Origin of the sequence: Variovorax fucosicus (genome assembly GCF_030316825.1) — a bacterium.
Lineage (GTDB): Bacteria > Pseudomonadota > Gammaproteobacteria > Burkholderiales > Burkholderiaceae_C > Variovorax > Variovorax fucosicus.
The window spans coordinates 618423-674900 of record NZ_JASZYU010000001.1 but is presented as its reverse complement, the minus strand read 5'-3'; the positions used below and the strand labels follow the sequence as shown (position 1 = coordinate 674900).

The following is a 56478-nucleotide window of genomic DNA, read 5'->3' as shown; positions in this document are numbered from 1 at the left end:
CGGATGCGCCATGGGCGTGCCTTCGGCCGCCTTGATGAGCGAGCGGATCGCCGTCGGCGCGGTGTAGAACACCGTCACCAGATGGTCCTGGATCATCTTCCAGAAGCGTCCGGCGTCCGGGTAGGTGGGCACGCCCTCGAACACCACTTCGGTGGCGCCGAGCGCCAGCGGCCCGTAGGTGATGTAGGTGTGGCCGGTAACCCAGCCGATGTCGGCCGTGCACCAGAACACGTCCTCGGGCTTGAGGTCGAAGGTCCAGCTGCAGGTGAGTGCGGCATGCAGCAGGTAGCCACCCGTCGAGTGCTGCACACCCTTCGGCTTGCCGGTGGAGCCCGAGGTGTAGAGCAGGAACAGCGGATGCTCCGCACCCACCCATTCGGGTTCGCAGCTGGTCGGCTGGGCCGCTGCGAGTTCGGCCATCCAGAGGTCGCGCGGCGCATTGAACGGCACATCGCCGCCGGTGCGCCGGGTGACCAGCACGTTGCGCACGCTCTCGCAGCCGCCGAGCGCCAGCGCGTCGTCGACGATCGCCTTCAGCGGCAGGTGCTTGCCGCCGCGCACCTGCTGGTCGGCCGTGAGCACCAGCACCGCGCCTGTGTCGGCGATTCGGTCGCGCAGCGCCTGCGACGAGAAGCCGCCGAACACCACCGAGTGGATGGCGCCGATGCGCGCGCAGGCCTGCATGGCGACAACGCCGTCGATCGACATCGACATGTAGATGACGACGCGGTCGCCCTTCTTCACGCCGAGAGAGCGCAGCACGTTGGCCGCGCGGCAGACCCGCTCGAGCAGTTCCGCATAGGTGATGCGCGTGACGGCGCCGTCGTCGGCCTCGAACACGATCGCGGTCTTCTGGCCGAGGCCACGTTCCACGTTGCGGTCGAGGCAGTTGTACGACGCGTTCAGCGTGCCGTCTTCGAACCATTTGAAGAAGGGCGCATTGCTGTCGTCGAGCACCCTGGTGAAAGGCGTCTTCCAGGTGATGAACTCGCGCGCCAGGCGTGCCCAGTAGCCTTCGTGGTCGGCGTCAGCCTCGTCCACCAGCTTGTCGTAGGCCGCGCGGCCCGAGACGTGTGCATTGCGCACCGTGACGTCGCTCGGCGCGTACGCGGCGGCGGTGAGAACTTCGGGTTGGGTGGTCATGAGGGTGTCTCCTGGGGGTGATGTCAATCGATGGCGCTGGCGGAATTCACGCGGTCGCGCAGCAGAAACTTCTGGACTTTTCCGGTCGATGTCTTGGGCAGCTCGCCGAACACGATGCGCCTGGGCACCTTGAAGCGCGCGAGCAATGGCCGGCAGAACTCGACCAGCTCGGCTTCCGAAACCGCGCGGCCGGCCTTGAGTTCGACGAACGCGCAGGGCACTTCGCCCCATTTGGTGTCGGGCTGTGCCACCACGGCGGCGCTCAGCACGGCAGGATGGTGGTGCAGCGCGTCCTCCACCTCGATCGACGAGATGTTCTCGCCGCCCGAGATGATCACGTCCTTGCTGCGATCCTTGATCTTCACGTAGCCGTCCGGGTGCAGCACGCCCAGGTCGCCGGTGTGGAACCAGCCGCCCGCGAAGGCCTCTTCGGTGGCACTCGGGTTCTTGAGGTAGCCCTTCATCACCGCGTTGCCGCGGAAGAAGATCTCGCCAATGGTCTCGCCGTCGGCCGGCACCTGGATCAATGTTTGCGCGTCGAGCACGGTCACGGCCTGCTGCAGCGGGTAGGACACGCCCTGGCGGCCGTTGAGCCGGGCCCGTTCTTCCGCCGGCAGTCCTTGCCAGGACGGCTGCCGCGCGCAGATGGCGGATGGGCCGTACACCTCGGTCAGCCCGTAGACATGGGTGATCTCGATGCCGGCGCCCTCACAGCCCTCGATCACCGCCGCCGGCGGTGCCGCGCCCGCCACCAGGCCCTGCACCACGTGGTCGATGCCCGCGCGCAGTTCGGCCGGCGCGCTGATCATCATGCTGTAGACGATCGGCGCGCCGCACATGTGCGTGACGCGGTGCTCGCGGATCAGCGGGTAGATCAGCGCCGGGTCGACCCGGCGCAGGCACACGCTGGTGGCCCCTGCCAGTGCAAGAGCCCACGGGAAGCACCATCCGTTGCAGTGGAACATCGGCAGCGTCCACAGGTACACCACCTGGTCCGGCAGGTTCCACGCGATCACGTTGCTGGCCGCGTTGAGGTAGGCGCCGCGGTGGTGCGTCACCACGCCTTTTGGGTTGCCGGTGGTGCCGGAGGTGTAGTTCAGCGCAATGGCGTCCCACTCGTCGGCCGGCAACTGCCAGGCGAAGTCGGGGTCGCCCGCGGCAAGAAAACTTTCGTAGTCGATTTCGCCGAGCCGCGCGCCGGGGGGCGCCAGCGCGTCCTCGACCTCGATCACGAGGGGGCGGTGCGCACCCATCGTCGAGAGCGCCTGACCCACGACGCCGGCGAACTCGCGGTCGGTCAGCAGCACCTTGGCCTCGCCGTGCTGCAGCATGAAGGCAATGGCCGGCGCGTCGAGCCGGGTGTTCAGCGTGTTCAGCACGGCGCCGCTCATCGGCACGCCGAAATGGGCCTCGAACATGGCGGGGGTGTTGGGGAGCATGACGGCCACCGTGTCGCCGGGCCCGATGCCGCGCGCTGCCAGCGCGCTGGCCAGCCGGCGGCACCGGCTGTAGGTGTCGGCCCAATTGCGGCGCACCGCACCGTAAATCAGCGCCAAGCGATCCGGATAGACGTGGGCGGAGCGCTCGAGAAACGAAAGCGGCGAAAGCGCCACGAAATTCGCAGCGTTCTTGTCGAGCCCCATGGCGTAGGGGTTGGTGCGTGTCATGTTGTCTCCGAGGGCGTCGTTTTCCCGAAGCCCGAGGATCGGCCATGAACATTGCACAAGCCGCATCGAAAAATGACGAATGATTGCAGCGAGGGGGCTATAACCGTCAGAACTTCCCAGGGACACGACGTTTTGCCCTACACAGCTCCGCTCGCGCGCTACCAGACCCTGCAGGCCGGCCTCGACCTGCTCGACCAGGGGCTGTCGATCTTCGATGCCGAGCTGCGCCTGGTGGCCTGGAACAGCGCCTATGTGCGCCTGCTCGATTTCCCGGAAGGCATGGCCTGTATCGGCACGCCGTTCGACACCTTCATCCGCTACAACGCCCGGCGCGGCGAATACGGTCCGGGTGATCCCGAGGCGCTGGTCGCCGAGCGCGTGGCTGCGGCCCGCACCTTTGCACCGCACGACATCGAGCGCGTCCGCCCCGACGGGCGCGTGCTGCACATCCATGGCGAGCCGCTGCCGGGCCATGGCTTTGTCACCCTCTATTCGGACATGACGGCGCAGCGCGAGGCCGAGCGCACGATCCGCGAGCACAGCGTCGACCTCGAGAACCGCGTCGCCGCGCGCACCGCGGAGCTGGCCAGCAGCGAGCAGCGCGTGCGGCTGGTGATGGACTCGATCCCGGCGCTGGTGGCCTACTTCGACCGCCACCGCGTCTACCGCTACATCAACCGGGGCTACCGCGACTGGTTTCGCGTCGACACCACGCGGCCCGAACAGGCCAGCGCACGGTCGTTTCTGGGCGACGCGGTGTATGCGGTGGTCAAGCCGTACGCGCTGCGCGCCATGGCTGGGGAAGCGGTGAGCTTCGAATACGAACTCGTCACCTCCACCGGTGACCGGCGCGCCGTGCGCACCTCGCTGGTTCCCGAGCGTACGGCCGACGGCACGTTTGCCGGCTGCTTCGAGCTGACTTTCGACATCACCGAGCAGAAGCGTGCGCAGGAACTCCTCGTGCGCACGCAGAAGCTGGAGGCAATGGGCCATCTGACTGGTGGGCTGGCGCACGACTTCAACAACATCCTGACCGTTGTCATCGGCAACCTCGCGGCGCTGGCGGATGCGCGGCCCGGCGATGCGCTGGTGCCCGAATACGTGCAGCCGGCGCTCGACGCCTCCCGGCGCGGGGCCGAGCTGGTGAAGGGCATGATGCACTTTGCCCGGCGCCAGCCGTTGCAGGCCAGCGCGGTCGACGCCTTGGCGCTGCTCCAGACGGTGGAGCGGCTGGTGCGACGCTCGCTGCCCGAGCACCTCGAACTCGTGATCGACGCCGCTGGCGCCGCCACTCCGCTATGGGCGTGGATCGACCCGAGCCAGCTCGAGCAGGCCCTGGTCAACATGATCCTGAATGCACGCGACGCCTCCCGGCCCGATGGCCGCATCACACTGCGCCTGCGCCCGGTCGTGCTGGACGCCGGCGCCGCTGCGACGCTGCAGACGGCCACCGGCGAGCACGTGCGCATCGACGTCGAAGACAACGGCGCCGGCATGGATGCGCACACGCTGGCGCACATGTTCGAACCCTTCTTCACCACCAAGCAGCCGGGCCTTGGCACCGGCCTCGGCATGGCCATGGTGTATGGCTTCATCAAGCAATCGGGCGGCGCCATCGACGTGCACAGCCAGCCAGGCCGCGGCACCACCATCTCGCTCTGGCTGCCCGCCAGCGGCGGCGTCGAAGCCCAGCGGGCGATGCCCGCCGCGGTCCCGGCCGAGGCGGGCTGGCGCGGACTCGCGCTGCTGGTGGACGACGATGCCCAGGTGCGCCGCGTGATCCGTCGCAACCTGCTCGAGCTGGGCTACAGCGTGCTCGAGGCCGACAACGGGGCCGAGGCCCTGCAACTGCTCACGCACACCGACAACATCGCGCTGCTGTTGTCCGACGTGGTGATGCCGGGCAGCGTCGATGGCCGCGAGGTCGCACGGGCGGCGCGCGCGCAGCAGCGCGCGCAAGCCGTGGTGCTGATGAGCGGCAACGCACCCGGTGACCTGCAGGTGCCCGGCGTGCCGCTGCTGACCAAGCCGTTCACGACCGCGCAGCTGGCCGATGCGATCGAGGCGGGCCGGCCATGAACACGCTGGCCTACCGCGGCATGGCCGACGAGGGGGCGCCACCCTCGCTGGTGTTCCTCGTGGAAGACGATCCGGCGGTGTCGAAGCTGGTGCTCGCCGCGCTCACCGAGTTCGGCTTCAACTGCGAGGGCTTCCAGACAGGTGCCAGCGTGTTGCGCCGCATGCAGACTGAAAAGCCCGACCTGTGCATCGTCGATCTCGGCCTGCCCGACATGGACGGCATCGACCTCATGCGCCGCATCACCGCGCAGTCGAATGCCGGCGTGCTGATCCTCACCGGCCGCGGCCACACGGCCGACCGCGTGATGGGGCTCGAGCTGGGGGGCGACGACTACATGACCAAGCCCTTCGAGTCGCGCGAGCTGGTGGCGCGGGTGCGCAGCATCCTGCGCCGCCGCATGGCCGCGCCCGGTGCCACGGGCGGGCGACAGCGGCGCTACGCCTCCTTCCTGGGGTGGCGCATCGACTGCGCAGCCAACATCCTGCGGGCGCCGGACGGAACCGAGCACCTGCTGGGCACAGCCGAAACCCAGGTGCTGCGTTGCTTCGTCGAGCGGCCGCACCAGATCCTCACGCGCGAGCAGCTGATGGGCGCGCGCGACCTGCTGCCCACCGACCGCAGCATCGATGTGCGCATCTCGCGCCTGCGCCGCAAGATCGAGAACGATCCGCACGACCCGACCATCATCAAGACGGTGTACGGCGCGGGCTACATGTTCGCCGCCAACGTCACCTGGGAGTGATTGCAATCGCAATGTGACGAATGATTGCGTCGTCGCCCACGGGCGGATCGGGCGTTCCAGAATCGCGCCGACCCAAGCCTCGGAGACAACCATGCGCGATCCCATCGTCGACAAGATCCAGTCGAATCCCAAGTACCACGAGCTGCGCCGCAAGCGCAATACCTACGGCTGGCTGTTCGCGGCGCTGATGATGGTCGTGTACTACGGCTACATCGCGCTCATCGCGTTCAACAAGCCGTTTCTTGCCACGCCGATCGGCAGCGGCGTCACCACGATCGGCATCCCGATCGGGCTCGGCGTGATCGTCTTCACCATCGCCATCACCGCGATCTACATCCGCCGTGCCAATGGCGAGTTCGATCGGCTGACGGCCGAGATCCTGAAGGAAGCCACGCAATGAACCGCCGTTTTTCATCTTCTTTCTTCGCGCTCGCCATGCTGCTGGCCACCGGTGCGGCCATGGCCGCCGGCGGTGATGTCGGCCAGGTCGCGAAGCAGCCGACCAACTGGATCGCGATCGGCATGTTTTCCGGCTTCGTGCTGCTCACGCTGTGGATCACCAAGCGCGCCGCGGCGCGGACCAAGTCGGCTTCGGACTTCTACACCGCAGGCGGCGGCATCACAGGCTTCCAGAACGGCCTCGCGATCGCGGGCGACTACATGTCGGCCGCGTCGTTCCTCGGCATTTCTGCCGCGGTGATGGCGACCGGCTACGACGGCCTGATCTATTCGATCGGCTTCCTGGTCGGCTGGCCGGTCATCACCTTCCTGATGGCGGAGCGGTTGCGCAACCTGGGCAAGTTCACCTTTGCCGATGTGGCCGGTTATCGCTTTCAGCCCGGCCCGATCCGCGCGTTCGCGGCCTCCGGCACGCTGGTGGTTGTGGCCTTCTACCTGATCGCGCAGATGGTGGGCGCCGGCCAGCTGATCAAGCTGCTGTTCGGGCTCGAGTACTGGATGGCGGTGGTGATCGTCGGCGGGCTGATGATGGTGTATGTGCTCTTCGGCGGCATGACGGCCACCACCTGGGTGCAGATCATCAAGGCGGTGCTGCTGCTGGCCGGCGTGACCTTCATGGCGTTGATGGTGATGGCTGCCTTCAACTTCAGCCCGGAGGCGCTGTTCGCCAAATCAGTCGAGGTGCGCACGCTGATCGCGGCCAATGCCGGCAAGAGCCCGGCCGAGGCGGCCGACATCGGCCTGGCCATCATGGGCCCGGGCGGCTTCGTGAAGGATCCGATCTCGGCCATCTCGTTCGGCATGGCGCTGATGTTCGGCACTGCGGGACTTCCGCACATCCTGATGCGGTTCTTCACCGTGCCCGATGCCAAGCAGGCGCGCAAGTCGGTGTTCTGGGCCACCACCTGGATCGGCTACTTCTACCTGCTGATCTTCATCATCGGCTTCGGCGCCATCACGCTGGTGCTGACCAATCCGGAGTTTGCCGACACCACCACGGGCGTCATCAAGGGCGGTGCGGGTGCAGCCAACATGGCGGCGGTGCTGGTGGCCAAGTCGGTCGGCGGTAACGTGTTCTACGGCTTCATCTCGGCGGTGGCCTTTGCCACCATCCTGGCGGTGGTGGCGGGGCTGACGCTGTCGGGCGCATCGGCGGTGTCGCACGATCTGTATGCCACGCTCATCAAGAAGGGCAAGGCCGACAGCGCAGCCGAGCTCAAGGTGTCGCGCGTCACGACGATCGCGCTGGGCATCGTGGCGGTGGCGCTGGGCATCATCTTCGAGAAGCAGAACATCGCCTTCATGGTGTCGCTGGCCTTCGCGGTGGCGGCCTCGGCCAACTTCCCGGTGCTGTTCATGTCGGTGCTGTGGAAGAACTGCACCACCCGCGGCGCGGTGATTGGCGGCACGCTCGGCCTGATCTCGTCGGTGGGTCTGACCATCGTGTCGCCGTCGGTGTGGGAAGCCACGCTCGGCAACCCGAAGGGCTCGGCACTTTTTCCCTATGCCTCGCCGGCCCTGTTCTCGATGACCATCGCCTTCGTCAGCATCTGGCTCTTCTCGGTGCTGGACCGCAGCCGCCAGGCGCAAGCCGAACGCGCGGCGTTCCCGGCGCAGCAGGTGCGCTCGGAGACCGGCCTCGGTGCGTCGGGTGCCTCCGGGCACTGAGCCTCAGGCCAGCGCTTTCAGCTTCAGGAAAGCCAGCGCGGCCATCACCGCATCGTTCAGCGCATCGTGCGCCGGACGTTGCGGCAGGCCGAGGTCGCTCATCAGCGTGGCAAAGCGCAGATCGATGTCGCCGCCGCGCTCGTGTGCCGGACGCTGGCGGTTCTTGTGGTCGTAGTAGAGCGCCGAGACCTCGATCTTCGGCTGCGGCAGTCCCATGCCGAGCAGCGGAAACAGCACACGGTCGATCATGGCCACGTCGAATTCCAGGTAGTAGCCCACCAACGGACGACTGCCGATGAAGCGCAGCAGCCGGTGCATCGCCTCGTCGGGCGCGATGCCCTCGGCCACGTCACGCTCCCGCAGGCGGTGCACGCGCACGCTGTCGGCCGACACGGCACGCCGATCCGGCCGCACCAGCAGTTCCAGCCGCTCGCTGCACAGGATGCGGTTGCCGCGGATGCGCACCGCGGCGATGGCCACGATCTCATCGCGCCGCGTGTCCAGCCCGGTGGTCTCGCAGTCCAGCGCCACCCACTCGTCGGGCGGCGGCGCGTCCCACATGAAGCGAAAGCGCGGGTCGCCCAGGTGGTAGAGCAGCCACCAGCGCTTGAGCGCGACGGTCCAGGGGAAGGGCGCGATGGCGCTCACACTGCGTCCAGGTGGAAGCGCTGGTGCAGCATGCGGCGAAAGCGCTTGACCACGTCCAGCGTGTCCTTGAGCAGGTCGCGCTCCAGGCTGCTCAGGCGGCTCGGGTCGACCTTGCCGCTTGCCGCATGGCCGGCATCGAGTTCCGCGAGACCCGCCTTCAGCCGCAGGCCCATGAAGAAGTAGAGACTCTCCAGCACGTCGGTGGCGAGCGCGCGGTCGATCTGGCCCGCCGCCACCAGCGCATCGAGGCGGCCCGCGGTGGAGGTTTCGCCGAGCTGTGCGCGCAGCGCCAGGCTGCGCACGCCGTGCACCAGCGGGAACAGGCCCTGCTTCTTGATGTCGAAGCCGCCGCGCGGGGCCTCGCCGCGCGTCAGCAGGCGATGCAGCCAGCCGCCGTCGTCGGCAAAGGCGTCGACCGCGGAGGCAAAGCGCGCGAGCATGGCATCGTTGTCGGTGGTCAGTGCGAACAGGCTCGCGCGCACGCCGGCCAGCAGGCCCGCGTCGCCGCAGACCGCGTGCGCATCGAGAAAGATCGCCAGCGCCATCAGCCGGTCGCCGTCGGGCTGCAGCAGCCAGCCGCGCGCGCGTTCGGCAAATTCGCGCTGGCCGGCGCGCCAATGCGGGTTCGACACCATGATGCCGCCGGGGCATTCGGGATAGCCGAATTCGATGAGCGAGCGGGTGAAGCGCGCGCAGATCGCGTCGAGGTCGGCGGGTGGCGCATAGCCGTCGCGCAGCAGCAGGCCGTTGTCCTGGTCGGTCTTGAGCAGTTGCTCGCCACGGCCTTCGCTGCCCATCACGAACAGGCAGCTGTTGGCGACCAGCTCCGGCGGCGCGATCAACTGCCAGGTGCGTTCGAACAACTTGGCGTTGAGGGCCTGTACCAGCGTTGCGATCTGGCCGACCCGCGTGCCGCCGCGGTGCAGCAGCGCGATCAGCCGCGTGACGTGCCCGCAGGCCTGGCCCAGTGCCGCCAGATCCTGCGCCTCGGCGATCTCGCGGTTGATCAGGTAGGAATGGTTCGACAGAAAGCTGAACAGGTCGAGCGCCTCCAGCACGCCCACCACGCGGCCGCTGTGGTCGTCGGCCAGAACGGCCACCCGGTGCACCTTGTGCCGCACCATCACCGTCAGGGCGTCGCCGACCGGGTCGCCGGCGTTCACCGTGATCAGGCCGAAACTGGTCACCTCGCGCACCGCAAGGCGCTCCAGCGGCGTGCCGTGCAGCACGGCGCGCTGCAGTGCCGTCACCGTGAAGATGCCGAGCCGCGGCACGCCCTCGGCATCGGTGTCGCGCACCAGCACGTTGGAGGTGCGCTCGGCCTGGAACAGGCGCACCACCGAGAGCACGTCGCAGTCGGCATCGACGAAATGCGGCACGCGCACCGGGATCGCGTCGACGCGCGCCAGCGCCAGCGACTGCAGTTCGTGCTGGCTGCTGCGCCCGGCGATGGCACCGAGCTTCTTCGAGAGGTCGGAGAACAGCAGCGCGCCGAACGCCGCGTTGCACGCGATCAGGTCATTCACCACCTCGCGCGAGAGCTGGTAGGCCACCAGCTCCTCGGCCGCGACGAAACGGCCGCTGACCTTGCCCGCCACCAGGCTGCGGCCATCGAAGGTGTCGTCGGGCCCGAAGCCGGCCACCGGCTCCCCGCCATCGGGCTCGAACTGCTGCACGAAACCCTTGATCACCACGAACAGGTGGGTCGGCGCGACGGCGGCATCGAGCACGATCTCGCCCTCGCGAAAGTAGGCGATGTCGACGCCCGCACGCACCCGCTGCTGCTCGTCGGGCGTCAGGCAGTCGAAGGGCGAAACCTGGAAGTTGAAGGCGTTGGGCATGGCACGTCGCCTGGGAAGTGTCCGCTGTCGCCGCCTGCTGTGCTTGATATCGGACAAGCTGTTGCGCATTGGCCCGGTCGCCGCCCCCTGTCCTGCAAGGATATGGGGTTTACCCTAGACTCGGGCGTTGCCCGACGCCGCCGGGCTTCTCCAAGGAACCCGGTTTGAACGTCACATCCACCGCGCCGGCCGGCGTGGAAGCCGCCGCGCTGCCCCAAGTCAACTTCGGCCGCGCCATGCTGGCGCTCGGCGTGGGCGGCTTCGCCATCGGCACCGGCGAGTTCGTCATCATGGGCCTGCTGCCCGAGGTCGCCAGCGACATCGGCGTGAGCATTCCGACCGCCGGCCATGTGATCAGCGCCTATGCGCTGGGCGTGGTGATCGGCGCACCGGTGCTGGCCGTGCTGGCCGCGGGCTGGCATCGCCGCGCCCTGCTGATCGCATTGATGGCGGTGTTCGCGGCCGGCAATTTCGCCAGCGCGCTGGCGCCCGGATATCTCTCGCTCAACCTGCTGCGCTTCGCCACCGGCCTGCCGCACGGCACCTACTTCGGCGTGGCGGCACTGGTTGCGGCCGCACTCGCGCCACCGAACCGGCGCGCGCGTGCCGTCGGGCTGGTGATGCTGGGGCTCACCGGTGCCACGCTGGTCGGGGTGCCGATCGCGGCATGGCTCGGCCAACTGTTCGGATGGCGCGCCGCATTCGTGTTCGTCGGCGTCATCGCGCTGGCCGCGGTGGTGCTGCTGCGTCGCGACATTCCCGACATTGCACCGGCCGCCGGCGCCAGTCCGTGGCGCGAACTCGGCGCGCTCAAGCGCAAGCAGGTCTGGTTCACGCTCGGCATCGGCGCGATCGGCTTCGGCGGCATGTTCTCGGTGTTCAGCTACATCAAGCCTACGCTGACCGAAGTGGCCGGCCTGCCGCTGGGCGGCGTGCCGTTCGTGCTCGCGCTGTTCGGGCTCGGCATGGTGATGGGCAACGTGGTCGGCGCGCGCCTGGCCGACAAGTCGCTGATGCGCACCATCTTCGGCCTGCTTGTCTATTCGGCGCTGGTGCTGACCCTGTTCACCTTCGCGGCGCAGCATGTGGTGACGGCGGCGATCAACGTGTTCCTGATCGGCACCATCGTCGCCATCGGCCCGGCGTTGCAGATCCGCCTGATGGACGTGGCCGGCGACGCCCAGACGCTGGCGGCCGCGCTCAACCATTCGGCCTTCAACACGGCCAATGCGCTCGGCGCATGGCTGGGCGGCGTGGCCATCACGGCGGGCCTGGGCTGGGCCTCGACCGGCTGGGTCGGCGCGCTGCTGGCAGTGGCGGGGCTCGGCGTGTTCGGCTGGTCGATCGCAAGCGCGCGGGCCGAGGCGCGGCGGATGCCGGCCACGGCGTGCGCGGGCTAGTGCTGCAGGATCTTCGAGAGAAACTGCTGCGCCCGCTCCGAGCGCGCTGAAGGATTGCCGAAGAACTCTTCCTTCGCGCAGTCCTCCACGATCGCGCCGCGGTCCATGAAGATCACCCGGTGCGCGACCTTGCGGGCAAAGCCCATCTCGTGCGTCACGCACATCATCGTCATGCCGTCGCGCGCGAGCTCCACCATCACGTCGAGCACCTCGTTGACCATCTCGGGGTCGAGCGCCGAGGTCGGCTCGTCGAACAGCATCGCCACCGGATCCATTGCCAGCGCCCGGGCGATCGCCACGCGCTGCTGCTGACCGCCCGAGAGCTGGATCGGATACTTGTGCGCATGGGCCTTCAGGCCGACGCGCTCCAGCAGCGCGAGCGACTTGTCGTGCGCCTCGTCGGCCGAACGCTTGAGCACCTTGCGCTGCGCGATCGAGAGGTTCTGTTCGATCGACAGGTGCGGAAAAAGCTCGAAGTGCTGGAACACCATGCCGACCCGCGCGCGCAGCGTGTTGATGTTGACCTTGGGGTCTGTGACCGACACGCCGTCGATCGTGATGCGGCCTTTCTGGAACGGCTCCAGTGCGTTCACGCACTTGATGAGCGTCGACTTGCCCGAACCCGACGGGCCGCAGACGACCACGACTTCGCCCTTCTTGATTTGCGTCGTGCAGTCGCTCAGCACCTGGAAGGCGCCGTACCACTTGCTCAGTTGTTCGATCTCGATCATTGCGGTTTTTCCTTCAAAGGAAGCGGTCGATGCGGAATGGCGCCAGGTCGACGTCGGTGCGGCCGTGCACGATCAGGTCGGTCACCAGCCGCGCCGCGATCGGCGCCAGCGTGTAGCCGTTGGAGGTAACGGCGTTGTAGAAGCCGGGCACGCCGGGCACATCGCCCAGGATCGGCGCCCCGTCGATGTTGACGTTCATGCCGGCCCAGCAGCGCACCATGTGCAGCCCGCTCACGGCCGGCAGTACCTTGCGCGCGACCCACAGGCTGCCTTCGATGCTGGCGCGTTCGGCGCGGTTCAGGCGCATGCCATCGTGGAAGGCGGCGGTCCAGCCGCCGCCGATGATCAGGCCGCCGCTGGCAGCCTGCTTCAGGCTCAGGTGCCGGTCGGCATGCGCGATCAGATGGTCGACCAGCGGCGGTGCCGGCTCGGTCACGATCATCTGCAGCGGCGCGCCTTTCACGGGGATGCGCACGCCGAGCATGTCGCCGACCGTGCTCGACCAGGCACCACTGGCGTTGACGACGCGGCCGGCGCGGATCGGCCCGCGCGAGGTCTGCACGAGAAAGCCCGCGCCGTCGCCGGGCAGCCGCTCGATCGCGCGCACGTCGCAGCCGCGCAGCAGGCGCGCGCCCTGCTGCACCGCGCGCGAGGCTACGGCATAGGTTGCGCGCAGTGGGTTGATCTTGCCCTCCATCGGGCACAGCTCGGCGCCGAGCAGCGCAGGCGACAGGGCCGGCGAGAGGCGGCGCAGTTCCGCGCCGTCGATCACCTGGGCATCGATGCCATGGCTGCGTTCGAGCGCCGCCTTGGCCTCGATGAAACGCATGCCTGCATCGCTGTCGGCCACCATCAGGCCGCCGGTGATCTTGATCTCGAGGTCTTCGCCGCAGTCGCGCTCGATTGCCTGCCACAGCCGCACCGACATCGGCCCCAGCGGCAGCGCGGCCGCGGCCGGGCCGCCGCCTTGCTGGGCCTTTTCGCCGAAGTCGAAGGACAGCAGCTGCACATGCAGGCTGCCCGCGTTGGCGCCGGAGGCCTGCAGGTTGATGTCGTCTCGGTCGACCACCATCACGTCCTGCCCGGCCTGCGAGAGGTAGTAGGCTAGGCAGGCGCCGAGCACGCCGGCACCGATTACCAGCACATCGGCCTGCATCGGCGCCAACGTGCCGTGTTCCACCGGCCGCGCCAGGTTCGGCGTGATGGCCGGCTTGTGGCCACCCCACTCGGGCTTCTCGAAGCCGAGCGCGCCGGCCGGCACCGGCTTGGCCGGCGGGCGCGGCGCGAAGTACTGCTCGGCATCGGGCACGCGGCCGGTCATCTCGCCGACGAGCCGCGCGGCCGTCACCGCGCAATAGCGTCCCTGGCAGCGGCCCATGCCCAGGCGCGTGTTGCGCTTGAGCGCGGCCAGCGTGTCGCGGCCGACCCGGATCTGTTCGCGCACCGAGCCGAACGTTATTTCTTCGCAGCGGCACAGCACGGTGTCGTCGGGCACCTGGCTCAACGCGACGGGCGGCGGCGCGTAGATCGCCCAAAGGGCCTGCTGGAAGGACAGCGCCCGGTCGAGCTCTGACTTCACCGCGTCCGATGCCGGCGCCTGCAGGCCGAGCTGGCGCGCTGCCGCCGCGCCGGCCAGCGTGCCGCGCGCCAGTGCCACGCGCGAGCCGCCCAGGTCGGCGCCGTCGCCGACGACGTAGACGCCGGGCAGGCTGGTGGCACCGTCGCCCTGGGTGACGGTGGCGAGGTAGCCCAGATGCCGATCGCTCACGCGGTGTTCGCAGCCGAGCATGCGCGCGAGTTCGGTCGACGGAATGAAGCCGTAGCCGACGCAGAGCGTGTCGGCATCGAAGTGGCGCGGCGCGCCGGCGGCGTGGCCCTTTGCGTCGAGCGGCGCGACGTGCACGCGCTCGACCCGTTCCTTGCCCTCGACCGCTGTCACGCCGTGCTGCCACAGCACCGGCACGCCGCGCGCGCGCAGTTCACGCAGATAGCGCCAGCCTTGCAACAGCAGATCGGGGGCGGTGCGCGCCGCCTGCAGCAGGTGGCGCGCCTGGCGCAGCGACGGGCGCGGTGCCGATTCGAGCACGGCCAGCACCTGCGCACCGCCGGCCACCAGCTCGGCCGCGAGCTGCAGGTTCAGCGGGCCGTTGCCTGCGACCACGATGCGCTGGCCCGGCGCCACGCGGTAGGCGCGTGCCAGGGTCTGCGCGGCGCCGGTGGTCATCACGCCCGGCAGCGTCCAGCCGGGGAAGGGCGCCGGCCGCTCGTAGGCGCCGGGCGCGATCACGAGCTGGCGGCAGCGCAGCACCGTGGCGCGGCCGTCGACCAGCGCGCCGACTTCGGTGGCCGAGAACGCGGCCCAGACCTGCGCGCCCTGGTGCACGACCACACCCGCCGCGCGGACGGCGCGCTCCAGTGCCAGCCCCTGCGCGAACTGGCGGTCGGCCGGTGCGGCCGCCTGCTGCGAGGGCGCGAGCGGCTTGAAGTACTGGCCGCCGCTTTGCAGCCGCTCGTCGAGCAGCGTGACCTGCGCACCCGCCCGGCGGGCCGCCAGCGCGGCAGAGAGGCCAGCCGGGCCGGCGCCGACGACCAGCACGTCTACCGCCAGTTCCACCGGCTGTTCGCCGGGCTCGGGCGTGAGAGGGCGCAGCGGGTCGTCCGGCGTGCCGGCCGGCAGCGTCGAGCGCACCTGCTGACCATCCGCCGCCTTGGTCATGCAGGCGCGCTGACTGGCCTGGCCGTCGACGGTGACCAGGCAGTCGAAGCAGGCCCCCATGCCGCAGTACAGGCCGCGCCGCGCTCCGCCGCGCGTGTGGCGCAGCTCGGCAATGCCGGCGGCAGACAGCGCCGCAGCAATGGTTTCACCGGCGACTGCGTCGATTGGGCGGCTGTCGTACCAGAAGCGGATCGGCTGGCCGGCGGCGTGGATGGAAGGGTGGGTAAGTCGTTGACTTCGCATTCGGTATACGTATACTACACGTATACATTCATATCGTCATTCGATTTTTGAACCAAGGACGGACATGACAGCGTTTCGCGGCACCTACACGGTGCTCATCACCCCCATGACGGCAGACGGCAAAAACGTCGATGTGCCGGCGCTCAGGAAGCTGGTCAACTGGCAGATCGAAGAGGGGATCCACGGCCTGATTCCGCTGGGCAGCACCGGGGAGTTCCTGTCGCTGACGCCGGAAGAACGGCAACTGGTCATCGAAACCTGCATCAGCACTGCAGCAAAACGCGTGCCCGTGCTGATCGGCACCGGCGCCGAGTGGACCGACGAATGCGTGCGCCTGAGCCGCGAGGCCGAGACCATGGGCGCCGACGGCGTGATGATCATTCCGCCGTTCTACAGCTCGCCGACCGATGACGAACTGTTCGCGCACTACCGCAAGGTGGGCGAGGCCATCGGCATTCCGATCATGGTCTACAACAACCCGGCCACCGCCAACGTCGACCTGAAGCCGGAGCTGGTGGCGCGCCTTTCGCGCATCGACAACTGCCGCTACATCAAGGAGTCGACGCTGGAGGTCACGCGCGTGCGCGACATCATCGAGCTGTGCGGCGACCGCATGACGGTGTTCGCCGGCATCCTGGGCTACGAGTCGTTCTGGCTCGGCGCGCAGGGCTGGGTCGCGGTGTGCTCCAACCTGATTCCGAAGATGTCGGCGCGCCTGTTCGAGCTGGTGGCCGACGAGCAGGACATGCCCGCCGCGCTCGCGCTCTACAAGCAGATGTTGCCGATCGTGCGCTGGGTCGGCGGCCACCGCTACGTGGCGGCCTCGAAAGACGGCCTCGGGATGATGGGCCTGCCCGTCGGCCAGCCCCGTGCCCCGCGGCTGCCGCTGCCAGAAGCCGATGCACGCGACCTGCGCGTTGCGCTCGACAGGCTCGGCCTGCTCGACTCGATCGCGGCCTGAAGCGCCAGCACCCTTTTTGTTTTCTCCCTTGCCTCGTCCGTTCAACCTTCCGAAGGATTCCCCATGAAATTGCTTCCCGCCATCGCCTCGGCCGCAGCGTTCTTCGTTCTCTGCATCGGCGGCGCCCACGCCCAGGCCTGCAAGTCCCCGGTGCCCGATTCGGCACTGGTCAAGAAGGGCACGCTCACCATGTCGGTCAACCCGACCCTGCCGCCGATGCAGTTCGTCGACCAGACCGGCGCGCTCAAGGGCATGCGTGTCGAACTCGGCGAGATGATCGCCAAACGCCTGTGCCTCACGCCCGAGTACGTGCGCATCGAGTTCTCGGCCATGATCCCGGGCCTGCAGGCCGGCCGCTGGGACGTCATCAACACCGGCATCTTCTACACCGAAGAGCGCGCCAAGCTCATGCAGATGCTGCAGTACGAAGACCAGGCCATCAGCATCAGCACAGCCAAGGGCAACCCGCTCAAGATCGCCAAGCCCGAAGACCTCTCGGGCAAGACCATCGGCGTGGAAATCGGCGGCTTCGAGGAGCGCAAGACGCGCGAGCTCGACAAGCAGCTCACCGACAAGGGCATGAAGGGCATGAACATCCGCACCTTCGAGAACTTCGCGATGTCGTTCCAGTCGCTGCGCGCCGGCCAGGTCGAGGTGGCGCTGTCGATCGACTCCACCGCGGCCGAATACCAGAAGCGCGGCGACTTCGACCGCGTGCTCAACGGCCTGTTCCCGACCCCGGTGGCGCTCGCCACCAAGAACAAGGAACTCGCGACCGCGATGGCCAAGGTGCTGAACGACATGAAGGCCGACGGCAGCTTCCAGAAGCTGTTCGACCAGTACGGCGTGAAGCCGATCGACGGCGCCGTGACGGTCAAGGGCCCGGCGAGCTGATCGCCTGCCATGGGACAAGGCTGGAGCTGGTCGGGCTTTACCGACTATCTGTTCAACCCGTACATCCTGGCGGGGGCGGTCACCACGCTCTGGCTCACGCTGGCGTCGATCGCCGGTGGGCTGGTGCTGGGCAGCGCACTGGCGCTGGCGCGGCTGTCGAAGCACTCCTGGCTCTCGACGCCCGCGCACTTCTACATCTGGGTGTTCCGCGGCACGCCGCTGCTGGTGCAACTCATCATCATCTACACCGGGCTGCCGCAGCTCGGGCTGAAGCTGTCGGTGGTGGAGTCGGCGCTGCTCGGGCTGATCCTCAACGAAGCGGCGTACCTCGCCGAAATCGTGCGCGGCGGCATCCAGGGCATTTCGGTCGGCCAGACCAACGCGGCGCGCGCCGTGGGCTTCAGCGGCGCGCAGGCCATGCGCTACATCGTGATGCCGCAGGCCATGCGGCTCATCATTCCCACGCTCGGCAACAGCATCAACGGGCTGCTCAAGACGACCTCGATCACGTCGGTGATCTCGATGGAGGAACTGCTGCGCCGCACCCAGGTGCTGATTCAGGAGAAGTTCATGGTGCTCGAGCTGTTCATCGTCGCGGCGATCTACTACCTGCTGATGACCACTGCCTGGGACTTCGTGCAGCGGCGCATCGAACGCCACTACGGCCGTGCCTACAGCAGCACGGTGACACCGGTCAAAGACCTCGCGCTCGAGCAACGCTAGAAGGACGATTCCAATGCCCCGCTACGACCTGATCCTGCGCAACGCCGACATCGCGACCGTCGGCGACCGCTACAGCGCCGACATCGGCGTGCGCGACGGCCGCATCGTTGCCATCGCGCAGGGCCTCGAAGGCGAGGCCGCGCAGACGCTCGACGCTGCCGGCCGCCTCGTGACGCCCGGCGGCGTCGACGGCCACTGCCACTTCGACCAGCCCACCAACGACGGCTCGAAGTACGCAGACGACTTCTTCACCGGCACCCGCTCGGCGGCCTGCGGCGGCACAACCACGGTGCTGCCGTTCGCGGTGCAGCAGCGCGGCGCGTCGATCCAGGCGGCGGTCGACGACTACCACCGCCGCGCCGACGGCAAGGCGGTGATCGACTACGCCTTCCACCTGATCGTGGCAGACGCCACCAAGGACGTCACCCAGCGCGAACTGCCGATGCTGATCGACAAGGGCTACACGTCCTTCAAGATCTACATGACCTACGACGACCTGAAGCTCGGTGACCGGCAGATCATCGAGGTGCTGGCGGTCGCGCGCCGCCACGGCGCGATGACCATGATCCACGCCGAAAACAGCGACTGCATCGCCTGGCTGACCGAACAGCTGCTCGAGGCGGGGCTCACCGCGCCGCGCTACCACAGCAGCTCGCGGCCCATGGCGGTCGAGCGCGAGGCCACGCACCGCGCGATCGCGCTGGCCGAACTGATCGACACGCCGATTCTCATCGTCCACGTCTCGGGCCGCGAGGCGGTGGAGCAGATCCACTGGGCGCGCGGGCGCGGCCTGCCGGTCTACGCGGAAACCTGTCCGCAGTATCTGTTCCTCAGCGCCGAAGACCTCGGCATCGACCCGGACGATCCGATGCACGGCGCCCGCTGCGTCTGCAGCCCGCCGCCGCGTGACAAGGCCAACCAGCAGTTCATCTGGAACGGCCTGTCGAGCGGGCTGTTCACCATCGTGTCGTCCGACCACGCGCCCTTCAACATGGAAGGCCCGCACGGCAAGCGCGTGGCTGGCGAAGAGGCTTCGTTCGACCGCATTCCCAATGGCATCCCGGGTGTCGAGACGCGGCTGCCACTGCTCATGAGCGAAGGCGTGCTGGGCGGGCGCATCGACATCCACCGTTTCGTTGAACTCACGTCCACCAATCCGGCACGCCTCTACGGGCTGTACCCGAAGAAGGGGACGATTGCGGTGGGCGGCGACGCCGACTTCGTGGTCTGGGACCAGTTCGCCGAAGGCGAGGAACGCACGTTGACCAACCAGATGCTGCACCACGCGGTCGACTACACGCCCTACGAGGGCATGAAGCTGCGCGCCTGGCCCGCCACCACGGTCTCGCGCGGGCGCCTGGTGTGGCACGAAGGGCGCTTCCAGGCCGAGGCCGGCTCCGGCCAGTTCCAGCCTTGCCTGCGGCCCCGTGCGCCGCGCGATTCGAATCCGCTCGACCAATGGTTGTGACGCGGCGTCGCTGCCGACTCCCGGGCTGCTAAGCTTTTCCGCTTCCGTGCACTTGCTCCATCGCATGCCAAGCCTTCCCAGCCCGGCGCAACCCGCCACCATCACCATCACGCCGCTCGAGGTGCGCTCGGCCAGCCTGGCCGAGCAGGCCTACGAGCGGCTGCGCACGCTCATCCTCGACCGGAAGATCTTTCCCGGCAGTCCGTTGCAGGAAGGGCGGCTGGCCGACGACCTGGGCATCTCGCGCACGCCGATGCGCGAGGCGCTGGTGCGGCTGGCCGGCGAAGGCCTGCTGGTGCGGCGCGACGCGCGCTCCTACGCCGTGCGCGCGCTGGGCACCAAGGAATACTTCGACTGCATGCGCGCGCGCGAGGTGATCGAAGGCGAGGCCATCGCGCTGGCCGCAACGCGCATCGATGCCGCGGACCTCGACCGGCTGCAGGCCGAGATCGAGGCACTCAATGCCGGCGAGCACGACGAAACCGAGCACTGGCATTTCGACGACAAGTTCCATGTGTTCATTGCCACGGCCAGCGGCAACGTGGTGTTTCCGCGCCTGGTGGAAGAACTGCGCGTGAACGCGCGCCTCTTTCGTCTGCACAGCCCGCTGCATCGGCAGCGCGAGAACCACAATGAGCACGGCGACATCATTGGTGCCCTGCGCGCGCGGGATCCGGAACGCGCGCGACAGGCCATGCGCGAGCATTTGCGCAGCCTGCAGGAAGACGTCAAGCGTGCGTTGATCGACTGACGGGCTCTGCCAGGTGCGCGCCCATCGGCGGCGCGATGTCTTCCAGTGAGCGCCGTTCGGCGTCGATGGCGTAGCGCCATGCGATGAGCCCCGCGACGATCACCAGCACGGCGCCGATCGCGTAGCCGATCGTCACCGCGCCGCGGCTGCCGGTTTCGATCAACATGCCGAACAGCAGCGGCGCGGCGAAGCCCCCGGCACCGGTGCCGACCGCATAGAACACCGAAATCGCGAGGGCCCGCATCTCGAGCGGAAACACTTCGCTCACCGTGAGATAGGCCGAACTCGCCGCGGCCGAGGCCAGGAAGAACACCGTCGACCAGCACAGCGCCTGGCTCAGCGCATCGAGCCAGCCGGCCATGAAGGCGGCGCCGGTCAGTGCGAGTCCGACCCCCGAGAGCACGTAGGTGATGCCGATCATGCGGCGCCGGCCGACCCGGTCGAACAGGGGGCCGAGCAGCAACGGCCCGAGCACATTGCCCAGCGCGAACGGAAAGATGTAGAGCGCCACGCGGCCTTCGGGCACGCCGTGGAAACGCGTCAGCACCAGCGCGTAGGTAAAGAAGATCGCGTTGTAGAAGAAGGCCTGCGAGATCATCAGCGCCATGGCCACGACGCTGCGGCGGCGGTACTGGTGCAGCAGCACGTGCGCCACCTGGCGCATGGTCGGCGCGGCCTGGCGCACGAAGCTCAACCGTGACGTGGCCGGTGCCAGCGGCCCGTGCTGCGCAGCCACCTCGGCTTCGATCCGTTCGATGATCGCGTTGGCCTCGTCGACGCGGCCGTGCGCCATGAGCCAGCGCGGGCTCTCTGGCACGTCGCGCCGCACCAGCAGGATCGCGATGGCCAGCACCGCGCCCAGCGCGAAACCCGCGCGCCAGCCCCACACCGGGCCGAGCACGCGTGCATCGAGCAGCACCAGGCTCAGGCCTGCGCCGAGCGCGGCACCGATCCAGAAACTGCCATTGATCGCCAGGTTCACGCGGCCGCGCACCCGTGCCGGAATCAGTTCGTCGATGGCGGAATTGATGGCCGCGTATTCGCCGCCGATGCCCAGCCCCGTGACGAAGCGGCAGACCGCGAAGAACGCGAAGTTGGGCGAAAGCGCCGTGGCCAGCGTGGCGGCGGTGTACACCGCGAGCGTGATGAGAAACAGCTTCTTGCGCCCGAGCCGGTCTGCCAGGCGGCCGAACAGCAACGCACCGATCACCGCGCCGCCGATGTAGAGCGAGCCCGCGCCGCCGATCTGCGTGGCCGAAAGGCCCAGCGTGTCGGGCCGCTCGAGCACGCTCCCGATGGAGCCGACCAGCGTGACCTCCAGGCCGTCGAGCACCCAGGCCACGCCCAGCGCGATCACCACGCGCCAGTGCCAGCGTGACCAGGGCAGGCGGTCGAGGCGGGCAGGGATGTCGGTGTGGAGCAGGGTCATGGGCCGGGCCTTGCACTGTAGGGACGAAGCGCCCGGCTGCGCTGTCGGCCAAAGTCCCGAATGCCGGCCGAGGCGCCGGCCAGCACGATCCCGCTGCGCTGACTATGATGGCCCGCTCACCATCGCGCACGGAGCGAGACATCCCATGAGCATCCCCATCACCCGCCTCGGGCGCACCGGCCTCAAAGTGTCGCGGCTCGCGCTCGGCACCATGACCTTCGGGCTGCAGACCGACGAGGCCACGTCGTTCCGCATCCTCGACCGCGCGACCGATGGCGGCATCAATTTCCTCGACACGGCCGACGTGTATCCGCTCGGCGGCACGGTCGAAACCACCGGGCGCACTGAAGAGATCATCGGCAACTGGCTGCATGCCCAGGGCCCGAGCCGGCGCAGCCAGTTCATCCTCGCCACCAAGGCGGCCAACAAGGTCGGCCCGAACCCGTGGGACCAGGGCAACTCGCGCAAGCATCTGCTCGATGCGATCGACGCCTCGCTCAAGCGCCTGCAGACCGACCATGTCGACCTGTACCAGCTGCACCACGACGATCCGCACACGCCGCTCGATGAAAGCCTCGAGGCGCTCGACGTGATCGTGCGCTCGGGCCGGGCGCGCTACATCGGCGTGTCCAACTTCCTGTCGTACCGGCTCGCGCGGGCGATCGGCATCGCAGCGCTGCACAAGCTCACGCAGTTCGTGTCGGTGCAGCCGCGCTACAGCCTGCTGTTCCGCGAGATCGAGCGCGAGCTGTTGCCGCTGGCCGGCGAAGAGGGCCTGGGCGTGATCCCCTACAACCCGCTGGCCGGCGGCCTGCTCACCGGCAAGTACGCGCCCGGCGCCAAGCCCGAAGACAACACGCGCTTCACGCTCGGCACGGCCGGCGGCATGTACCAGGATCGCTACTGGAACGAGCGCAGCTTTGCCACCGTGGCGCAGCTGCACAAGCTGGCCGACGAAGCCGGTGTGCCGCTCGCGACACTGGCGGTCGCATGGGTGATGGCCAATCCGCTCATCACCGCGCCGCTGCTCGGCGCGAGCCGGCCGGAACAGCTCGACGCCACGCTGGCTGCCGCCGATTACCAACTGCCGGCCGACCTCAAGCAACGCCTCGACGAACTGACCACCGACTACCGCAAGGGAGATGCACCGCGATGACCACACCGAACCCCCGCACCGGCCTGCAGCTGCGCTCGCTGATCAAGAAGAGCGGCGAACTGGAGCTGTCGCTGGCGAGCGTCCCGCTGCCCGAACTCGGCGCCGACGAGGTGCTCGTTCGCGTCGAGGCTTCGCCGCTCAACCCCTCCGATCTCGGCCTGCTGTTCGGTACGGCCGACATGGGCACGGCCACCGCATCGGGCACGTCCGACCGGCCGGTAGTCACCGCGCGCGTGCCTGAAGGCGCAATGAAAGCCATGGCCGGCCGGCTCGACGACTCCATGCCGGTCGGCAACGAAGGCGCGGGTGTCGTGGTCGAGGCGGGGTCATCGGCCGCGGCGCAGGCGCTGCTCGGAAAAACGGTGGCGGCGATCGCAGGCGCGATGTATTCGCGGTACCGCGTCGTCCCGGTCGCGCAATGCCTGCTGCTGCCCGAGGGTGCAACGCCGGCCGATGGCGCGTCGTCCTTCGTCAACCCGCTCACCGCGCTCGGCATGGTCGAGACCATGCGGCGCGAGGGCCACACCGCGCTGGTCCACACGGCCGCGGCCTCGAACCTCGGCCAGATGCTCAACCGCATCTGCATGCAGGACGGCATTGCGCTCGTGAACATCGTGCGCAAGCAGGAACAGACCGACCTGCTCAAGGCCATGGGCGCGAAGTACGTGTGCGACGCGAGCGCGCCCACCTTCCTGCAGGATCTGACCGACGCACTGGTCGCGACCGGCGCGACCCTCGCCTTCGACGCCACTGGCGGCGGCCGGCTCGGCGGCCAGATCCTCGGCTGCATGGAGGCGGCGCTCAACAAGACCGCGAAGGAATACAGCCGCTACGGCTCGACCACGCACAAGCAGGTGTACCTGTACGGTGGCCTGGACACGCGGCCGACCGAGTTTGTGCGCAACTTCGGCATGGCCTGGGGCATGGGCGGCTGGCTGCTGTTTCCGTTCCTGCAGAAAATCGACCCGGCAGTCGCACAGGCACTCAAGCAGCGCGTGGCCGCCGAACTCAAGACCACCTTCGCGAGCCACTACTCGAAGGAGATCTCGCTGGCCGAGGTGCTCGACCTCGGCACGATTGCGGTCTACAACCAGCGCGCGACGGGCACCAAGTACCTGGTCAATCCGAACAAGAGCCTGGCATAGCAGGCCGCGCATCGGCATCGGCTGACAACGCATCGGGCGCTCGGCCGGGCGGAGCGCGGCGCGGCCGGGTTCAGGCTGGAGCCTCGATCAAGGAGCATCGATGAACACCCAAAGCAAGCCCAAGCCGTCGCCGGACGACGAACCCGAAATCACGCAGGAAGAATCCATTCCCTCCGATGGCAAGGACGAGGTCGGCGAGAAGATGATGGAAGACCTGGGGCGGGAGCGCAGCCGCCAGGGCAAGGCCATCCCGTCGGAGGACTGACATGGCCACCCAACCCGGCCCGCCACCCGAACCCGCCGAATCGCAGAGTCCGCCGCTGAGCCCGCCACCGGAGCCGCCGCCCGAGCCGATGCCGGAGCAACTGCCGGTGAGCTGAGCTTCAGGCGGCGGTGCCGCGAACCGATGCGCCCGCGCCACCGGCGCGCAGCCGTCGCACCTGCAGCGCTGCGCCCATCAGGAACACGACGAAGAGCACGCCGACGACCTTCTGCAGCGCGGGATCCTCGGGGCTCGCGAACACCGGCGCACCCGCCGGCAGGCGCGTGAAGGTTTCGGTCACGCCCGGAATCATGTGGAAGAAGAAGGTCAGCGAGTAGCTCACGGTCTCAACATACTTCGAGGCGCGGCCCAGCAGCGCGGTGCGGCCAGCGACGGCCGCCAGTGCCAGCACGGCAAGCGTCACGATGCCCAGCACGTGCGGCTTGCCGAAGCCGCCATGCTGGAAGATGCCGAAGCCGGTGAGGCAGGTCAGCACCGTCGCCCAGATGTAGACCTTGCCGAGCGTCTGGCCCGGCGGGATTTCCTTGAAGCGAATGAACGCGATGAGACCGGCGGCCACCGCGACCAGGCTGATGGCGGTGTGGATGGCGCCGAGGGTGGTGAGGCCGAACATGGCGGTCACTTCCTGATGAACGCCAGCAGGTCGGCGTTGATGATGTCGGGGTGCGTCGCGCACATGCCGTGCGGCAGGCCGGGGTACACCTTGAGTTCGGCGCCCTTGACCAGCTTGGCCGACAGCAGGCCCGACGCGCCGATCGGCACGATCTGGTCGTCGTCACCGTGCATCACGAAAGTTGGCACGTCGATCTTCTTCAGGTCTTCGGTGAAGTCGGTTTCGGAGAACGCCTTCACGCAGTCGTAGTGCGCCTTGATGCCGCCCATCATTCCCTGCAGCCACCAGTGCTGCCGGATACCCTCGGAGATCTTCGCGCCGGGCCGGTTGTAGCCGTAGAAGGGGAGCGTGATGTCGCGGTAGAACTCGGCACGATTGCCGGCCACGCCGGCGCGGATGCCGTCGAACACGTCGATCGGCAGGCCGCCCGGATTGCCGGCGGTCTTCAGCATGATGGGCGGCACCGCGCCGATCAGCACCGCCTTGGCCACGCGCTGGCTGCCGTGCCGGCCCAGGTAGCGCGTGACCTCGCCGCCGCCGGTGGAGTGGCCGACGTGCACCGCGTCCTTGAGATCCAGCGCGGCCGTGAGCGCGGCGAGGTCGTCGGCATAGGTGTCCATCTCGTTGCCCGTCCACGTCTGGGTCGAGCGCCCGTGGCCGCGGCGGTCGTGCGCGATGACGCGAAAGCCCTGGGCGAGGAAGAAAAGCATCTGGTTGTCCCAGTCGTCGGCCGTGAGCGGCCAGCCGTGGGAGAAGACGATGGGCTGGCCGGTGCCCCAGTCCTTGTAGTAAATCTCGGTGCCGTCGGCGGTGGTGATGCTGGGCATGCGGATGCACTCCTCGTCAGTGGTTGGCCCCGCAGCTTGGCACAAGCGTGCGATCCGCGCCTCCCATATTTCTTGCGGTAACTACATCGCCCAGATGCGTGGCGTGGACGCCGGCAACTGCCACATTTCGGTGCGCCAGGCCTGCCAGACGCGGCGCAGCAAATGCATCGCGGGCTCCACCACCGGCGCCAGCACGCGCAGCACGATGATCCCGGCGTGCGGGCTGGTGGCACCGGCGCTTTCCGTCAGCGCGCTCGCGTCGATCAGCGTGCGCGCGACGTCGAGCAGCGCATCGCGTCGCGCCTTGGCGAGTGGCGTGCCCGCCACGAAGAACAGCGACGCCATGCAGCGGTGGCCCGCAAGCCCGATCGGGCTTGCCAGCAGCCGGTGGTCGCTCGCGTCGATGCGGCCGCGCTCCAGCCAGACGCCCGGCACCTCGATGTGCTGCAGCAGCGTGCCGCGGTCGAACGGCAGCTTGGCGCCCGGCAGTCCCAGGGCCGTGACGTCCCAGCCGATCAGCTCGGCGCCCGGCGCGGCCTCGATGCGCAAGCGGTTCTCGGCGCGGCAGCCGCTGTAGCAAATGGCCTCGAGCGGCAACCATTCGAGCCGCGCCCCGGCGTCGAGCCGGATGCGGGTCTGCTGCAACGCGAGTTCGCCGTCGGAGCGGTAGAAGCGCGTGGCGCCCGGCGTCGTGATCAGGCCGTGGCTGCCGGGTGCGCCCGTGACGTCGATCTCCAGCGTGTCGCCGCCGACCAGTCCGCCCGGCGGATGCACCAGCACGTTGTGGCAGACCGCGTTGCCCTCGGGGTAGAGGCTTTGCAGGATGCGCAGCGGCCCGTCATGGCGAAAGCGTGCGACGCTGCGGCTGGATTCGTGCTGGTAGTCGAGTTGGAGACGGGCGTGCCAAGGCATCCGTGGAGTCTAGCGGCCGGCCTGCTGCGGCCTCAGGCTTTCCAGGCGCCCACGTGCGCCGCGCTGGCCTCGTCGATCAAGGCTGGCCCGATGCATTCGATGTCGTGTGGAGAGGCGCGGAACACATCGCGGCACGACAGTTCGGCGTCGCGCTGATCCTGCCGCTCGCCGCGGAACACGCGCAGCCGCTCGGCATCGATGCCGAACACCACGCGGCGGATGTTCGACCAGAAGATCGCGCCGGCGCACATCACGCAGGGCTCGCCCGATGCGTAGATCGTGGCGCCGGCCAGCTCCTCGCGCGAGAGGCCCTTGCCGGCCAGCGCGCGCACTGCGTTGGTTTCGGCATGGGCGGTGCAGTCGCCGGTTTCGGCGGTGCTGTTGTAGGCCTCGCAGATGATCTCGTTGGCGGCCGAGACGATCACGGCGCCGAACGGGCGATTGCCGCGGCGTGCGGCCGCGTGCGACCAGCCGATGGCCTTGCGCAGGTAGCGGCCGTCGCGTTCGTCGAGTGCGGTTTCTTCGGGGAGGGCGGTGGTGTTCCGTGGATTCATGCCTTGATGATCATGCGTTCGCTGCGCGGCGGCAGCATCGAGGTGTTGAAGATGGCGTCGGCCGAGGGCTTGACCTTGAGCCCGAACACGTCGACCACCTCGTCGACCTGCTGTTCGAGCGTGAGCTTGCGGATGTCGCCCAGCCCATGGGCGCGCGTGTCGGCCGCGCCGACGTACTGGGCCGTGACGCTCCAGCGATCCAGCTCGATCTTCTCGTCGAGGATCGGCTCGCGCTGGCGCATGGCCGCGATCGACGGCCCGGGGTTGGCAAAGGTCTCGACGATCGCGCGATTGGTGGCGCGCAGGAAGGCTGCCACGGCCTTCGGGTTCTGCGCGATCAGGTTGCTGCTGGCGAGGATCGCGTTGCCGTAGAGGTTGACGCCCGCATCGGCGTACTTGAGCAACGACAGATCGTCGATCTTCATGCGTGCGAACAGCGAGATGGCCGAATCGTGGAAGTAGGTGGCGGCATCGACGTCGCCGCGCACCATGACGTTGTCGCGCGCGCTGAAGTCCGTGGTCTGCCAGGTGAAGGCGTCGGCCTTCATACCTTGCTTGCGCGCCACCATGGGCCAGGCGCGGCGCGTCGACTCCACTGCGGCGGCCGCGACCTTCTTGCCCTGCAGGCTCCTGAAGTCCCCGGTCACGCCGCGATCCTTGCGACCGATGATCACGAAGGGCGCGCGGTTGTAGTACTGGTACACCGCCTGCACCACCGGCGTGCCTGGGTTCTGTGCGTTGAATTCCACCAGCGAGCTGATGTCGCCCAGGCCCAACTGGTAGACGCCGCTGGCGATGCGTGTGATGGAGGCGACGGAGCCGGCGCCGGTGTCGATCGTGACGTCGAGTCCCTCGTCCTTGTAGTAGCCCTTGCTGTGGGCCAGGAAGAACGGCGCGGTCTGGCCGTTGATGCGGAAGTCGAGCGTGAACTTCAGCGGCACGAGCTTGCCGCTCTGGGCGAACACGGAGGGGGCAGCGGCAACGGCGGCAGCGCTGCTGGCGACAACAAGAAAGGAACGGCGTTGCATGGGAGGCACCTTGGAAATCTCAGGTCTTGAATCCCCTCGGGCACGGAGCAGAAAGAGGGGCGCTTCAAGAGCAATTTCCGGGCGGCGCACATCGATGGTGCGTGCGCTGCTGAACGCTTCTACTCTTGCCGACCGTGATGCACGAGGCATGCCAGCGCCGGCTTCAGGGCCGGCGAACCGAGACGGTCTGGCGCGACCAGTAGACGCCGGCCAGGCGATCCAGCCGCACCTCGCCGCCGGTGGAGGGTGCATGGACGAAGCGCCCGTCGCCCACGTAGATGCCGGCGTGCGTGGGCCGGCCACTGCCGAAGAGCACGAGATCGCCGGTGCGCAGCTCCCCCATGCCGACCGGCTGGCCGAAGCCGTCCAGCTCGGCCACGGTGCGCGGCGGGGCCACCCCGGCGCGGCTGCGATAGACATAGCCGATCAGCCCGCTGCAGTCGAAGCCGCTGTCAGGCGTGTTGCCACCGTAGCGGTAGGGTGTGCCGACCAGGCCGAGGGCGTGAATCGCGATATCGCCCGCCTGTTCGGGCGACAGCGTCGGATAGGACACGGACGACGGCGCCCGACCCGGGCCGCGGGGTGCCGTGCAGGCGGTGGCAAGCAGGCAGGCGGCGGCCAGTGCCAGTGCATGGGCCAGGCGCATGCGGCGGCTGCGGAGTGGAGCATCGAGCGCTATCATTTTCATAGCTTACAACGAACTTCGGCGCGGATTGCGCCACAATCGGGCGCGCAATTTGCATGGCATGTTGCGCAGAGTAGAAGCGTTCAGCCCTCGCGGTCGGAAATTGCTCTTTGAAGTTCGTACCCCACACGCGCCCAAAGGAGTTCCCGCATGCTCGTCACCCGACAACCCGTCTTTCGCAAATTCTGGCACGCCGTCATGCCGCTCACCGCGTTGGCAAACGGCCCGAAGCCGTTCCGGCTGCTCGGCGAAGACATCGTCCTGTTCCTCGATGCCGACGGCCAACCCGCCGCCTTGCGCGACCGCTGCTGCCATCGCACCGCGAAGCTCTCCAAGGGCTGGTGCCTCGACAGCGAAGGCAAGGTCTGCGGGCAGGGCGTCATCCAGTGCGGCTACCACGGCTGGACGTACGACCGCAGCGGCCAGGTGGTCCGCATCCCGCAATACGAGGCCGACCGCAAGATCCCGCCCGACTACAAGACCACGGCCTACCACTGCACCGCGCGCTACGGTTATGCGTGGGTGGCGCTGGAAGACCCGGTTGCCGATATTCCGGCGGTGCCCGAGTTCGACGCCCCCGGCTGGCGCACCATCCACCAGTTCTACGAGGAGTGGCAGACCAGTCCGATGCGCGCGCTCGAGAACTCGTTCGACAACTCGCACTTCAGCTTCGTGCACCGCGCGACCTTCGGCGTGGCCGCGAGCCCGAAGCCGAGCAAGTACAACCTGGTCGAAAACGAATCGGGCTTTTATGCCGAGACCGTGATCGAAGCGGTCAACCCCGTCAAATTCCACGCCATCAGCGGCGTGGCAGACCCGATCACCACGCGCCACATGCGCAACGCCTACTTCCTGCCGTTCTCGCGCCGGCTCGACATCGAGTACCCGAGCGGCATTCGCCACATCATCATCAACTGCTTCACGCCGATCGACGACACGCGCATGCAGCTGTGCCAATGGCTGTTCCGCAACGACACCGAAGAACAATGTGCAGCGCAGATGCTGATCGACTTCGACGAAGAGATCACGCGCGAGGACAAGGACATCCTCGAATCGACCGATCCCGATGCATTGGTCGACACGCGCCGCCGTGGCGTCGAATACTCGATGGAGTCCGACAAGCCCGGCATGCTGATCCGCAAGCACCTGATGCAGTTGCTGGCGAAGCATGGCGAGGCCGAGGTCTACCGTGGCATGCCGGTGATTCCGCTGGCGCGGGCAGCCTAGCAACTAATTCACGACTCGGGGCAGCGATTGGTGTCGGGCCCATTCAATCGACAAAGTGGGCACCAGTTCACAGGTCGCTCCGGCATGCGGCACCAGAATGGGCGCATGACCGAACCAGCAGAACTGTCCGACCGCGAATTGGTGAGGCGTGCCCAGCAATGGCGCAGGCACTCCCTGTACGGCACGCGCGACGCCAGCGACCACGCGCGAGAGCACGAGGCCGAGATGCGGCGCCGTTTCGGCGGCGGCACCACGCTGGCCGCGCCGTTGGTGACGCTTCAAGTGCCGCTGGCACGGCGCCCGCGCCCCTGGTGGCGCGTCTGGTAGCCGACAGGATTCGCGCCAGGCACTAGCCGGACGGCATCCGCTCGAATGCGTGCAACGAAGGATCGATGGCGTCCCACGCCAGCCCGCGGACGCTGTAGGTGAGAACCTGCGGCACGAAGCGGGTCGGGTCGTCCAGGCTGCCCGCAGGGACCGCGATCAGCTCCGGCATCGCGGCAAAGCGCAGGTAGACCGGCGTTCCGCAGACCGGGCAGAAGGCGTGGACCTTCACGTTGCCGCTGTCGCCCGCGACCTGCCAGTGCGTCGCCTCGCCGGTGATCGTCATCTCGGCGCGCGCGGGAAAGGTCAGCCAGGAGCCGTGCCCGGTGCCGCTGCGCCGCTGGCAATCGCGGCACTGGCAGTGATTCTGGAATACGGGCGCGTGCTCGGTTGCGTAGCGGATCGCGCCGCACGCGCATCCGCCGGTGTAGGGCTGGGTCATGAATGGCTCCCGCTCGACGCCGCCTTCGGCTTGGCGAAGACGTCGATGCCGTGCCCCGTTTCCAGCAGCGACTTCAGGCTGGAAAGAACGATCGGCCAGCCCTGCTGGATGCCCTTGGCCATGCCGCTGCCGGCCTCGAGCTCGTCGTGGGTGACGGTCAGCCGCACCATCTCGTCGTACGCCTCGACGTCGAAGCTCACGCGGCTGTAGCTGGCCGGATCGGCGGCCTGCGAGGGGCTCGCCCACGTGATGACCAGGCGCGTTGGCGGCACGGCCTCGACCACCTTGCCAACCACATTGACCGTGCGCTGCTCGTTGGCGCGCACATGCTCCCAGGTCGATCCGGGCTTCCAGTCGGAGACGTTCTCATGGCCCCAGTAGCGCCGCGCGATCTCCGGTTTCGTGATGGCCTCGAACACCTTTTCCGGCGTCGAGCGGATGTAGGTCACATAGACGAAGCTCGTCTTCTCTTTGCTCATGGTCAATCTCCTTCGAGTTCCTTCTTCAGGTCGTGCAGCAGGCCGAGCCGCTGGCGTTCGAACTTCCGCACCCACCGCTCATAAACCTCGTGCAGCGGCACCGGGTTGATGAAATGCAGCTTCTCCCGGCCGCGCCAGACCGTGCTCACCAGATTGGCCGCCTCGAGGATCCCGATGTGCTGCGTGGCCGATTGCCGCGCCATGTCCAGGTGCTCGCAGAGCTCGCCCAGCGTCTGCCCGTTCCGCTCGTACAGCACGTCGAGCAGCTTTCTGCGTGTCGGGTCGCCCAGCGCCTTGAAAACCTTGTCAGCGTCCATCTGTTGTGTTTGTGCGTGAGGGAATGATATGCAGGTAAATGCCTGCATGTCAAGCGGCGCATCGGCCTATCCGGCCCATGTACCGCGCGATGAAAGGGCCCTAGCGCGGCACGACCAGTGCTGCGCGCGCCGCCAGCGCCGGCCCGCGCGCATGACAACCCTCGAGGTGATCGTTGACCAGGCCCATCGCCTGCATGAACGCATACATCGTGGTCGGCCCCACGAATCCCCAGCCACGCTTCTTCAGATCCTTTGACAGCGCCACCGACTCCGGCGAACTGGTCATGGCCTTGAGCTGCGGCAGGGTCAGGTGCTTGGGGCGCGAGGCTGGGTCGGGCTCGAAGCGCCAGGCATAGGCGGCCAATGAGCCGTGCGCCTCGCGCAGTTCAAGCACGCGCCGCGCGTTGTTGAGCGCCGATTCGATCTTGCCGCGATGCCGCACGATGCCGGCGTCGGCCAGCAGGCGCGCCACATCGGCCTCACCGAAGCCGGCCATCTTCTCTGCATCGAACTGTGCAAAGGCGTTGCGGAATGCCTCGCGCTTGTTGAGGATGGTGAGCCAGCTCAGTCCGGCCTGGAAGCCCTCGAGGCACAACTTCTCGAACAGGCGCCGGTCGTCCGTCACCGGAAAGCCCCATTCATGGTCGTGGTAGTGCTGGTAGGCCGGCGTGGCGGCGCACCAGCTGCAGCGCGGGCGGCCGTCGCCGCCCTCGAACAGTCCGGCCGGGAGTGCCATGGCTACTGCAGCTCGAAGCTCTTTTGCTTCACCTTCTCGGAGTCCAGCCCGATCTGCACTTCGAACTGGCCGGCCTCGGCCACATGGCGCAGCTGGGCGTTGAAGAACTTCAGCTTCTCTTCGTCGATGGTGAAGCGCACGACCTTTTCCTCGCCGGCCTTGAGCATCACCTTGTGGAAGTCCTTGAGCTCCTTGACCGGGCGCACCACCGATGCAGCGACGTCGCGGATGTAGAGCTGCACCACGGTCTCGCCGGCGCGTGCGCCCGTGTTGCGCACGGTCACGCTGGCGTCGAGCTTGCCGTTGCGTGGCAGCGTCGCGCTCGACAGCGTCACGTCGGACAGGCTGAAGTCGGTGTAGCTCAGGCCATAGCCGAAGGGGTAGAGCGCCCCATTGGGCTCCTCGAAATACTGCGAGGTGTAGTTGCCCGGCTTGCCCGGCGTGAAGGGGCGGCCGAGCCTGGCGTGGTTGTAATACGTCGGGATCTGCCCGACCGAGCGCGGGAAGCTGATGGGCAGCTTGCCCGACGGGTTGTAGTCGCCGAACAGCACGTCGGCGATCGCGTTGCCGCCTTCGACGCCGGTGTACCAGGTTTCGAGGATCGCGTCGGCTTCCTTCTGCTCGCGCTGCAGCGCGAGCGGTCGGCCGTTCATCAGCACCAGCACCAGCGGCTTGCCGGTGGCCTTGAGCGCCGTGATCAGTGCGCGCTGGCTGGCTGGCAGGTCGAGGCTGGTGCGGCTAGACGACTCGTGCGACATGCCGCGCGTCTCGCCCACCGCGGCCACCACCACATCGGCCCGGCGCGCCGCCTTGACGGCCTCCGCGATCATCACGGATGGCTTGCGCTTGTCCTGCGTGACCTCCGGCGTGTCCCAGTTCAGGAAGTTGAGGTACTTGACGATCTCTTCGTCGCCCGTGACATTGGCGCCGCGTGCATAGAGCAGGCGTCCCTGTTTGCCCACGACCGCGTTCAGCCCGGCGCGCAACGTGACCTGTGCCTTCGAATCACCGGCGGCCGACCAGCTGCCCAGCATGTCGATCGGTGCGTCGGCCAGCGGCCCTACCAGCGCGACGGTGGCGGACTTGGATATCGGCAGTGTGTTCTTGCGGTTCTCCAGCAGCACCATCGACTTGCGCGCCACGTCGCGCGCGGCAGGGCGGCTCAGGCGGCTGTCGGCCTTGAGGTCGGGCGGATCGTCCGCGGCCACGCCGATGCGCACATAGGGGTTCTGGAACAGCCCCATGTCGTACTTGGCGCCGAGCACTTCGCGCACCGCATTGTCGATTTCCTTTTCGCTGACCTCGCCCGACTTCACCAGGCCCGGCAGTTCCTTCTGGTAGACCGAATCGGCCATGCTCATATCGATGCCGGTCTTGATGGCGAGCTTGGCCGCCTCGCGCTCGTCCTTCGCCACGCCATGGCGGATCAGCTCGACGATGGCGCCGTGGTCGCTGACCGTCACGCCCTTGAAGCCCCAGTCCTTGCGAAGCAAGTCCTGCATCAGCCAGGTGTTGGAGGTGGCCGGCACGCCGTTGATCGAGTTCAGCGCGACCATCACGCCGCCTGCGCCCGCGTCGATGGCTGCGCGGTAGGGCGGCAGGTAGTCCTGGTACATGCGCATCGGGCTCATGTCGACCGTGTTGTAGTCGCGCCCGCCCTCGACGGCGCCATACAGCGCGAAGTGCTTCACGGCGGCCATGATGTTGTTGGGCCCGATCGGCAGGCTGCCCTGGAAGCCCTTGACGGCCGCCCGGGCGATCTCCGACACAAGGTACGGGTCTTCGCCGAAACCCTCGGAGGTGCGGCCCCAGCGCGGGTCGCGCGAGATGTCGACCATCGGTGCGAAGGTCATGTCGGCCCCATCGGCGCTCGTCTCCTTGGCCGCCGTGCGCGCCATCGTCGTCACGGTTTCCATGTCCCAGCTCGATGCCAGCCCGAGGCCGATCGGGAAGGTGGTGCGATGGCCATGGATCACGTCGAACGCGAAGAACATCGGGATCTTCATGCGGCTGCGCTTGGTCGCGGCGTCCTGCAGCTGGCGGTTGTGCGGCCGGTTCACCGAATTGAAGGTGCCGCCCACGCGCCCGGCCGCGATTTCATCGGCCAGTTGCGCAATCGGCATCTCCGGCCCGATGCTGATCAGCCGCAGCTGTCCGATCTTCTCTTCGAGCGTCATGCGCGAGATCAGGTCGGAGATGAAGGCCGGCTTGTCGCTCAGCGGCGGAGGGGTGGTTTGGGCCGCCGCGGGCTGGCAAACCAGCGCGGCGACCAGACCCAGCAGGTACAGTGATTTCATTCGATGATTGGTTCAGGCCTCGCGAGTGTCCGACGGTCTTTCGCGGCGCAAGGAGGCTGATGGTGTCGCAGAAAGGCGCAGTCTACTGTCAGCCATCGCCGCGCTCTGCTGCCATGGTCCCCGAATCGCGCTCCGGGTTGATACATTGGGGTTTGTTCTATAGGAGAAGTTTCGTGGTTCCTACTGCCGCCCAGCGCGTCGCGCGCGCCGGATTGCTCCCTGCATTCCGGTGCCTCGCGGCCGCCTCCCTGCTGCTGTGTGCCGCTCAGGCCCAGGCGTTCTCGCTCGACGATGTGGTGGGCCGCGCCAGGGTGCTGATGTCCGCCCCTTATGCGGCGCCGGTCAGCAATCTGCCTCCCGTGTTCAGCCAGATGCAGTTTGCCGACTACCAGAAGATCCAGCCGCTGGCGCAGCGTTTCGAGTGGCGCGACCAGCCCACGCCCTTCAAGCTGAATTTCTACCATCAGGGCATGCAGTTCAATGCGCCGGTGGCGATCCACGAGATCGTCGACGGCAATGTGCGCGAGATCGGCTACGACCCGCAGCGCTTCGATTTCGGCAACCTCGCGTTCGACAAGAACCAGACCAGCAAGCTCGGCTATGCGGGCTTTCGCGTGCTCTACCCGATCAACCGCGAGGGCAAGGAAGACGAGATCATGAGCTTCCTCGGCGCCAGCTATTTCAGGGTGATCGGCAAGGGCCAGACCTATGGCCTCTCGGGCCGCGGCCTGGCGATCGACACGGCACTGCCGAGCGTCGACAAGAGCCAGCCCACCGCAGAGGAGTTTCCGAACTTCCGCGAGTTCTGGATCCAGCGGCCGTCGGCGCCGGACCAGCAACTGGTGATCTATGCGCTGATGGATTCCCCCCGCGTCACCGGCGCCTACCAGTTCACCCTGCGCCCCGGCGCCGATGCAGTGCTTGACGTCAAGGCGCGGCTCTTCATGCGCGGCACGGTGAGCACGCTGGGCGTGGCCCCGTTGACCAGCATGTTCCTGTTCGGCCCCAACCAGCAGTCCGACAAGCGCAACTACCGGCCGGCCATCCACGACTCGAACGGCCTGGCCATCCATACCGGTGCGGGTGAGCGGCTGTGGCGCCCGCTCAACGATCCGCGCAATCTCACGGTGAGCAGCTTCATGGTGGACAACCCCAAGGGCTTCGGCCTGCTGCAGCGCGGCCGCGAGTTCTCGCGCTTCGAGGACATCAAGGACCGCTACGACCTGCGCCCCAGTGCCTGGATCGAACCGCAGGGCGACTGGGGCCGCGGCAAGGTTCAGCTGGTCGAGATTCCGACCGCGGACGAGACCAACGACAACATCGTGGCGTTCTGGACGCCCGAGGTGCAGCCGCAGGCCGGCGAAGCGCTGCAGTACGACTACCGCATGCACTGGACGATGGACGAGCCCGCGCTGATGGACAAGAACCTGGCCTGGGTGCGGCAGACCTTTCACACCACCGGCGAGCTGTTGCAGTCCAACCTGATCCGCCAGCCCGACGGCACCACCGCGTTCCACATCGACTTCGAAGGCCCGGTGCTGGCGGGCCTGCCGCCCGACGCGGTGGTGAACGCGCAGGTCAGCGTCAATGCCAACGCCGATCTGGTCAGCAGCGCGGTCGAGCGCAACCCGGCCATCAACGGGTGGCGCGTCACGCTGCGGATGCGGGTGAAAGACCCAGCCCAGGCGGTCGAGCTTCGCGCTGCGCTGGCGAGCGGCAACAAGACGCTGAGCGAAACCTGGAGCTACCAGTTGCCGCCGGGCGGGAGCGCGGCGCAGTGAGCGGTGCGTCGATTCACCGGTCGATTCGCAGCGCCAGGGTTTCCTTCACTTCCTCCATCACGACATAGCTGTGCGACTCGGCTGCCACGGGCAGCTTCTTGAGGATGTCGCCGAGCAACCGGCGGTACTCGCTCATGCCGCCGAGCCGCGCCTTGACGAGGTAGTCGAAGCTGCCGGAAACAAGATGGCATTCCTGCACGTCCGGCACGTGCAGCAGTTCCTTCTTCACCTTGTCGAAGACGTCGCCCGACTTCGAGGCGAGCTTGATCTCGACGAACACCAGCAGCGTCTTGCCCAGCGCCTCGGGTGACAGCCGGGCGTAGTAGCCGGAGATCACGCCGTCGCGCTCCATCCGCTTCACCCGCTCGGTGCAGGGTGAGGTCGACAGCCCGATCTCGTCGGCCAGATCGGTCATGGTGATGCGTCCCTGGCGCTGCAGGATGTCGAGGATCTTGCGGTCGGTACGGTCTAGCTCTGCCATGTCACTTTCTCCGATGCGGATGCACCAAAAAGACAAGAAAAATCACTGGGAATCACCAAAAGTTCAGGTGAATATGCTGGATAGTCGGTAATAGAGTTGACCAAATCTACTCTATCTGACGGCTGACCAATGAAAGTCATGGTTCTGGGCGGCGGTGTCATCGGCACCAGCACGGCGTACTACCTCGCGCGTTCGGGCGCCGAGGTCACGTTGTTCGATCGGCGCGAGGGCCTGGCCCTCGAAACCAGCTTCGCGAACGCCGGGCAGGTGTCGCCCGGCTACTCCACGCCGTGGGCCGCGCCGGGCATTCCGCTCAAGGCGTTGAAGTGGATGTTCCAGAAGCACGCGCCGCTGGCCATCCGGCTCGACGGCAGCCTGTTCCAGTTGCGGTGGATGTCGCAGATGCTGCGCAACTGCTCGCCGGAGCGCTACGCGATCAACAAGGAACGCATGATGCGCGTGGCCGAGTACAGCCGCGCATGCCTGCAGCAGTTGCGCGTCGACACCGGCATCCAGTACGAGCAGCGCACCGGCGGCACCCTGCAGCTGTTCCGCACGCAGGCCCAGCTCGACGCGGTGCAGCGCGACATTGCCGTGCTGGAGGAATGCAATGTGCCCTACCAACTGCTCACGCGCGACCAGCTCGCACAGGTCGAGCCCGGCCTGGCGCAGGCGCGCGATCGCCTGGCCGGCGGCCTGCGTCTGCCGAACGACGAGACCGGCGACTGCCATCGCTTCACCAACGCGCTGGCCGATGTCGCGCGCGGCCTCGGCGTGAACTTTGAGCTGGACCGGCCGGTCGACGGCCTGGTCATGGAAGGCGGCCGCATCGCAGGCGTGCGCGCGGGTGGCCAAGTGCTGAAGGCGGATCGCTATGTGCTCGCCTTCGGCAGCTACTCGCGCCAGGCGCTGGAGCCGCTCGGCATCGACCTGCCGGTGTACCCGGTCAAGGGCTATTCGCTGACCGTGCCGCTGGTCGATCCGGCGCTCGCGCCGCAGTCCACGGTGCTCGACGAGACCTACAAGATCGCCGTCACGCGCTTCGACGACCGCATCCGCGTCGGCGGCATGGCCGAGCTCGGCGGCTACGACCTGCGGCTCGATCCGCGCCGCCGCGCCACGCTGGAGCTGGTCGCGAACGACCTGTTCCCGGGGGGCGACGTGTCGCGTGCCACCTTCTGGACGGGCCTGCGCCCGATGACGCCGGACAGCACGCCGATCGTCGGCGCCACCCGATATCCCAACCTGTTCCTCAACACCGGCCACGGCACGCTCGGCTGGACCATGGCCTGCGGCTCCGGCAAGCTGATCGCGGACATGGTGACAGGGCAGCGCCCGGACATCAGCACCGAAGGCCTGGCGATCGACCGCTATGCGCGCGGGGCGGCGCGCGGCCTGCGGGCGTCTCCCGAGGCCGCACCGGCCTGAGCGCGCAAGCCGCGCGCTCCTTTTCTTCTACAGCTGGCCCTGGCAAACGTATTTGATGTGCATGTAGTCTTCGAGGCCGTGCACTGAGCCCTCGCGTCCGTAGCCGGATTCCTTCACGCCGCCGAAGGGCGCGGCCTCGGCCGCCAGTGCGCCTTCGTTGATGCCGACGAGGCCGGATTCCAGCGCATCCGCCACGCGCGCGATGCGGCGCACGTCGGTCGAATAGAAGTAGGCGGCCAGGCCGAAGGGCGTGTCGTTGGCGGCGGCGACCACCTCGGCCTCGGTCTCGAAGCGGGTGACCGGCACCACCGGCCCGAAGGTTTCCTCGCAGCTGCACTCCATGGTCGCGTCGGCATTTGCCAGCACGGTGGGCGCGTAGTAGTTCGGGCCGTCGCAGCGCGCCGAGCGCAGCCGCTCGCCGCCAACGACCACGCGCGCGCCGCGAGCGACGGCGTCGCGCACATGGCGATCGATCTTGTCGACCGCGCGGGCGTTGATCATCGGTCCGATCTGCGAATCGGCCTCGGTCGCCGGCCCGACCTGGAGTGCGCCGACCCGTGCGCCGAGCTTTTCGACGAACGCATCGTGCACGCCGGCCTGCACGAAGACGCGGTTCGGGCACACGCAGGTCTGGCCACCGTTGCGGAACTTGGCAACCATCAGCCCTTCGACCGCGGCATCGACATCGGCATCGTCGAACACGATGAAGGGCGCATTGCCGCCGAGTTCGAGCGACAGTTTCTTGAGAGTGTCGGCCGAGCGCCGCGCCAGATGCTTGCCCACGGGCGTGGAGCCCGTGAACGTGATCTTGCGCACGCGCGCATCGTCGAGCCATGCGTCCACCACGCCGGGCGTGCGCTCGCGCGATGCGGTCACGATGTTCAACACGCCGGCCGGCACGCCCGCCTGCTGCGCCAGCTTGACGAGCGCGAGCGAGGTCAGCGGGGTGTCTTCGGCTGGCTTGCACACCACGGTACAGCCTGCTGCCAGTGCCGGCGCGATCTTGCGCGCGATCATGGCCGCCGGAAAATTCCACGGCGTGATCGCTGCCACCACGCCGACCGGCTCCTTCAAGGCCATCATGCGCCGGCCCGTCACCGGCGCGGGGATCACCTCGCCGTTCGCGCGCGTGGCCTCTTCGGCAAACCATTCGACATAGCTGGCGGCATACAGCACCTCGCCCTTGCCTTCGGCCAGCGGCTTGCCCTGCTCGCGCGAGATCAGGTGGCCCAGGTCGTCCTGGTGGGCGACCATCAGGTCGTTCCAGCGCTTGAGGATCTGCGCGCGTTGCTTGGCCGGCACGGCGCGCCAGGCCGGGAAGGCGGCATGCGCCGCATCCACCGCGGCGCGCGCATCGGCGGCCGTGCCGTCGGGCACGCTCGCAAAGACGGTGTCAGTGGCGGGATCGGTCACGTCGAGGCGGTGGCCATCGCTCGCCTCGCGCCATTCGGCGCCGATGAGGTGGGTGCCGGGCATCAAGTCCTGGCGGTCAAGGGTGAGAGTCATGGTCGTGGTTAGGAAGCGGAAATGCGCTGGGCAATGGCCATGCCCAGCTCTGTTGTCGAGGCCGTGCCGCCGAGGTCGCGCGTGAGCGGCCCTTCGCGCAGCACCGCCTCGATCGCGGCGACGATCGCATCGTGTGCGGCACGCCCGATGCCCTGGCCTTGCGTGAGGAAGTCCAGCATCAGCGCGCCCGACCAGATCATGGCGATCGGGTTGGCGATGTTCTGGCCGTAGATGTCGGGGGCCGATCCGTGGACCGGCTCGAACAGCGACGGGAACTTGCGATCAGGGTTGAGGTTGGCCGACGGCGCCAGGCCGATCGTGCCGGTGGTCGCGGGCCCGAGGTCGGAGAGGATGTCGCCGAACAGGTTGCTCGCCACCACCACGTCGAAGCGCGTGGGCTGCAGCACGAAGCGCGCCGACAGGATGTCGATGTGCTGCTTGTCGACCTTCACCTCGGGGTAGTCGCGGCCGATCGTGTCGGCGCGGCCGTCCCACCAGGGCATGCTGATCGCGATGCCGTTGCTCTTGGTGGCCACCGTCAGGTGCTTTTTCTTGCGCGCCTGGGCGAGCTCGTAGGCGTAGCGGAGTACCCGGTCGGTGCCGTGGCGCGAAAACACCGACTCCTGGATCACGATCTCGCGCTCGGTGCCTTCGTACATCACGCCGCCGAGCGAGGTGTATTCGCCCTCGGTGTTCTCGCGCACCACGAGGTAGTCGATGTCGCCGGGTTTGCGGCCGGCGAGCGGGCAGGGCACGCCCTCGAACAGGCGCACCGGGCGCAGGTTGATGTACTGGTCGAACTCGCGGCGGAACTTGAGCAGCGAGCCCCACAGCGACACATGGTCGGGCACCGTCGCGGGCCAGCCGACAGCGCCGAAGTAGAGCGCGTCGACGCCCTTGAGCTGTTCCTTCCAGTCGTCCGGCATCATCTGGCCGTGTTCGGCGTAGTAGTCGCAGCTGGCCCAGTCGATGGTGCGGCAGTCGAGCTCGAAGCCAAAGCGCTCGGCCGCAGCCATCACCACGCGCAGGCCCTCGGGCATCACTTCCTTGCCAATGCCGTCGCCGGCGATCAGTGCAATCCGGAATGTGGGGGTCATGTCAGTGCCTCTCGGGTTGATGGGGCGGCTGCTTTCGCCGATGTGGCCGCCACGCGGTCCATGTCGTCCAGCCAGCCGCGGCGCAGCTCGGGCACGGAGCGTGCGAGCAGCTCGTAGTAAGGATGGTGCGGCCCGCGCTCGTAGTCGGCCCGCGCCACTTGCGAGAGCTTGCGCCCGTGCTGCATCACCACGATTTCGTCGCACACCGAACGCACGGTGTGCAGGTCGTGGCTGATGAACAGGTAGGACACGCCGAGCTCGCGCCGCAGCTCGGCCATGAGGTCGAGCACCGCCGCGGCCACCACGGTGTCCAGCGCCGAGGTCACCTCGTCGCAGAGAATCAGGTCGGGCTCGGCCGCCAGCGCGCGCGCCAGGTTCACGCGCTGTTTCTGCCCGCCCGAGAGTCCGCCCGGCAGGCGGTCGGCCACCGAGTGCGGCAACTTCACCAGATCGAGCAGTTCATGGATGCGCCGCTTGAGCGGTTCGCCGCGCAAGCCCTTGTAGAACTGCAGCGGCCGCGCCAGGATGCGCCAGATGGTCTGCGATGGGTTCAACGCCGTGTCGGCCATCTGAAAGACGATCTGGATGCGGCGCAGCTCCTCGGGGCTGCGCTGCTGCAGTGTGGGCTGGAGTGCGTGCCCGTCGAACATGACGCTGCCATGGCTGGGCTTGAGCAGGCCTGCGACGGCCCGTGCCAGCGTGGTCTTGCCGGAGCCCGACTCGCCGATCACGCCGATGGCCTGCCCGCGGTACAGCTTGAGGTTGATGTCCTCGAGGATCAGCTTGGCCGGTTGGCCTTTCGCGTCCACCGGGCCGTAGCCGCATGAAAGCTCGTTCACGTGGAGCAGCAACGCCGAATCGCCCGAGGTCTGGCCCGACGCGCGCACCGCGGGCCGCGCGGCCGCCAGCAGGCACTTCGTGTAGTCGTCGACCGGGGCCGAGAGAATCTGCTCGGTGGCGTTCAGCTCGCTCATCTTGCCGTTGCGCAGCACCAGGATGTGGTCGGCCATTTGCGCCACCACGGCCAGGTCGTGGCTCACGTACACGGCGGTGGCGCGGCGCTCGCGCACAACGCGGCGGAAGGCGCGCAGCACTTCGATCTGCGTGGTCACGTCGAGCGCGGTGGTCGGCTCGTCGAGGATCACCAGGTCGGGGTCGCCGATCAGTGCCATCGCCGCCATCAGCCGCTGCAGCTGGCCGCCGGAGACCTGGTGCGGATAGCGCGCGCCGATGTTGTCCGGATCGGGCAGCGCCAATTCGCGGAACAGCTGCACCGCCTTCGCCTCGGCCTCGGCCCGCTTGCACAGGCCATGGATGACCGTGGGCTCGACCACCTGGTCCATGATCGTGCGCGAGGGGTTGAAGGAGGCCGCCGCGCTCTGCGCAATGTAGGAGACCGTGCGGCCACGCAGCGAGCGCTGCCGCGCCGCATCGAGTGCCAGCACGTCGGTGTTGCCGATCTGCACCCGGCCGCCCGATATGCGGCAGCCGCTGCGTGCATAGCCCATCAGCGCCAGCGCGGTGGTGGTCTTGCCGGAACCCGATTCGCCGATCAGCGCCAGTACTTCGCCGGGCTGCACGGAGAAGCTCAGGTTGTCGACCAGCGTGCTCGCGCCGGCGCAGATGCTGAGGCCCTGGACAGTGAGTGGTGCGCCCATCAACGTACTCCTCGTTCGCGCGCGGCACGGCCGGGCAGGTTGTCGATAACGAGATTGACCGCGATGGTCAGGCTCGCGATGGCCAGCGCCGGCACGATCACCGAGGCGCCGCCCATGGCCAGCGCACCAATGTTTTCGCGCACCAGCGAGCCCCAGTCGGCCGCCGGCGGCTGGATGCCCAGGCCCAGGAAGCTCAGGCTTGCCAGCAGCAGCACGACGTAGACGAAGCGCAACCCCAGGTCGGCCAGCATCGGGCCCAGGATGTTGGGCAGGATCTCGCGCAGCATGATGTAGAGCGTGCCTTCGCCGCGCGTGCGCGCCACGGTCACGTAGTCGAGTGCGTTGATGTTGACGGCCAGCGAGCGCGCCATGCGGTAGGCGCCCGGCACGTAGATGATGCCCGCCGTGACCACCAGCATCGGCACCGAGGAGCCGAAGCCCGCCACCATGATGAGCGCGAACATCTTGCTCGGGATCGCGGTCAGCGTGTCGAGGCCGCGGCTGAGCACCGCGTCGATCCAGCGGCCGCTGGCAGCGGCCAGCAGCGCCAGCGTGATGCCGGTTCCGCTGGCCAGCAGCGTGGCGAACAGCGCGACGCCGATGGTGTAGCGCGCCCCCTCGATGATGAGCGCCAGCATGTCGCGCCCGAGGTAGTCGGTGCCCAGCCAGTGCTTCGCGCTGATCGGCTCGAAGACGTTCGAGGTACCCGTGGCCGCCGTGCCGTGCGACAGCAGCCAGGGCCCGAGCAGCGCCGCGAGCAGCCAGAACAGCAGCACTGCGAGGCCGAGCAGGCCGGAGACGCCGAAGCCCCCGAGCCACGACCGCGCGCCGCCGCGGCGTTCCTGCGGCACTGGCGCCAGGGAAGCCGCGGCGCTCCCGGCCGTTGAAGATGTGGACGTGTCCATGAAGCTTCCTTCAGCGGTGCCGCAGCCGCGGGTTGGCGAGGATGCCGAAGATGTCGGCGGTCGTCACCAGGATCAGGTAGGCGCAGCAGAAGATCATGGCGCAGGTCTGCACCAGTGGCATGTCGCGCTGCGACACGCCGTCGACCATCAGCTTGGCGATGCCCGGGTAGTTGAAGATGGTCTCGACGATGATCACGCCGCCGAGCAGGTACGACAGGCTGAGCGCCACCGCATTGGCGATCGGCCCCACCGCGTTGGGCAGCGCGTGCGCCAGCACCATGCGCATCGGCGAGGCGCCCTTGAGCCGCACCATCTCGATGTAGGGCGCCTCCAGCTGGTCGATCACCGCGGCGCGCGTCATGCGCATCATCTGCGCGACGATCACGCAGCACAGCACCAGCACCGGCATCGCGAAGGCGCGCAGCAGCTGGCCCAGCGACTCGATGTCGTTGACGAAGGAGAGCGCAGGCAGCCAGCGCAGCTGTACCGCGAACACCAGCACCGCCAGCGTCGCGACCAGGAACTCCGGCACCGACACCACGCCCACCGCCGTCGTCGAGGCGGCGCGGTCGAACCACGAGCCGCGCCACACCGCCGAAGCGATACCGAGCGCCAGCGCGATCGGCACCGAGAAGAGGGCCGTGACGGCGGCCAGCAGCAGCGAATTGGGCAGGCGGCTGGCGACCAGTTCGGCCACCGGCATCTGCGTGGTCGCGGAGCGGCCGAGGTCGCCCTTCACCATGCCGAGCAGCCACTTCGCGTAGCGCTCGGGCGCCGGCACGTCCAGCCCCATCTGCGCGCGTAGCGCGGCCACGGCCTCGGGCGTGGCGTCCTGGCCGAGCTGTTCCTGCGCGGCATCGCCGGGCAGCACCGCGGTGATCGAGAACACGATCACCGACACCGCCAGCAGCGACAGCAGCGCCAGCGCGATGCGCTGGACGAGAAGCTTGATGATCAGTTGATTCATGTCAGCGACCCCACGAAGTGAGCAAGCCTGGGGGGAGAGCTCACGCCTCCAGCCATACGTTCTCGGCGAAGTTGTAGCCCATCAGGCCGCCCAGCGGGATGGGCGACAGGCCCTTGAGCTTGGAGGTGTGGCCGTCGATGCTCGCGAGGAACAGCGGGATGCCGATGCCGGCTTCCTGGTGGATCATGGTCTGCATGTCGGCGTACATCTGCTTGCGCTTGGCCAGGTCGGTCTCGGCGCGCGAAGCCAGCAGCAGCTGGTCGAACTTGTCGCTCTTCCAGCGCGACTCGTTCCACGCCGCACCCGACTGGAAGAACTGCGTCAGCAGCACGTCGGCGCTCGGGCGCGGATTGACGTTGCCGAAGCCCACATGGCTGTTGAGCCAGTGGTTCGACCAGTAGCCGTCGGCCGGCATGCGCTTGATGTCGATCTCCAGACCTGCGCGCTGCGCCGTCTGCTGCAGCAGCAGCGCCATCTCCACCGAGTAGAGGGCTGCGGGTGATGCCACCATCGGCACCTTGCCCGTGATGCCGGACTTCTGCAGGTGGAACTTCGCCTTGTCGAGGTCGAACGGGCGCTGCGGCAGGTCCTTGAAGTAGAAGCGGTTGGTCGGGTCGATCGGCTGGTCGTTGGCGACCACGGCGTAGTCGAGCGCGATGGTCTTCTTCATCTGCTCGCGGTCGAACAGGTGCTTCATGCCGAGCACGAAGTCCGGGTTGGCGCCGGGGCCCACGTCCTTGCGCATCACGAGGTCGGAGTACTGGCCGGACTGGGTGACGAAGATGCCGAAGCCGGGGGTTCCCTTCACGCGCTCCACCGAACGCGGGTTGACCGAGCCCACCAGGTCCATGCCGCCCGAGAGCAGGGCGTTGACACGCGCGCTCTCGTCACCGATGCCGACGAACTCGATCTCGTCGAGGTAAGGCTTGCCGGGCTTCCAGTAGGCGTCGTTGCGCACCATCAGCGAGCGCACGCCGGGCTTGAATTCCTTGAGCTTGTAGGGCCCGGTGCCGATGCCGGCGTTGAAGTCGGTGGTGCCGTCCTTGACGATCTGGAAGTGGAAGGTGCCAAGGATCACCGGCAGGTCGGCGTTCGGCGCGCTGAGCACGAAGGTGACTTCGTTCGGGCCGGTGGCCTTGGCGCTTTCGATCTGGTCGGCCAGCACCTTGGCCTTGGAGGCCGCGGCCGGATCCTTGTGGCGCATCACCGAATACACCACGTCGGCCGGCGCGAGCGCCTTGCCGTCGTGGAAGGTCACGCCCTTGCGCAGCGTGAAGACCCAGGTCTTGGCATCCTTGGTGGTGAACGACTCGGCCAGCGCCGGCTGCGGCGTCAGGCTGCCGTCGAGCGATGTGAGGCCGTTGTAGATCATGTTGCAGCGCGAGTAGTCGGTCTGGTTCGACTGCTTGGCCGGATCGAGTGTGTCGGTCGCGGCGGCGGTCGCGCCGGCCACCCGGAGGCGCCCGCCCTTCCTGGGCGTCTGGGCATGCACGGACATGGCGGCTGTCGCCAGGCCGCCGGCCAGCGTGGCCTGCATGCCACCTGCCATCAGCATCGCGAGGATGTCGCGCCGCGTGGCGCCGCGCCGGAGCGACTCCATCATGCGGAGGCTCTCGTCGGGCCCGACGAGGGATTCGAAGCGTTTGGTGCCGTTGCTGTCGTTCATGGTGGGGTACTCCTGATGAAGCCTGTAGTTGAAGAACTCGGGGACAGAAAACAGGGTGATGCGGGTGGCGCTCAGGCCAGCCGATCCTTGAGCGTGTAGTAGAGGCCAACCGCCGGCAGGAACCAGGGCGGTCCGAAGTGCCCCGGGATGGCCGGCCACTTGCGGCCCTCCCAGGGGTTGGCGTTCGCATCGCCGGCCATCACGGCGGCCATGCGCTCGCCCATGTGCACCGACATCTGCGTGCCGTGGCCGCTGTAGCCCATCGCGTAGTAGAGGCCGTTGCGTTCGCCGGCGTGGGGCAGGCGATCCTGCGTCATGTCGACCAGGCCGCCCCAGCAGTAGTCGAGCCGCACCGGCCCGAGTTGCGGAAAGGTCTCGGCCAGCCCGGCCCGCAGGATCTCGCCGCTGGCCGCATCGGACTGGGGGCTGGAAATGGCGAAGCGGGCGCGCCCACCGAACACCAGCCGATGGTCGGTGGTGAGCCTGAAGTAGTGGTGGATGTTGGCCACCGTGGTGTAGGTACGCCGCGCCGACAGCAGCGCCTGCGCGCGGTCCGCGCCGAGCGGCTCGGTCACGACGATGAAACTGCCGATCGGCACGATGCGCCGGCGCAGCCAGCCGAAGCTGCCGTAGCCGCCATGACGCGTGGCACCTGTGGCCAGCAGAACCTGCTGCGCCTTGAGAGTGCCCTGGCTGGTGTGCAGCTTGTGGGCGTGGCCCGAGCCCAGGCGCTCGATGCGCTGCACGGTGGTGCCGGTACGAATCTGCGCGCCGCTGCGCTCGGCCGCGCCCGCCAGGCCCTGCGCGAAGCGGCCCATGTGCATCTGGCCGCTGCGCTTGTAGAGCAGCCCACCGTGAAAGCGCTCGCTCTGCACCTCGCCGTGCACGCGCGCCGCGTCGAGGATCTCGACGTCGGTGTCGACGCCATCGTCGATCAGCCGCTGCGCGCTGCGTTGCAGGGTTTCCAACTGCTGAGGGCGCGTCGCCAGCTTGAGCTTGCCGTGGCGCATGAAGTCGCAGTCGATGGCTTCCTCGCGCACCAGCCGTTCCACGGTGTCGACCGCGGCATCGTAGGCGTGGTACCAGGCCCGGGCGCGCGCCACGCCCACCTTGGCCGCGACCTCGGCGTAGTCGACCGCCAGGCCGTTGTTGACATGCCCTCCGTTGCGCCCCGACGCCTCGGCCGCGACGCGGCTGCCGGCTTCGAGCACCGCGACGCGCGCACCGCGCTTCGCGAACGCCAGTGCCGCCGAGAGCCCGGTGAAGCCGCCGCCGACGATCGCGACATCGACCTGCGCCGGCAGCTCGGCCGTCGCCGGCACGAAGGCTGGCGCCGAATCGGTCCAGTAGGAGTCGAGCTTCATGGCGTGGTGAGATTTGGCAAGTCGCGGGAGATCAGAGACCGACGACGCCCGGCAGGCCGCCGATGTCCTTGATCTCGGTGTAGCGGTAGCCCGGGTTGCCCGGACCATGGCCGCGGTTCACGAAGACCTTGTTGACGATGCCCATGTCGTCCGCCGACATCAGGTCGTAGCGCAGGCTGGAGGACACGTGCAGCACGTCCTCGGGGTTGCAGCCCAGCGAGTCGATCATGTATTCGAAAGCCTGCAGACGCGGCTTGTACGCCTGGGCCTGCTGGGCGGTGTAGACGCGATGGAAGGGCGCACCGAGCATGGCCACGTTCTTCTGGATCTGGTCGTCCGAGGCGTTCGACAGGATGACCAGCGGAATCTCCTTGGCGACCTTGGCGAGGCCCGCCGGCACGTCATCGTGCGGGTTCCAGGTGGGTACCGCGTCGTAGATCTTCTGCGCGTCCAGGTCGAAGTACTGGATCTTCCATTTCTTGCAGAGGCGCCGCACCGCGTTCTTCAGCACCACCTCGTAGGGCTGCCAGGCGCCGAGCACCTCGTCGAAGCGATAGGCGGTGAAGTCGGCATGGAACTCGGCCATGCGTTCAGCCGGAATGCGGTCGGCAAAAAGGTCAGCAGCCATCTCCTTCATGCGGAACCGGGTGAGGGTGCCGTAACAGTCGAAGGTCACATACTTCGGGCGAATGGTCATGGTCTCCAAGCCTCTTTCAAATCGGTTTCCGACCGGTGCGGGCCGCCGCCATATAGGGCATTTGCGACAAGTTCATTACGAAGTGATTGCAGCATGCGGTCGCACCGGCGTCGTGGGGAAATCGAGCTCCCGGCGCATCGAAGCTGCGGTTTCGGGGTGGTGTGGCGGCATGGCATGCGGTGTGCCTCCGTGCGTGCTTGCATGCACCTCAATGCATCGCGGCAAAGTCGACCTGCACGCTTTTGAAGCACAGGTTGGCCTCGACGGCCTGCCGGGATGTTGAGAGGGTCAAAGACTTGCATGAGATAGGGGGCGGTGAAGGGACGCCGGAGCGGCCGGCGCGTTGCGGTCGATGCTAGGCAGGTTGGTGCGGCATTTGTGTGCGTATGCGGGTGCTGCACGGCAGCGAATTGCAAAACCCCGGCGTGCGGCAGACGAAGCTTGCAAGTTGCGGCGAAGGGCGATTTCGGTCTGGTGCCGGGCTCCGATGTCGTCCAAGATGGGCCGCATTTCCGTTCGCTAGGAGAGCTTGCCGATGCCCGACCCAACCCAGGATGTCACCGTCGCCGACGGTGTGGTGCTGAGACCGATGACCGCCGCCGACCTGCCGCAGACGCATGCGCTGTCGGCCGAACTGCGCTGGCCGCATCGCCCGGCCGATTGGGAGCAGGCGTTCGCGCATGCCGAAGGCTTCGTCGCCGAGCGCGATGGCGAGATCGTCGCCACCGCCCAGCGCTGGCGCTGGGGCGAGCGCCACGCGACTATCGGCCTGGTGATCGTGACTCCGGCCTGCCAGGGCCGGCGCGTCGGGCACCGGTTGATGAGCGCGCTGCTCGAAGGCCTCGATGCGCACACCGTGCTGCTGCATGCCACCGCCGCCGGGCAGGGCCTCTATGAGCGGCTGGGCTTCGTGCGCACCGGTGAAGTGCGGCAGCACCAGGGCATTGCGCTGTCGGCGCCACTGGTCGAACTTCCGCCGGAATGGCGCTTGCGGCCGGCAGGCCTCAACGAGACCCCGGCGCTGTGCGCACTGGACGCGGCGGCGCGCGGCATGCCGCGCGACGCGCTGGTGGCCGACCTGCTGGCCAGCGCCGAGGCCTGTGTGGTGCTCGACCACGACAACGCAGCGCGGGGCTTCGCCATGCTGCGCCGCTTCGGGCGCGGGCATTTGATCGGCCCCGTGGTGGCGCCCGATGCCACGGGCGCCAAGGCGTTGATCGCGCATCTGGTCGGTTTGAGTTCGGGCAACTTCACGCGCATCGACATCGATTTCGCCAGCGGACTGGCTGAATGGCTCGAAGACGTCGGCCTGCGGCGCGTGGATGCGCCGACGACGATGGTGCGCGGCACCCCGCTCGCGGTGGCGCCGGACGGCCCCACCATGTTCGCGATCGTGACCCAGGCGATGGGATGACTTGAAACCATGCACACCACTTTTCTGTACAAATCCGATCCGGAGCGCGGCCGCCAGTGGGCTGAGGTGTTCCGGCGCCGCGAACCCGCGATCGACTTTCGCATCTGGCCCGATATCGGCGATCCGGCGCAGGTGCGCTTTCTGGCGGCCTGGGAGCCGCCGGCGGATCTGTCTGCCCGCTTTCCCCGACTCGAAGTGCTGTTCTCTTCCGGCGCGGGGGTCGACCAGTTCGACTTCGCCGCGCTGCCGCCGCAACTGCCGGTGGTGCGCATGGTCGAGCCCGGCATCGTCGGCGGCATGGTCGAGTACGTGACCCACGCGGTGCTCGGCCTGCACCGCGACATGCCGCGCTACCGCCGCCAGCAGGCCGAGGGCGTGTGGCAGCCGCTGCCGGTGCGGCCCGCGGGGCAACGGCGCGTTGGTGTGCTCGGCCTCGGGTCGCTCGGCCAGGCGGTGCTGGCGCAACTGGTCGGGCTGGGTTTCGACTGCGCGGGATGGAGCCGGTCGCGGCATGCCGTCGATGGCGTGAAGTGCCATGCCAGCGCGGATGAACTGCCCGGCTTTCTCGCGCGCACCGACATCCTGGTGTGCCTGTTGCCGTTGACCGATTCGACCCGTGCCTTTCTCGACGCGCGGCTGTTCTCGATGCTGCCCAAGGGCGCCGGGCTGGTGCAGGTCGGCCGCGGGCCGCAGCTGGTCGATGCCGACCTGTTGTCCGCGCTCGACAGCGGGCAGATCAGCGAGGCTGTGCTTGATGTGACCGACCCGGAGCCGCTGCCTGCGGCGCACGCGTTCTGGCGCCATCCGAACATCCAGCTCACACCGCATATCGCGAGCATGACGCAGCCGCTGAGCGCAGCCGAGGCGGTGCTCGACAACCTGCGCCGCTTCGAAGCCGGCGAGCCGATGGTCGGCCTGGTCGACCGCGGTCGGGGCTACTGAGCGCCAGCAGGATGTGCTGTGGCGGCGCGCAGAACCGCAGCCTGGATTGCGCGACGGCCCCAAAGCAGCACCACGCCATGCGCCACGCGTCCTACGCTAGGGGCATTGAAAGCTTGTTTCGCTCTCACTCCATCCGACACCGCCATGACGCACCCCACCGCATTGCCCAACCAAGCCGCGCTCGACGCGATCGACCGCGCCCACCTGATCCATCCCGTCTCGCCATGGCGCGTGCATGAGCAGCGCGGCCCGACCGTGCTGGCCTCGGCCCGCGGCGCATGGCTGACCGATGCGAGCGGCCACGAACTGCTGGATGCCTTCGCTGGCCTCTGGTGCGTGAACGTGGGCTACGGCCAGGAGAGCGTGGTGCAGGCGGCCACCGAGCAGATGCGCCGGCTGCCCTACGCCACCGGCTACTTTCATTTCAGCAGCGAGCCGGCCATCCGCCTCGCCGAAAAGCTGGTGCAGATCGCGCCCGCTTCTCTCACCCGGGTCTACCTGACGCTCGGCGGCTCCGAAGCCGTTGACGCCGCGGTGCGCTTCATCGTGCAGTACTACAACGCGATCGGAAAGCCGTCGAAGAAGCACTTCATCGCGCTGGAGCGCGGCTACCACGGCTCGTCGTCCACCGGGGCGGGGCTGACTGCGCTGCCGGTTTTCCACCGCGGCTTCGATCTGCCACTGCCCACGCAGCACTACATTCCCTCGCCCAATCCCTACCGCCATGCGGACGGTGCCGACCCGCAGGCGCTGATCGCCGCGTCGGTCGCGTCGCTGCGCGCCAAGGTGGCCGAGTTGGGCGCCGAGAACGTGGCCGCCTTCTTCTGCGAGCCGATCCAGGGCTCGGGCGGCGTCATCGTGCCGCCCAAGGGCTGGCTGAAGGCCATGCGCGATGCCACGCGCGAACTCGACATCCTGTTCGTCGTCGACGAGGTCATCACCGGCTTCGGCCGCACCGGCCCGATGTTCGCGTGCGAGGCCGAAGGTGTGGAACCCGACCTGATGACCATGGCCAAGGGCCTGACCTCCGGCTACGTGCCGATGGGCGCGACCATGATGAGCGACAAGGTCTATGCCGGCATCGCCGATGGCGCCCCGGCCGGCGCGCCGATCGGCCACGGCGCCACCTACTCGGCGCACCCGGTCGGCGCTGCCGTTGCGCTCGAGGTGCTGCGGCTCTACCAGGAAGGCGGCGTGCTCGCCAACGGCCAGCGCGGCGCGGCCCATTTCGCGGCCGGCCTCGACGCGCTGCGCGCACATCCGCTGGTGGGCGATGCGCGGCATCGCGGCCTGCTGGGCGCGCTGGAGCTGGTCAGCGACAAGGCCAGCAAGCGCGGCTTCGATGCAGCGCTCGGCCTGTCCGACAGGATCTTCGCGACCGGCTACAGGAACGGCCTGGTGTTCCGCTCGTTCGGTGACCACATCCTCGGTTTCGCGCCCGCGCTCACGTTCACGGAAGACGAGTTCGCCCAGATGTTTGCGCGCCTGAAGAAGACGCTCGACGAAGTGCTCGACGCGCCCGATGTGCGGGCTGCACTGGCAGCCTGAACGAAAGCGCCGACCAACCTTCTCCGGCGACGCAGAATCGACCTCTCTTCGTTTTGGGCACCGTCATGTCAGAAGCTTTCAAGATCGACCGGCTCGACCTGCGCATCCTGGCCCAGCTGCAGCGCAACGGGCGCATGACCAATGTGGATCTGGCGGACGCGGTGGGCCTCTCGCCCAGCCCCTGCCTGATCCGCGTCAAGCGGCTGGAGCAGGCAGGCTACATCGCCGGCTACGGCGCGCACCTGCGGCTCGAGAAGCTCGGCGACACGCTGACCGTCTTCACCGAGGTCACGCTGTCCGACCACCACCGCGAGGATTTCGTGCGTTTCGAAACCGCCATCCGCGAGGTCGACGAGGTGCTCGAATGCCACCTGGTCAGCGGCGGCTACGACTACCTCCTTCGCTTCCTCACGCGCGGCGTGAACCACTACCAGGAAGTGATCGAGGAACTGCTCGAACGCAACATCGGCATCGCCAAATACTTCAGCTACATCGTCATCAAGTCGCCGTTCATCAAGACGCACTGCCCGATCGAGCGGCTGTTTCCCCACCCGCGCTGACCCGGCCGGCGCGGACGCAACGGTCGGGTGCGTCCGAGTGAAGGCCTCTGCCGTAAGCACGACGGCAGGATCTGCTGTAGCGAGTCGCACAACCGCAGCCTGCTTTATGCAAGACCCTCATTGAAGCACCGACGCGAGGGGGGCGCAGCCTAGACTTTTGGACATCGAAAGCCCCGACCTCCGCCCCATCATGACGCCCACCACCGTATTACCAAACCTCCGTGGCCACGCCTTTATGGATGGCAATGAGCAACCCTCAGGTCTTTTCCAGAAGGCCGACTCCGTCATCGAGCACCTCAGGAGCGCTGGCCGCCTGGATCGCATGTTCATTGGCGGCGAGTGGGTCGTGCCTGGGGGGCAAGATCAAGCCTCTGTCATCGATCCGTCGACGGAGGAGCCTGTCGCAGAGATCGCGCTGGGAACCGCGCAAGACGTGGCCACGGCGGTGGCCGCCGCGCGGCGCGCTTTCACCACCTGGTCCGTGAGCTCCGCCCAGAGCCGGGCCTTGCTTCTGGATCGCGTTCACGCCCTGATCCTGGAGCGCGCAGAACTGTTCGCCCAGGCGATCTCGCTGGAGATGGGCGCTGCCATCGGCTTTGCGCGCAGCACGCAGGTGCCGTCTGCAGCGGAGCACATTCGCGTGGCCAGTGAGAATGCGCGCAGTTATGCGTTCGTTACCCATCGGGGCGACATGGCCATCGTGCGCGAGGCCATCGGCGTGTGCGGCCTGATCACCCCCTGGAACTGGCCGCTCTACCAGATCACAGCCAAGGTCGGCGCCGCCCTGGCAGCGGGATGTACGGTCGTACTGAAACCCAGCGAGCTGTCGCCCCTGAGCGCCTTGCTCTTTGCCGAAGTAATGCACGACGCGGGCATTCCGCCGGGTGTGTTCAACCTGGTGAATGGCAGCGGACCGGAGGTGGGCGCTGCCTTGGCGGAGCATCCGGACGTGGACATGATCTCGTTCACCGGTTCGACGAGGGCCGGCGTCCTGGTGGCTCAGGCCGCCGCTCCCACGGTGAAGCGTGTGGCGCAGGAACTCGGCGGCAAATCGCCCAACCTCGTCCTGCCGGATGCGGACCTCGCTCTAGCCATCCCCAAGGGCGTAGCGGCCGCCTTCCGCAATGTCGGCCAATCCTGCAGCGCCCCGACTCGCATGATCGTGCCCCGCGAGCGCCTCCAGGAAGTTGAACGGATCGCGCTCGAAGCGGCAGCCAGCATCGTCGTGGGCGATCCGCGTTCGCAGCAGACCACGCACGGCCCGGTGGCCAATCGCGCGCAGTTCAATCGCGTGCAGGAAATGATCGGCATCGGCATCGCCGAAGGCGCGCAGCTCCTTTGTGGCGGCTTGGGACGGCCAGAGGCCTTGAGCCGCGGCTTCTACTGCCGCCCGACCATCTTCAGCGCGGTGCACTCCCGGATGCAGATCGCGCAGGAGGAGATCTTCGGGCCGGTGCTCGCGTTGATCCCCTACGACAGCGTGGACGAGGCTGTGGAGATTGCCAACGACACCGTCTACGGCCTGGGCGCCCATGTGCAAGGCCAGGACCTTGGCGCGGCGCGCGCCGTTGCGGCGCGCATCCGCTCCGGCCAGGTGCACATCAACTATCCGGCCTGGAATCCTCATGCCCCGTTCGGTGGCTACAAGCGCTCGGGAAACGGCCGCGAATACGGAATAGAAGGTCTCGAGGAGTACCTGGAAACCAAAGCCATTCTTGGCTTCCAGCATGCCTCGGCACCCGGTACCGACTGACACGCTTTCATTGAAACCATCGCGCAACGCGCAGGAGAAATCATGACCGTGGCCCTAGTGCTGCATCGCGTCGACGGCGCACCTGTTTCAACCTCCTTCCGCCGGGCGGCGTTCGGCAAGGACGATCCTTTTGCGCAGCATCGCGAGATCGCGTGGGAAGGGCCGGGCGCGATGAGTGCGGGCCGCACCAGCTTCATCGGCGAGCTCGACGTCGCAAGCTATCCCCACATCGAAACCATCGTCGTGGTCGAGGGAGAGCTGACCCTGACGGCGGCCGGCGAGGCCCCGCTGGTGGTCGGTCCCCAGGCGGGCGCCGTCATCGGATGCGGCACCTCGCTTCGTATCCAGGCCGGATCACGCGTGCGTTTCGTGTTTTGCGCGGCCGCCTGCGACAAGCCGACGAAGCGCGGCGTCTTCCCCCTGCATGCCGACGCCAACTTCACGCCCACCGGCACGCTGCCCGCCGAAGTGCTGCTGGGCCCAGTGCCGGAGTGCCGCAGCGACAAGGTCTTTACCGATGACGCTGCGCAGTACCTTGCGGGCGCCTGGGACTCGACCCCCTACCACCGGATTGTTCGCGCGCATCGCATGAACGAGTTCATGCATCTCGTGGCGGGCAGCGTGCGCTTCGCAGCACCTGACGGCGGCGTGCTGTCGGTGGGCACGGGCGACGCGTTGTTCGTGCCTCAGGGCGCGCCGATCGGCTGGGAAAGCAGCGATCGCGTGGCGAAGTTCTACGTGTGCCAAACCGTCCCGGCTTGAACGGACGAGCGAGATTCATCATGTCGCCTCCGCTGCGCCACATCCAAACTTCGCCCACGCTGCCGGCCTCGGCCGACGTCGTCGTGATCGGCGGCGGCATCATCGGTGTCTTCACCGCCTACTACCTGGCCAAGCGCGGCGTGTCGGTCGCGTTGGTGGAAAAGGGCAGGATCGGCGCCGAGCAATCGAGCCGCAACTGGGGCTGGTGCCGGCAGCAGAATCGCGACGCTCGCGAATTGCCGTTGGCGACCAAGAGCCTCGATCTGTGGGAACAATTTGCCGCCGAAACCGGTGAAGACACCGGTTTTCATCGCTGCGGGCTTTTGTATCTCAGCAACGATGAGGCCGAGATTTCCGGTTGGGCCAGCTGGCGCGACTTTGCCAAGACCGCTGGCGTGACGACTCACATGCTGAGCAGCCGCGAGGCCGCCGAGCGCGGGCAGGCAACCGGCCGCGCCTGGAAAGGCGGCGTCTTCTCGCCCAGCGACGGCACCGCCGACCCTGGCAAGGCCGCGCCGGCGGTGGCCGCTGCGTTCATCAAGCTCGGGGGCAGCGTCCATCAGGATTGCGCCGCCCGCGGCATCGAGACGGAAGGCGGTCGGGTCAGCGGTGTGATCACGGAAGCCGGGGTCATCAAGACCAGGACGGTCGTGATGGCTGGTGGCGCCTGGGCTTCCTCGTTCTGCCGCCAGCTGGACATCCGCTTTCCGCAGGCCTCGATACGCCAATCCATCCTCAGTGTGTCCCCTGTGGAACAACGCTTGCCGCCTGCCGTGGTGAGCGCGGGCGTGTCCGCCACGCGCCGCAACGACGGACGCTACGCACTGGCCATCAGTGGCCGCGCGCGCGTGGATCCGACAGGCCAGTTCCTGCGCTTCGCACCGCAGTTCGTGCCGATGTTCGCCAAGCGCTGGCGCAACCTTCGCCCGGGCAGCCTGGAAGCCATTCGGAGTGGCCATGAAACGCTGGCGCGGTGGCGGCTCGATGCGCCAACGCCCATGGAACGCATGCGCATCCTCGATCCGACGCCCGATCCCGTGAGCATCAAGGAGACCCACCGCCGCGCGGTCGAACTGCTGCCCCAGCTTCGCGCCGCAAAGATCACGCACGCCTGGGCTGGCTATATCGACAGCACGCCGGACGGGGTTCCCGGCATCGGCGAGGTGCCGGGACTGCCTGGCTTCATTCTGGCCGCAGGCTTTTCCGGACACGGCTTCGGCATCGGTCCTGGCGCCGGCCACCTGATCGCGGATCTGGCCAGCGGCGGCGAGCCGATCGTCGATCCCGTGCCCTACCGGCCGGAGCGTTTCAGCGGCTCAGCATGGGGCAAGGTCGCTGATTTCTAGGCCGCACGCGTGTT

The 56478-nt window shown here is 67.8% G+C and carries 51 protein-coding genes and 1 pseudogene (2 of these 52 running past the window's edge); 25 read left to right on the top strand and 27 right to left on the bottom strand.

Going from position 1 to position 56478, the window contains the following annotated elements:
- A protein-coding gene (gene acs / locus QTI05_RS03175; RefSeq protein WP_286622878.1) for an acetate--CoA ligase crosses the window boundary here: on the bottom strand, positions 1-1143 show its 5' portion. It extends 840 nt beyond the left edge of the window; 1143 of the gene's 1983 nt are visible here — the first part of the coding sequence; the start codon lies at positions 1141-1143; the stop codon falls past the left edge of the window.
- A 23-nt stretch (positions 1144-1166) separates the two neighbouring features.
- Entirely contained in the window at positions 1167-2810 is a 1644-nt protein-coding gene (locus QTI05_RS03170) for an acyl-CoA synthetase (RefSeq protein ID WP_286622877.1), read from the bottom strand.
- Between the two features lie 132 nt (positions 2811-2942).
- Here QTI05_RS03170 and QTI05_RS03165 point away from each other — a divergent pair, with 132 nt between their 5' ends.
- From QTI05_RS03165 to QTI05_RS03150, 4 genes are all read left to right on the top strand, one after another.
- On the top strand, positions 2943-4889 hold the full coding sequence (locus tag QTI05_RS03165; protein WP_286622876.1) for a PAS-domain containing protein: 1947 nt from the start codon (positions 2943-2945) through the stop codon (positions 4887-4889).
- Entirely contained in the window at positions 4886-5632 is a 747-nt protein-coding gene (locus QTI05_RS03160) for a response regulator transcription factor (protein WP_286542063.1), read from the top strand. Before QTI05_RS03165 ends, QTI05_RS03160 begins: the two co-directional genes overlap by 4 nt.
- 91 nt (positions 5633-5723) lie before the next feature.
- Positions 5724-6032, top strand: coding sequence for a DUF485 domain-containing protein (locus QTI05_RS03155; protein WP_286622875.1), 309 nt, complete (start codon positions 5724-5726; stop codon positions 6030-6032).
- Positions 6029-7759, top strand: a complete 1731-nt coding sequence (locus QTI05_RS03150; RefSeq protein WP_286622874.1) for a cation acetate symporter — start codon at positions 6029-6031, stop codon at positions 7757-7759. Before QTI05_RS03155 ends, QTI05_RS03150 begins: the two co-directional genes overlap by 4 nt.
- Before the next feature lie 3 nt (positions 7760-7762).
- Here QTI05_RS03150 and QTI05_RS03145 read toward each other — a convergent pair whose 3' ends face one another.
- On the bottom strand, positions 7763-8407 hold the full coding sequence (locus QTI05_RS03145; RefSeq protein ID WP_444812860.1) for a 3'-5' exonuclease: 645 nt from the start codon (positions 8405-8407) through the stop codon (positions 7763-7765).
- A complete protein-coding gene (locus tag QTI05_RS03140; RefSeq protein ID WP_286622873.1) occupies positions 8404-10248 on the bottom strand; it encodes a putative nucleotidyltransferase substrate binding domain-containing protein in 1845 nt (614 codons plus the stop codon). Before QTI05_RS03140 ends, QTI05_RS03145 begins: the two co-directional genes overlap by 4 nt.
- A gap of 164 nt (positions 10249-10412) precedes the next feature.
- On the opposite strand from QTI05_RS03140, the gene QTI05_RS03135 reads away from it, so the two are divergent.
- Positions 10413-11648 (top strand): MFS transporter, encoded by a 1236-nt coding sequence (locus QTI05_RS03135; RefSeq protein WP_444812859.1) that lies wholly within the window; start codon positions 10413-10415, stop codon positions 11646-11648.
- Here QTI05_RS03135 and QTI05_RS03130 read toward each other — a convergent pair.
- Positions 11645-12379 (bottom strand): amino acid ABC transporter ATP-binding protein, encoded by a 735-nt coding sequence (locus tag QTI05_RS03130; RefSeq protein WP_286542068.1) that lies wholly within the window; start codon positions 12377-12379, stop codon positions 11645-11647. The genes QTI05_RS03135 and QTI05_RS03130 overlap by 4 nt on opposite strands.
- 13 nt (positions 12380-12392) lie before the next feature.
- A complete protein-coding gene (locus QTI05_RS03125) occupies positions 12393-15338 on the bottom strand; it encodes an FAD-dependent oxidoreductase (protein ID WP_286622872.1) in 2946 nt (981 codons plus the stop codon).
- Positions 15339-15402: 64 nt separating this feature from the next.
- Between QTI05_RS03125 and QTI05_RS03120 the strand changes: the two genes are divergently transcribed.
- From QTI05_RS03120 to QTI05_RS03100, 5 genes are all read left to right on the top strand, one after another.
- Entirely contained in the window at positions 15403-16299 is an 897-nt protein-coding gene (locus tag QTI05_RS03120) for a dihydrodipicolinate synthase family protein (protein ID WP_286622871.1), read from the top strand.
- 63 nt (positions 16300-16362) lie between these two features.
- The gene (locus QTI05_RS03115) at positions 16363-17193 is read left to right on the top strand and encodes an ABC transporter substrate-binding protein (RefSeq protein WP_286542071.1); all 831 of its coding nucleotides are present in this window, start codon (positions 16363-16365) and stop codon (positions 17191-17193) included.
- Positions 17194-17202: 9 nt separating this feature from the next.
- Entirely contained in the window at positions 17203-17916 is a 714-nt protein-coding gene (locus QTI05_RS03110; protein ID WP_286542072.1) for an amino acid ABC transporter permease, read from the top strand.
- Between the two features lie 13 nt (positions 17917-17929).
- Complete coding sequence (gene hydA, locus QTI05_RS03105) at positions 17930-19384, top strand: dihydropyrimidinase (RefSeq protein WP_286622870.1); 1455 nt, start codon at positions 17930-17932, stop codon at positions 19382-19384.
- A gap of 64 nt (positions 19385-19448) precedes the next feature.
- On the top strand, positions 19449-20135 hold the full coding sequence (locus QTI05_RS03100) for a GntR family transcriptional regulator (protein WP_286622869.1): 687 nt from the start codon (positions 19449-19451) through the stop codon (positions 20133-20135).
- On the opposite strand, the gene QTI05_RS03095 is transcribed toward QTI05_RS03100, so the two are convergent.
- The gene (locus QTI05_RS03095) at positions 20113-21564 is read right to left on the bottom strand and encodes an MFS transporter (RefSeq protein WP_286622868.1); all 1452 of its coding nucleotides are present in this window, start codon (positions 21562-21564) and stop codon (positions 20113-20115) included. The genes QTI05_RS03100 and QTI05_RS03095 overlap by 23 nt on opposite strands.
- Positions 21565-21709: 145 nt before the next feature.
- Between QTI05_RS03095 and QTI05_RS03090 the strand changes: the two genes are divergently transcribed.
- From QTI05_RS03090 to QTI05_RS03080, 3 genes are all read left to right on the top strand, one after another.
- On the top strand, positions 21710-22720 hold the full coding sequence (locus QTI05_RS03090; RefSeq protein ID WP_286622867.1) for an aldo/keto reductase: 1011 nt from the start codon (positions 21710-21712) through the stop codon (positions 22718-22720).
- Complete coding sequence (locus QTI05_RS03085; protein WP_286622866.1) at positions 22717-23865, top strand: zinc-binding dehydrogenase; 1149 nt, start codon at positions 22717-22719, stop codon at positions 23863-23865. The genes QTI05_RS03090 and QTI05_RS03085 overlap by 4 nt, the downstream gene beginning before the upstream one ends.
- A 100-nt stretch (positions 23866-23965) precedes the next feature.
- A complete protein-coding gene (locus QTI05_RS03080; RefSeq protein ID WP_286622865.1) occupies positions 23966-24130 on the top strand; it encodes a hypothetical protein in 165 nt (54 codons plus the stop codon).
- Positions 24131-24248: 118 nt separating this feature from the next.
- On the opposite strand, the gene QTI05_RS03075 is transcribed toward QTI05_RS03080, so the two are convergent.
- The 6 genes from QTI05_RS03075 to QTI05_RS03050 all read right to left on the bottom strand — a co-directional run bounded on the left by QTI05_RS03075 (position 24249) and on the right by QTI05_RS03050 (position 28728).
- Positions 24249-24761: a hypothetical protein gene (locus tag QTI05_RS03075; protein ID WP_286622864.1), complete on the bottom strand. Its 513-nt coding sequence runs from the start codon at positions 24759-24761 to the stop codon at positions 24249-24251.
- A 5-nt stretch (positions 24762-24766) separates the two neighbouring features.
- The gene (locus QTI05_RS03070; RefSeq protein ID WP_286622863.1) at positions 24767-25588 is read right to left on the bottom strand and encodes an alpha/beta fold hydrolase; all 822 of its coding nucleotides are present in this window, start codon (positions 25586-25588) and stop codon (positions 24767-24769) included.
- A gap of 81 nt (positions 25589-25669) precedes the next feature.
- On the bottom strand, positions 25670-26500 hold the full coding sequence (locus QTI05_RS03065; RefSeq protein WP_286622862.1) for an urease accessory protein UreD: 831 nt from the start codon (positions 26498-26500) through the stop codon (positions 25670-25672).
- Between the two features lie 32 nt (positions 26501-26532).
- Entirely contained in the window at positions 26533-27054 is a 522-nt protein-coding gene (locus tag QTI05_RS03060; RefSeq protein ID WP_286622861.1) for a nucleoside deaminase, read from the bottom strand.
- A complete protein-coding gene (locus tag QTI05_RS03055) occupies positions 27051-28082 on the bottom strand; it encodes an ABC transporter substrate-binding protein (RefSeq protein WP_286542083.1) in 1032 nt (343 codons plus the stop codon). Before QTI05_RS03055 ends, QTI05_RS03060 begins: the two co-directional genes overlap by 4 nt.
- Positions 28083-28245: 163 nt before the next feature.
- A complete protein-coding gene (locus QTI05_RS03050; protein WP_286622860.1) occupies positions 28246-28728 on the bottom strand; it encodes a C40 family peptidase in 483 nt (160 codons plus the stop codon).
- Positions 28729-28917: 189 nt separating this feature from the next.
- Between QTI05_RS03050 and QTI05_RS03045 the strand changes: the two genes are divergently transcribed.
- Positions 28918-29994 carry an aromatic ring-hydroxylating dioxygenase subunit alpha gene (locus tag QTI05_RS03045; RefSeq protein ID WP_286622859.1) on the top strand — a complete coding sequence of 359 codons (1077 nt, stop codon included), beginning with the start codon at positions 28918-28920 and terminating at the stop codon, positions 29992-29994.
- A 105-nt stretch (positions 29995-30099) separates the two neighbouring features.
- The gene (locus QTI05_RS03040) at positions 30100-30321 is read left to right on the top strand and encodes a hypothetical protein (protein ID WP_286542086.1); all 222 of its coding nucleotides are present in this window, start codon (positions 30100-30102) and stop codon (positions 30319-30321) included.
- A 22-nt stretch (positions 30322-30343) separates the two neighbouring features.
- On the opposite strand, the gene QTI05_RS03035 is transcribed toward QTI05_RS03040, so the two are convergent.
- The 5 genes from QTI05_RS03035 to bglX all read right to left on the bottom strand — a co-directional run bounded on the left by QTI05_RS03035 (position 30344) and on the right by bglX (position 34589).
- Positions 30344-30760 (bottom strand): GFA family protein, encoded by a 417-nt coding sequence (locus QTI05_RS03035; RefSeq protein WP_286622858.1) that lies wholly within the window; start codon positions 30758-30760, stop codon positions 30344-30346.
- Positions 30757-31239 (bottom strand): SRPBCC family protein, encoded by a 483-nt coding sequence (locus tag QTI05_RS03030; protein WP_286542088.1) that lies wholly within the window; start codon positions 31237-31239, stop codon positions 30757-30759. The genes QTI05_RS03035 and QTI05_RS03030 overlap by 4 nt, the downstream gene beginning before the upstream one ends.
- Positions 31240-31241: 2 nt before the next feature.
- Complete coding sequence (locus QTI05_RS03025; protein WP_286542089.1) at positions 31242-31556, bottom strand: ArsR/SmtB family transcription factor; 315 nt, start codon at positions 31554-31556, stop codon at positions 31242-31244.
- Positions 31557-31656: 100 nt separating this feature from the next.
- Positions 31657-32292, bottom strand: a complete 636-nt coding sequence (locus tag QTI05_RS03020; protein ID WP_286542090.1) for a DNA-3-methyladenine glycosylase I — start codon at positions 32290-32292, stop codon at positions 31657-31659.
- Between the two features lie 2 nt (positions 32293-32294).
- Positions 32295-34589 (bottom strand): beta-glucosidase BglX, encoded by a 2295-nt coding sequence (gene bglX, locus QTI05_RS03015; RefSeq protein ID WP_286542091.1) that lies wholly within the window; start codon positions 34587-34589, stop codon positions 32295-32297.
- Between the two features lie 173 nt (positions 34590-34762).
- Between bglX and QTI05_RS03010 the strand changes: the two genes are divergently transcribed.
- Complete coding sequence (locus QTI05_RS03010) at positions 34763-36370, top strand: glucan biosynthesis protein G (protein WP_444812858.1); 1608 nt, start codon at positions 34763-34765, stop codon at positions 36368-36370.
- Positions 36371-36383: 13 nt separating this feature from the next.
- Here the strand turns inward: QTI05_RS03010 and QTI05_RS03005 are convergent, their stop codons facing one another.
- A complete protein-coding gene (locus QTI05_RS03005; RefSeq protein WP_286622857.1) occupies positions 36384-36851 on the bottom strand; it encodes an Lrp/AsnC ligand binding domain-containing protein in 468 nt (155 codons plus the stop codon).
- A gap of 129 nt (positions 36852-36980) precedes the next feature.
- Here QTI05_RS03005 and QTI05_RS03000 point away from each other — a divergent pair, with 129 nt between their 5' ends.
- Positions 36981-38279, top strand: coding sequence for a D-amino acid dehydrogenase (locus QTI05_RS03000; RefSeq protein WP_286622856.1), 1299 nt, complete (start codon positions 36981-36983; stop codon positions 38277-38279).
- 27 nt (positions 38280-38306) lie between these two features.
- Here QTI05_RS03000 and QTI05_RS02995 read toward each other — a convergent pair whose 3' ends face one another.
- The 8 genes from QTI05_RS02995 to QTI05_RS02960 form a co-directional block, all read right to left on the bottom strand.
- On the bottom strand, positions 38307-39785 hold the full coding sequence (locus QTI05_RS02995) for an NAD-dependent succinate-semialdehyde dehydrogenase (RefSeq protein ID WP_286622855.1): 1479 nt from the start codon (positions 39783-39785) through the stop codon (positions 38307-38309).
- Positions 39786-39793: 8 nt separating this feature from the next.
- Entirely contained in the window at positions 39794-40882 is a 1089-nt protein-coding gene (locus QTI05_RS02990) for a tartrate dehydrogenase (protein WP_286542095.1), read from the bottom strand.
- Positions 40879-42540, bottom strand: coding sequence for an ABC transporter ATP-binding protein (locus QTI05_RS02985; protein ID WP_286542096.1), 1662 nt, complete (start codon positions 42538-42540; stop codon positions 40879-40881). The genes QTI05_RS02990 and QTI05_RS02985 overlap by 4 nt, the downstream gene beginning before the upstream one ends.
- Entirely contained in the window at positions 42540-43445 is a 906-nt protein-coding gene (locus QTI05_RS02980; RefSeq protein WP_286542097.1) for an ABC transporter permease, read from the bottom strand. Before QTI05_RS02980 ends, QTI05_RS02985 begins: the two co-directional genes overlap by 1 nt.
- A 10-nt stretch (positions 43446-43455) precedes the next feature.
- On the bottom strand, positions 43456-44412 hold the full coding sequence (locus QTI05_RS02975) for an ABC transporter permease (RefSeq protein WP_286622854.1): 957 nt from the start codon (positions 44410-44412) through the stop codon (positions 43456-43458).
- 40 nt (positions 44413-44452) lie between these two features.
- Entirely contained in the window at positions 44453-46078 is a 1626-nt protein-coding gene (locus QTI05_RS02970) for an ABC transporter substrate-binding protein (protein ID WP_286622853.1), read from the bottom strand.
- A 71-nt stretch (positions 46079-46149) separates the two neighbouring features.
- Positions 46150-47442 carry an NAD(P)/FAD-dependent oxidoreductase gene (locus QTI05_RS02965; RefSeq protein ID WP_286622852.1) on the bottom strand — a complete coding sequence of 431 codons (1293 nt, stop codon included), beginning with the start codon at positions 47440-47442 and terminating at the stop codon, positions 46150-46152.
- Positions 47443-47473: 31 nt separating this feature from the next.
- Positions 47474-48139, bottom strand: a complete 666-nt coding sequence (locus QTI05_RS02960) for a haloacid dehalogenase type II (protein WP_286542101.1) — start codon at positions 48137-48139, stop codon at positions 47474-47476.
- A 535-nt stretch (positions 48140-48674) separates the two neighbouring features.
- On the opposite strand from QTI05_RS02960, the gene QTI05_RS02955 reads away from it, so the two are divergent.
- From QTI05_RS02955 to QTI05_RS27910, 8 genes and pseudogenes are all read left to right on the top strand, one after another.
- Positions 48675-49553, top strand: a complete 879-nt coding sequence (locus QTI05_RS02955; protein ID WP_286622851.1) for a GNAT family N-acetyltransferase — start codon at positions 48675-48677, stop codon at positions 49551-49553.
- A gap of 9 nt (positions 49554-49562) precedes the next feature.
- Positions 49563-50495: a 2-hydroxyacid dehydrogenase gene (locus QTI05_RS02950; protein ID WP_286622850.1), complete on the top strand. Its 933-nt coding sequence runs from the start codon at positions 49563-49565 to the stop codon at positions 50493-50495.
- Between the two features lie 144 nt (positions 50496-50639).
- Positions 50640-52043: an aspartate aminotransferase family protein gene (locus tag QTI05_RS02945; RefSeq protein WP_286622849.1), complete on the top strand. Its 1404-nt coding sequence runs from the start codon at positions 50640-50642 to the stop codon at positions 52041-52043.
- Positions 52044-52108: 65 nt separating this feature from the next.
- Entirely contained in the window at positions 52109-52603 is a 495-nt protein-coding gene (locus QTI05_RS02940) for an Lrp/AsnC family transcriptional regulator (RefSeq protein ID WP_286542105.1), read from the top strand.
- A 235-nt stretch (positions 52604-52838) separates the two neighbouring features.
- Positions 52839-54356 (top strand): aldehyde dehydrogenase family protein, encoded by a 1518-nt coding sequence (locus tag QTI05_RS02935; RefSeq protein ID WP_286623342.1) that lies wholly within the window; start codon positions 52839-52841, stop codon positions 54354-54356.
- Between the two features lie 42 nt (positions 54357-54398).
- Positions 54399-55118, top strand: a complete 720-nt coding sequence (locus QTI05_RS02930) for a cupin domain-containing protein (protein WP_286622848.1) — start codon at positions 54399-54401, stop codon at positions 55116-55118.
- 20 nt (positions 55119-55138) lie between these two features.
- Positions 55139-56464: an NAD(P)/FAD-dependent oxidoreductase gene (locus QTI05_RS02925; RefSeq protein WP_286622847.1), complete on the top strand. Its 1326-nt coding sequence runs from the start codon at positions 55139-55141 to the stop codon at positions 56462-56464.
- 9 nt (positions 56465-56473) lie between these two features.
- A pseudogene (locus QTI05_RS27910) lies at positions 56474-56478 on the top strand (FAD-dependent oxidoreductase) (its annotated part continues 142 nt past the right edge of the window); the annotation flags it as partial.

Excerpts from the sequence above, each read along its gene's own strand:
- QTI05_RS03160 (WP_286542063.1), top strand. The coding sequence starts at position 4,886 with ATGAACACGCTGGCCTACCGCGGCATGGCCGACGAGGGGGCGCCACCC.
- bglX (WP_286542091.1), bottom strand. The coding sequence starts at position 34,589 with ATGAAATCACTGTACCTGCTGGGTCTGGTCGCCGCGCTGGTTTGCCAG.
- QTI05_RS03030 (WP_286542088.1), bottom strand. The coding sequence starts at position 31,239 with ATGAGCAAAGAGAAGACGAGCTTCGTCTATGTGACCTACATCCGCTCG.
- QTI05_RS02930 (WP_286622848.1), top strand. The coding sequence starts at position 54,399 with ATGACCGTGGCCCTAGTGCTGCATCGCGTCGACGGCGCACCTGTTTCA.
- QTI05_RS03045 (WP_286622859.1), top strand. The coding sequence starts at position 28,918 with ATGCTCGTCACCCGACAACCCGTCTTTCGCAAATTCTGGCACGCCGTC.
- QTI05_RS03040 (WP_286542086.1), top strand. The coding sequence starts at position 30,100 with ATGACCGAACCAGCAGAACTGTCCGACCGCGAATTGGTGAGGCGTGCC.
- QTI05_RS03020 (WP_286542090.1), bottom strand. The coding sequence starts at position 32,292 with ATGGCACTCCCGGCCGGACTGTTCGAGGGCGGCGACGGCCGCCCGCGC.
- QTI05_RS03115 (WP_286542071.1), top strand. The coding sequence starts at position 16,363 with ATGAAATTGCTTCCCGCCATCGCCTCGGCCGCAGCGTTCTTCGTTCTC.
- QTI05_RS03085 (WP_286622866.1), top strand. The coding sequence starts at position 22,717 with ATGACCACACCGAACCCCCGCACCGGCCTGCAGCTGCGCTCGCTGATC.
- QTI05_RS03140 (WP_286622873.1), bottom strand. The coding sequence starts at position 10,248 with ATGCCCAACGCCTTCAACTTCCAGGTTTCGCCCTTCGACTGCCTGACG.
- QTI05_RS02965 (WP_286622852.1), bottom strand. The coding sequence starts at position 47,442 with ATGAAGCTCGACTCCTACTGGACCGATTCGGCGCCAGCCTTCGTGCCG.
- QTI05_RS03025 (WP_286542089.1), bottom strand. The coding sequence starts at position 31,556 with ATGGACGCTGACAAGGTTTTCAAGGCGCTGGGCGACCCGACACGCAGA.
- QTI05_RS03100 (WP_286622869.1), top strand. The coding sequence starts at position 19,449 with ATGCCAAGCCTTCCCAGCCCGGCGCAACCCGCCACCATCACCATCACG.
- QTI05_RS03060 (WP_286622861.1), bottom strand. The coding sequence starts at position 27,054 with ATGAATCCACGGAACACCACCGCCCTCCCCGAAGAAACCGCACTCGAC.
- QTI05_RS02985 (WP_286542096.1), bottom strand. The coding sequence starts at position 42,540 with ATGGGCGCACCACTCACTGTCCAGGGCCTCAGCATCTGCGCCGGCGCG.
- QTI05_RS03150 (WP_286622874.1), top strand. The coding sequence starts at position 6,029 with ATGAACCGCCGTTTTTCATCTTCTTTCTTCGCGCTCGCCATGCTGCTG.
- QTI05_RS03090 (WP_286622867.1), top strand. The coding sequence starts at position 21,710 with ATGAGCATCCCCATCACCCGCCTCGGGCGCACCGGCCTCAAAGTGTCG.
- QTI05_RS02950 (WP_286622850.1), top strand. The coding sequence starts at position 49,563 with ATGCACACCACTTTTCTGTACAAATCCGATCCGGAGCGCGGCCGCCAG.
- QTI05_RS03065 (WP_286622862.1), bottom strand. The coding sequence starts at position 26,500 with ATGCCTTGGCACGCCCGTCTCCAACTCGACTACCAGCACGAATCCAGC.
- QTI05_RS02940 (WP_286542105.1), top strand. The coding sequence starts at position 52,109 with ATGTCAGAAGCTTTCAAGATCGACCGGCTCGACCTGCGCATCCTGGCC.
- QTI05_RS02960 (WP_286542101.1), bottom strand. The coding sequence starts at position 48,139 with ATGACCATTCGCCCGAAGTATGTGACCTTCGACTGTTACGGCACCCTC.
- QTI05_RS02970 (WP_286622853.1), bottom strand. The coding sequence starts at position 46,078 with ATGAACGACAGCAACGGCACCAAACGCTTCGAATCCCTCGTCGGGCCC.
- QTI05_RS03130 (WP_286542068.1), bottom strand. The coding sequence starts at position 12,379 with ATGATCGAGATCGAACAACTGAGCAAGTGGTACGGCGCCTTCCAGGTG.
- QTI05_RS02945 (WP_286622849.1), top strand. The coding sequence starts at position 50,640 with ATGACGCACCCCACCGCATTGCCCAACCAAGCCGCGCTCGACGCGATC.
- QTI05_RS03095 (WP_286622868.1), bottom strand. The coding sequence starts at position 21,564 with ATGACCCTGCTCCACACCGACATCCCTGCCCGCCTCGACCGCCTGCCC.
- QTI05_RS03000 (WP_286622856.1), top strand. The coding sequence starts at position 36,981 with ATGAAAGTCATGGTTCTGGGCGGCGGTGTCATCGGCACCAGCACGGCG.
- QTI05_RS03050 (WP_286622860.1), bottom strand. The coding sequence starts at position 28,728 with ATGCGCCTGGCCCATGCACTGGCACTGGCCGCCGCCTGCCTGCTTGCC.
- QTI05_RS02955 (WP_286622851.1), top strand. The coding sequence starts at position 48,675 with ATGCCCGACCCAACCCAGGATGTCACCGTCGCCGACGGTGTGGTGCTG.
- QTI05_RS03075 (WP_286622864.1), bottom strand. The coding sequence starts at position 24,761 with ATGTTCGGCCTCACCACCCTCGGCGCCATCCACACCGCCATCAGCCTG.
- QTI05_RS02935 (WP_286623342.1), top strand. The coding sequence starts at position 52,839 with ATGGATGGCAATGAGCAACCCTCAGGTCTTTTCCAGAAGGCCGACTCC.
- QTI05_RS03125 (WP_286622872.1), bottom strand. The coding sequence starts at position 15,338 with ATGCGAAGTCAACGACTTACCCACCCTTCCATCCACGCCGCCGGCCAG.
- QTI05_RS03070 (WP_286622863.1), bottom strand. The coding sequence starts at position 25,588 with ATGCCCAGCATCACCACCGCCGACGGCACCGAGATTTACTACAAGGAC.
- QTI05_RS03170 (WP_286622877.1), bottom strand. The coding sequence starts at position 2,810 with ATGACACGCACCAACCCCTACGCCATGGGGCTCGACAAGAACGCTGCG.
- QTI05_RS03080 (WP_286622865.1), top strand. The coding sequence starts at position 23,966 with ATGAACACCCAAAGCAAGCCCAAGCCGTCGCCGGACGACGAACCCGAA.
- QTI05_RS03155 (WP_286622875.1), top strand. The coding sequence starts at position 5,724 with ATGCGCGATCCCATCGTCGACAAGATCCAGTCGAATCCCAAGTACCAC.
- hydA (WP_286622870.1), top strand. The coding sequence starts at position 17,930 with ATGCCCCGCTACGACCTGATCCTGCGCAACGCCGACATCGCGACCGTC.
- QTI05_RS02995 (WP_286622855.1), bottom strand. The coding sequence starts at position 39,785 with ATGACTCTCACCCTTGACCGCCAGGACTTGATGCCCGGCACCCACCTC.
- QTI05_RS03055 (WP_286542083.1), bottom strand. The coding sequence starts at position 28,082 with ATGCAACGCCGTTCCTTTCTTGTTGTCGCCAGCAGCGCTGCCGCCGTT.
- QTI05_RS03110 (WP_286542072.1), top strand. The coding sequence starts at position 17,203 with ATGGGACAAGGCTGGAGCTGGTCGGGCTTTACCGACTATCTGTTCAAC.
- QTI05_RS03035 (WP_286622858.1), bottom strand. The coding sequence starts at position 30,760 with ATGACCCAGCCCTACACCGGCGGATGCGCGTGCGGCGCGATCCGCTAC.
- QTI05_RS02925 (WP_286622847.1), top strand. The coding sequence starts at position 55,139 with ATGTCGCCTCCGCTGCGCCACATCCAAACTTCGCCCACGCTGCCGGCC.
- QTI05_RS03005 (WP_286622857.1), bottom strand. The coding sequence starts at position 36,851 with ATGGCAGAGCTAGACCGTACCGACCGCAAGATCCTCGACATCCTGCAG.
- QTI05_RS03120 (WP_286622871.1), top strand. The coding sequence starts at position 15,403 with ATGACAGCGTTTCGCGGCACCTACACGGTGCTCATCACCCCCATGACG.
- QTI05_RS02975 (WP_286622854.1), bottom strand. The coding sequence starts at position 44,412 with ATGAATCAACTGATCATCAAGCTTCTCGTCCAGCGCATCGCGCTGGCG.
- QTI05_RS02980 (WP_286542097.1), bottom strand. The coding sequence starts at position 43,445 with ATGGACACGTCCACATCTTCAACGGCCGGGAGCGCCGCGGCTTCCCTG.
- QTI05_RS02990 (WP_286542095.1), bottom strand. The coding sequence starts at position 40,882 with ATGACCCCCACATTCCGGATTGCACTGATCGCCGGCGACGGCATTGGC.